At 71.2% G+C, this 51,448-nt stretch carries 43 protein-coding genes; 21 read left to right on the plus strand and 22 right to left on the minus strand.

Translation table 11 applies throughout. The features are described 5' to 3' along the window. From ligA to ACTOQ2_RS38665, 3 genes are all read left to right on the plus strand, one after another. A partial coding sequence (ligA, locus tag ACTOQ2_RS38655) for an NAD-dependent DNA ligase LigA (RefSeq protein ID WP_440106148.1) occupies positions 1-1,637 on the plus strand: 1,637 nt, incomplete at its 5' end. Positions 1,638-1,875: 238 nt separating this feature from the next. Then, positions 1,876-3,174: an MATE family efflux transporter gene (locus ACTOQ2_RS38660; RefSeq protein ID WP_440106150.1), complete on the plus strand. Its 1,299-nt coding sequence runs from the start codon at positions 1,876-1,878 to the stop codon at positions 3,172-3,174. 165 nt (positions 3,175-3,339) lie between these two features. Then, on the plus strand, positions 3,340-4,188 hold the full coding sequence (locus ACTOQ2_RS38665; RefSeq protein ID WP_440106152.1) for an LLM class flavin-dependent oxidoreductase: 849 nt from the start codon (positions 3,340-3,342) through the stop codon (positions 4,186-4,188). A 259-nt stretch (positions 4,189-4,447) separates the two neighbouring features. Here ACTOQ2_RS38665 and ACTOQ2_RS38670 read toward each other — a convergent pair whose 3' ends face one another. Then, complete coding sequence (locus ACTOQ2_RS38670; protein WP_440106154.1) at positions 4,448-4,930, minus strand: metallophosphoesterase family protein; 483 nt, start codon at positions 4,928-4,930, stop codon at positions 4,448-4,450. Positions 4,931-5,098: 168 nt separating this feature from the next. Next, entirely contained in the window at positions 5,099-6,130 is a 1,032-nt protein-coding gene (locus ACTOQ2_RS38675) for a hypothetical protein (protein ID WP_440106156.1), read from the minus strand. 232 nt (positions 6,131-6,362) lie between these two features. On the opposite strand from ACTOQ2_RS38675, the gene ACTOQ2_RS38680 reads away from it, so the two are divergent. The 5 genes from ACTOQ2_RS38680 to ACTOQ2_RS38700 all read left to right on the plus strand — a co-directional run bounded on the left by ACTOQ2_RS38680 (position 6,363) and on the right by ACTOQ2_RS38700 (position 12,371). Beyond that, positions 6,363-7,394, plus strand: coding sequence for a LacI family DNA-binding transcriptional regulator (locus tag ACTOQ2_RS38680; RefSeq protein ID WP_440106158.1), 1,032 nt, complete (start codon positions 6,363-6,365; stop codon positions 7,392-7,394). 62 nt (positions 7,395-7,456) lie between these two features. Next, a complete protein-coding gene (locus ACTOQ2_RS38685; RefSeq protein WP_440106160.1) occupies positions 7,457-9,097 on the plus strand; it encodes an FAD-dependent oxidoreductase in 1,641 nt (546 codons plus the stop codon). A 122-nt stretch (positions 9,098-9,219) separates the two neighbouring features. Continuing rightward, positions 9,220-10,512, plus strand: coding sequence for an ABC transporter substrate-binding protein (locus tag ACTOQ2_RS38690; protein ID WP_440106162.1), 1,293 nt, complete (start codon positions 9,220-9,222; stop codon positions 10,510-10,512). Between the two features lies 1 nt (position 10,513). Then, a complete protein-coding gene (locus ACTOQ2_RS38695) occupies positions 10,514-11,539 on the plus strand; it encodes a carbohydrate ABC transporter permease (protein WP_440106164.1) in 1,026 nt (341 codons plus the stop codon). After that, positions 11,529-12,371 (plus strand): carbohydrate ABC transporter permease, encoded by an 843-nt coding sequence (locus ACTOQ2_RS38700; RefSeq protein WP_440106166.1) that lies wholly within the window; start codon positions 11,529-11,531, stop codon positions 12,369-12,371. The genes ACTOQ2_RS38695 and ACTOQ2_RS38700 overlap by 11 nt, the downstream gene beginning before the upstream one ends. 93 nt (positions 12,372-12,464) lie before the next feature. Here the strand turns inward: ACTOQ2_RS38700 and ACTOQ2_RS38705 are convergent, their stop codons facing one another. After that, positions 12,465-13,478 (minus strand): zinc-dependent alcohol dehydrogenase, encoded by a 1,014-nt coding sequence (locus ACTOQ2_RS38705; RefSeq protein ID WP_440106168.1) that lies wholly within the window; start codon positions 13,476-13,478, stop codon positions 12,465-12,467. Between the two features lie 89 nt (positions 13,479-13,567). On the opposite strand from ACTOQ2_RS38705, the gene ACTOQ2_RS38710 reads away from it, so the two are divergent. Next, the gene (locus ACTOQ2_RS38710) at positions 13,568-15,286 is read left to right on the plus strand and encodes an IlvD/Edd family dehydratase (protein ID WP_440106171.1); all 1,719 of its coding nucleotides are present in this window, start codon (positions 13,568-13,570) and stop codon (positions 15,284-15,286) included. Here ACTOQ2_RS38710 and ACTOQ2_RS38715 read toward each other — a convergent pair. The 3 genes from ACTOQ2_RS38715 to ACTOQ2_RS38725 all read right to left on the minus strand — a co-directional run bounded on the left by ACTOQ2_RS38715 (position 15,173) and on the right by ACTOQ2_RS38725 (position 18,041). Further along, complete coding sequence (locus ACTOQ2_RS38715) at positions 15,173-16,873, minus strand: rhamnulokinase (RefSeq protein WP_440106173.1); 1,701 nt, start codon at positions 16,871-16,873, stop codon at positions 15,173-15,175. The two genes, ACTOQ2_RS38710 and ACTOQ2_RS38715, sit on opposite strands and share 114 nt — an antisense overlap. A 143-nt stretch (positions 16,874-17,016) precedes the next feature. Further along, complete coding sequence (locus tag ACTOQ2_RS38720) at positions 17,017-17,349, minus strand: YnfA family protein (RefSeq protein WP_362694554.1); 333 nt, start codon at positions 17,347-17,349, stop codon at positions 17,017-17,019. A gap of 179 nt (positions 17,350-17,528) precedes the next feature. Beyond that, entirely contained in the window at positions 17,529-18,041 is a 513-nt protein-coding gene (locus tag ACTOQ2_RS38725; RefSeq protein ID WP_440106176.1) for a hypothetical protein, read from the minus strand. A 538-nt stretch (positions 18,042-18,579) separates the two neighbouring features. Between ACTOQ2_RS38725 and ACTOQ2_RS38730 the strand changes: the two genes are divergently transcribed. The 3 genes from ACTOQ2_RS38730 to rhaI are packed head-to-tail and all read left to right on the plus strand — an operon-like array spanning position 18,580 to position 20,364. Then, positions 18,580-18,828 carry a hypothetical protein gene (locus tag ACTOQ2_RS38730; RefSeq protein WP_440106178.1) on the plus strand — a complete coding sequence of 83 codons (249 nt, stop codon included), beginning with the start codon at positions 18,580-18,582 and terminating at the stop codon, positions 18,826-18,828. A gap of 58 nt (positions 18,829-18,886) precedes the next feature. Beyond that, on the plus strand, positions 18,887-19,204 hold the full coding sequence (locus ACTOQ2_RS38735; RefSeq protein ID WP_440070755.1) for an L-rhamnose mutarotase: 318 nt from the start codon (positions 18,887-18,889) through the stop codon (positions 19,202-19,204). Between the two features lie 14 nt (positions 19,205-19,218). Then, the gene (rhaI, locus tag ACTOQ2_RS38740; RefSeq protein WP_440106180.1) at positions 19,219-20,364 is read left to right on the plus strand and encodes an L-rhamnose isomerase; all 1,146 of its coding nucleotides are present in this window, start codon (positions 19,219-19,221) and stop codon (positions 20,362-20,364) included. Between the two features lie 27 nt (positions 20,365-20,391). On the opposite strand, the gene ACTOQ2_RS38745 is transcribed toward rhaI, so the two are convergent. The 9 genes from ACTOQ2_RS38745 to ACTOQ2_RS38785 form a co-directional block, all read right to left on the minus strand. Beyond that, positions 20,392-21,015 carry a TetR/AcrR family transcriptional regulator gene (locus tag ACTOQ2_RS38745; RefSeq protein WP_440106182.1) on the minus strand — a complete coding sequence of 208 codons (624 nt, stop codon included), beginning with the start codon at positions 21,013-21,015 and terminating at the stop codon, positions 20,392-20,394. A 67-nt stretch (positions 21,016-21,082) separates the two neighbouring features. Then, on the minus strand, positions 21,083-21,610 hold the full coding sequence (locus ACTOQ2_RS38750; RefSeq protein ID WP_440106184.1) for a VOC family protein: 528 nt from the start codon (positions 21,608-21,610) through the stop codon (positions 21,083-21,085). 122 nt (positions 21,611-21,732) lie between these two features. Beyond that, entirely contained in the window at positions 21,733-23,253 is a 1,521-nt protein-coding gene (locus tag ACTOQ2_RS38755; protein ID WP_440106186.1) for a condensation domain-containing protein, read from the minus strand. Between the two features lie 449 nt (positions 23,254-23,702). Then, the gene (locus tag ACTOQ2_RS38760; protein ID WP_440106188.1) at positions 23,703-25,052 is read right to left on the minus strand and encodes a pectate lyase family protein; all 1,350 of its coding nucleotides are present in this window, start codon (positions 25,050-25,052) and stop codon (positions 23,703-23,705) included. Positions 25,053-25,822: 770 nt separating this feature from the next. Beyond that, the gene (locus ACTOQ2_RS38765; RefSeq protein WP_440106190.1) at positions 25,823-29,656 is read right to left on the minus strand and encodes a type I polyketide synthase; all 3,834 of its coding nucleotides are present in this window, start codon (positions 29,654-29,656) and stop codon (positions 25,823-25,825) included. Between the two features lie 60 nt (positions 29,657-29,716). Further along, a complete protein-coding gene (locus tag ACTOQ2_RS38770) occupies positions 29,717-30,760 on the minus strand; it encodes a ketoacyl-ACP synthase III family protein (RefSeq protein ID WP_440106192.1) in 1,044 nt (347 codons plus the stop codon). A gap of 19 nt (positions 30,761-30,779) precedes the next feature. Continuing rightward, entirely contained in the window at positions 30,780-31,064 is a 285-nt protein-coding gene (locus ACTOQ2_RS38775; protein ID WP_440106195.1) for a hypothetical protein, read from the minus strand. Next, complete coding sequence (locus ACTOQ2_RS38780) at positions 31,061-32,113, minus strand: ketoacyl-ACP synthase III family protein (RefSeq protein ID WP_440106197.1); 1,053 nt, start codon at positions 32,111-32,113, stop codon at positions 31,061-31,063. Before ACTOQ2_RS38780 ends, ACTOQ2_RS38775 begins: the two co-directional genes overlap by 4 nt. Positions 32,114-32,481: 368 nt before the next feature. Next, positions 32,482-33,783, minus strand: coding sequence for a cellulose binding domain-containing protein (locus tag ACTOQ2_RS38785; RefSeq protein WP_440106199.1), 1,302 nt, complete (start codon positions 33,781-33,783; stop codon positions 32,482-32,484). 574 nt (positions 33,784-34,357) lie between these two features. Between ACTOQ2_RS38785 and ACTOQ2_RS38790 the strand changes: the two genes are divergently transcribed. The 5 genes from ACTOQ2_RS38790 (at position 34,358) to ACTOQ2_RS38810 (ending at position 38,307) form a co-directional block, all read left to right on the plus strand. Then, positions 34,358-34,576, plus strand: coding sequence for a hypothetical protein (locus tag ACTOQ2_RS38790; RefSeq protein ID WP_440106201.1), 219 nt, complete (start codon positions 34,358-34,360; stop codon positions 34,574-34,576). Between the two features lie 352 nt (positions 34,577-34,928). Next, entirely contained in the window at positions 34,929-35,288 is a 360-nt protein-coding gene (locus ACTOQ2_RS38795) for a PRC-barrel domain containing protein (protein WP_440106203.1), read from the plus strand. A gap of 286 nt (positions 35,289-35,574) precedes the next feature. Beyond that, complete coding sequence (locus ACTOQ2_RS38800; protein ID WP_440106205.1) at positions 35,575-36,795, plus strand: Tm-1-like ATP-binding domain-containing protein; 1,221 nt, start codon at positions 35,575-35,577, stop codon at positions 36,793-36,795. Beyond that, entirely contained in the window at positions 36,792-37,613 is an 822-nt protein-coding gene (locus tag ACTOQ2_RS38805) for a phosphoenolpyruvate hydrolase family protein (RefSeq protein WP_440106207.1), read from the plus strand. Before ACTOQ2_RS38800 ends, ACTOQ2_RS38805 begins: the two co-directional genes overlap by 4 nt. Positions 37,614-37,935: 322 nt before the next feature. After that, complete coding sequence (locus ACTOQ2_RS38810) at positions 37,936-38,307, plus strand: YciI family protein (protein ID WP_440106209.1); 372 nt, start codon at positions 37,936-37,938, stop codon at positions 38,305-38,307. Between the two features lie 47 nt (positions 38,308-38,354). Here the strand turns inward: ACTOQ2_RS38810 and ACTOQ2_RS38815 are convergent, their stop codons facing one another. The 3 genes from ACTOQ2_RS38815 to ACTOQ2_RS38825 form a co-directional block, all read right to left on the minus strand. Further along, positions 38,355-39,113, minus strand: a complete 759-nt coding sequence (locus ACTOQ2_RS38815; protein WP_440106211.1) for an SDR family NAD(P)-dependent oxidoreductase — start codon at positions 39,111-39,113, stop codon at positions 38,355-38,357. Positions 39,114-39,207: 94 nt separating this feature from the next. Then, complete coding sequence (locus ACTOQ2_RS38820; protein ID WP_440106213.1) at positions 39,208-40,170, minus strand: alpha/beta hydrolase; 963 nt, start codon at positions 40,168-40,170, stop codon at positions 39,208-39,210. A 55-nt stretch (positions 40,171-40,225) separates the two neighbouring features. Next, positions 40,226-40,531, minus strand: a complete 306-nt coding sequence (locus ACTOQ2_RS38825; protein WP_362694653.1) for a putative quinol monooxygenase — start codon at positions 40,529-40,531, stop codon at positions 40,226-40,228. 157 nt (positions 40,532-40,688) lie between these two features. On the opposite strand from ACTOQ2_RS38825, the gene ACTOQ2_RS38830 reads away from it, so the two are divergent. Next, complete coding sequence (locus ACTOQ2_RS38830; protein ID WP_440106215.1) at positions 40,689-41,591, plus strand: AraC family transcriptional regulator; 903 nt, start codon at positions 40,689-40,691, stop codon at positions 41,589-41,591. A 216-nt stretch (positions 41,592-41,807) separates the two neighbouring features. Here ACTOQ2_RS38830 and ACTOQ2_RS38835 read toward each other — a convergent pair whose 3' ends face one another. Next, positions 41,808-44,207 (minus strand): hypothetical protein, encoded by a 2,400-nt coding sequence (locus ACTOQ2_RS38835; protein WP_440106217.1) that lies wholly within the window; start codon positions 44,205-44,207, stop codon positions 41,808-41,810. A 398-nt stretch (positions 44,208-44,605) separates the two neighbouring features. On the opposite strand from ACTOQ2_RS38835, the gene ACTOQ2_RS38840 reads away from it, so the two are divergent. The 3 genes from ACTOQ2_RS38840 (at position 44,606) to ACTOQ2_RS38850 (ending at position 48,286) form a co-directional block, all read left to right on the plus strand. Further along, complete coding sequence (locus tag ACTOQ2_RS38840; RefSeq protein ID WP_440106219.1) at positions 44,606-45,871, plus strand: pyridoxal phosphate-dependent aminotransferase; 1,266 nt, start codon at positions 44,606-44,608, stop codon at positions 45,869-45,871. A gap of 192 nt (positions 45,872-46,063) precedes the next feature. Then, positions 46,064-47,290 (plus strand): acetyl-CoA acetyltransferase, encoded by a 1,227-nt coding sequence (locus ACTOQ2_RS38845; RefSeq protein ID WP_440106221.1) that lies wholly within the window; start codon positions 46,064-46,066, stop codon positions 47,288-47,290. Between the two features lie 45 nt (positions 47,291-47,335). Next, positions 47,336-48,286, plus strand: coding sequence for a winged helix-turn-helix transcriptional regulator (locus ACTOQ2_RS38850; protein ID WP_440106223.1), 951 nt, complete (start codon positions 47,336-47,338; stop codon positions 48,284-48,286). A 48-nt stretch (positions 48,287-48,334) separates the two neighbouring features. Here the strand turns inward: ACTOQ2_RS38850 and ACTOQ2_RS38855 are convergent, their stop codons facing one another. The 3 genes from ACTOQ2_RS38855 to ACTOQ2_RS38865 all read right to left on the minus strand — a co-directional run bounded on the left by ACTOQ2_RS38855 (position 48,335) and on the right by ACTOQ2_RS38865 (position 51,005). Next, positions 48,335-49,303, minus strand: coding sequence for a hypothetical protein (locus ACTOQ2_RS38855; RefSeq protein WP_440106225.1), 969 nt, complete (start codon positions 49,301-49,303; stop codon positions 48,335-48,337). Further along, positions 49,300-49,860 (minus strand): RNA polymerase sigma factor, encoded by a 561-nt coding sequence (locus ACTOQ2_RS38860; protein WP_440106227.1) that lies wholly within the window; start codon positions 49,858-49,860, stop codon positions 49,300-49,302. Before ACTOQ2_RS38860 ends, ACTOQ2_RS38855 begins: the two co-directional genes overlap by 4 nt. 110 nt (positions 49,861-49,970) lie before the next feature. Next, complete coding sequence (locus ACTOQ2_RS38865) at positions 49,971-51,005, minus strand: carboxymuconolactone decarboxylase family protein (RefSeq protein ID WP_440106229.1); 1,035 nt, start codon at positions 51,003-51,005, stop codon at positions 49,971-49,973. Positions 51,006-51,448: the final 443 nt, after the last annotated feature.

The raw sequence follows: 51,448 nt of genomic DNA on the forward strand, positions 1-51,448 counted from the left end.
ACGCGATTGGCACCATCGTGGGGCTGCCCGCCAGGCTGGCCGAGCCGGTCACGGTGGAGCTGCGCGGTGAGGTGATGATGACCGCCGAGCAGTTCGAGCAGGCGTGCCTCAAGCGCCAGGCGCACGACGGCACCACGTTCGCCAACCCGCGCAGCGCCGCCGCCGGCACGCTGCGCGCCCAGGACCGGCCGTACGTGTGCGAGCTGACGTTCTTCGGCTACGGCGCGCTGTCACGCCCCGATGACACCTCCGAGCAGGCCGTGCGGCTGCGCGAGCTGCCGCACAGCGAGGTCATGGCGTGGGTCGCCGCCCAGGGGGCGCAGACCCCCGCCGTCACCGACGTCGGCGGGATCGTCGCCACCACCCTGGAGCGGATCCAGGAGCGGGTCGAGCAGATCGCCGCCAGGCGGGCCGAGCTGCCCTTCGGCATCGACGGCATCGTGATCAAGTGCGACCTCGCCGCCGACCAGGCGCAGGCCGGGTTCAGCTCGCGCGCGCCCCGGTGGGCGATCGCCTACAAGCTGCCCGCCACCGAGAAGATCACCAAACTGCTCGACGTGGAGTGGAACGTCGGCCGCAGCGGCATCATCGCCCCGCGGGCGGTGCTGGAGCCGGTCGTGCTCGACGGCAGCACCGTCACCTACGCCACCCTGCACAACGTCGCCGACATCACCCGCCGGGGCCTGATGCTCGGCGATTCCGTGGTCGTCTACAAGGCCGGCGACGTGATCCCCCGCGTCGAGGCCCCGGTCGTGCACCTGCGCACCGGCGACGAGCGGCCGATCCCGATCCCGCGGGTCTGCCCGTTGTGCGGCGACGAGATCGACGCCTCCCAGGAGCGGTGGCGGTGCGTGCGCGGCCGCGCCTGCCGGACGATCGCCTCCATCGGCTACGCCGCCGGCCGCGACCAGCTCGACATCGAGGGCCTGGCCGAGAGCCGCATCCAGCAGATGCTCGACGCCGGGCTGATCGCCGACTTCGCCGACCTGTTCTCCCTGACCCGCGAGCAGGTGCTGGGCCTGGAGCGGATGGGCGCCACCAGCACCGACAACCTGCTCGCCGCCATCGAGCGGGCCAAGGCCCAGCCGCTCAGCAGGGTGTTCTGCGCGCTGGGCGTGCGCGGCACCGGCCGCTCCATGAGCCGCCGCATCGCCCGGCACTTCGGCAGCATGGACGCCATCCGCACCGCCGACGCCCAGGCGATCGAGGCGGTCGAGGGCCTCGGCCCGAAGAAGGCCCCGGGGGTGGTGGCCGAGCTGGTCGAGCTCGCCGACCTCATCGACAAGCTGGTGGCGGCCGGGGTCACCATGACCGAGCCCGGCTGGAGGCCACCCGCCGCCCCCGGCCCTGACACCGGCACCGGCGTCAAGGCGGACGGCACGTCCGAACTGCCGCTGGCCGGGATGTCCGTCGTGGTCACCGGCTCCATGAGCGGAGTGCTGGAAGCGCTGACCCGCAACCAGATGAACGAGCTGATCGAACGCGCCGGCGGCAAATCCTCCTCCAGCGTCTCGAAGAAGACGAGCCTGCTGGTGGCCGGGGAGAACGCGGGCTCCAAGCGGGCCAAGGCCGAGAGCCTGGGCGTGCGGATCGTCGGCGCGGAGGAGTTCGCCGGCCTCGTCGGCCCGTTCATCTGATCAGGGGCCGGAGGCGGCTCCTCTGATCGACGAGCTCGAATCAGCCGCGTGGCGATCTCTTCGTAGGAGCCTGCCTCTTCGCAGGGGCCTGCGCGAGGTGGACCGGCCGAGACGATGACGGCGGGGTCGCGACGCTGCTCATGATCGGAGCCGTGACCGGCTCGGCGATCGTCACGCGAACCGGATGGTATACTGATCATGCATCCCGGGCGGGCGAACCCCCCGGGATTTTGTGTTCATGTCCTCTCCTCTTCGCGCGATCCTGAGCGCGGCCGTTCCCCTTTTCCTGTCCATGAGTGCCGGGATCATCGCCCAGCTCGTCAGCACCGCCCTGCTCGGACACCGGGCGACGGCGGCGCTGGCCGCCTTCGCGCTCGCCGGCGCCGTCCTCAACCCGGTCACCGCCGCGGTGGCCGCCGGGCTGCGCGGCATGACGCCGTTCGTGGCGCCCCATCGGGAGAACCCGGTCGAGGCGCTGCCGATCCTGCGTGACGCGCGCTGGCTGACCATCGCGCTCGGTACGGCGGGTGCCGGTGTCGTGCTCTGCGTCCCGCTGATCGCGCGGGCGAGCGGGGTACCCGGCGAGGTGACGGCCGAGTTCGGCATGTTGCCGCCGCTCCTGGCGCTGAACGTGCTGCTGCTGTCCGCGGGCGGCGGTGCCAACGCGGCGCTGATCGCGCTGGGCCGCAGCCGGCAGGTGCTCTGGTCGAGCCTGTCGAGCACGGCCGCCGAGGTGGTCCTGCTCGTCGCCCTCGTGCCCCGGCTGGGCGTCCACGGCACCGGCATCGCGCTGGTGGTCTCCACGGCCGTCGCCGTGACGGTCTCGAACGTCTGCCTGCTGCGCGTCCCCGGACTGGCCGGGCAGCCGCTGTGGCCCGGACGCCCCCGGTCACGCGAGATCCTGAGCATGGCCCGGGTGGGCATCCCGCTGTCCGCCACCGTGCTGATCAAGTTCACGGTCCTGGGCAGCCTGACCTACGTCGTCGCGCGGACGGGCGCGCAGGGGGCGGCCGCACACGCGATCCTCAGATCGCTGGCCGAGTTCCTGGCGCTGACCGCGTTCGCCGTCGGCCAGGCGTCGGCGCCGGAGATCGCCAGGGCCACCTCTCCCGCCGCCGCCCGCCTGGTCAACCGGGTGGCGCTGCTGCTCGCGGCCACCGGAGCGGTCGCGGGCGCACTCGTGCTGACCTTCTTCGGCACCTTCGTGATCGGCCTGTTCACCTCGGACGCGGAGGTACTGACCCTGGCCTTCACGCTGGTGCCGCTGCTGGCCCTCTACGCCACCGCGAACAGCTGCGGGATCGCGATGTCCGCCGGCCTGACCGGGCTCAGGCGCCCGGCCTGGGGCCTGGGGTCGGCCGTGGCGGGGTACGGCCTGCTCGCGCTGGCGGCGGCTCCGGTGACGGCGGCCTGGGGGCTGGCCGGCCTGTGGGCGGCGCTGGCCGCCACGGGCGTGCTCATCCTCGTACTGCAGGGCGGCGGTTTCCTCCGGCACAGCGCGCGGGTGGGCGTACCCGCGGAACCCGTGCGGGTGTGAGCTGGGGTGGGGGAGGGGATGCGGTGGCGGGTAGAATGGTGGCACTCCAAGGATCGCGCTCCCCGGAAAGACGTCGCAGTACGGGAGCGCGCCGCGCACGGTGACCGTGTCCGGTGCTGGAAGGGCGGCAGTTGTCATCGCATGCCCTTCTGGAGGTTGGATTCCATGAACGTAGGTCTTGGCCTGCCCATCAGCGATCCTTTGTCGCTGTTTTCCTGGGCCCGGCGTGCCGACGCCGGCCCCTTCACCACCCTCGGCCTGCTCGACCGTCTCGTCTACTCGAACCCCGAGCCCATGATCACGCTGGCGGCCATCGCGGGGGCGACCTCGCGGATCCGCGTACAGACCGAGGTGCTGCTCGGTCCCCTTCGCGAGTCGGTGCTGCTCGCCAAGCAGGCCGTGACCCTGGACCGCATGTCCGGAGGCCGTTTCACCCTCGGCATCGGGATCGGGACGCGCCAGGACGACTACCACGCCGCGGGAGTCGACGTCCGGGGACGCGGGCACCGGCTCGACCGGCAGCTGGCGACGCTGCGGCGCGTCTGGTCCGGTGAGCCCTACAGCGAGGAGGTCGGCCCGATCGGCCCGGCCCCCGTCCGCGAGGGCGGCCCGGAGATCCTGATCGGTGCCTTCGCCCCCGCCGCCGTGGAGCGCGTCGCCCAATGGGGGGACGGGTACCTGTGCGCCGCACCCGCCGGCATGGCCGACGGGCTCATGCGCGACGTCGAGAGGTCCTGGACCCAGGCGGGACGGCACGGGCGGCCTCGCATGGTCGCGCAGGTCAACGTCGCCCTCGGCCCCGAGGACACCGTCAGGGACGCCACGGAGGCGATCACCTCCTACTACGGCTTCCTGGGCGACACCACCCGGGTCGTCGAGAACATGCTCACCACGCCGGAGCGGATCCGCGACGTGATCGGCGCGTTCACGGACCTCGGCGCCGACGAGGTGATGCTCTACTGCTGGGCCCGTGACGCCGACCAGGTCGACCGCCTCGCCGACCTGGTCGTCTGACGGCCACGGCGGACGGCCGGGGGAGGGGCTTTCCGGATCTTCCGCCGGCGCCGCCTCCGGCCGGGTGGATCACCGGGTTCCGGCCTCCGGTGTTCGGCACGGCGACCGAGCCGAGGACGGTCCCGGTGGCAGATCCCGAGCGGTCCTGGACGTGCCCCCGGATCCGGCGGAGGAGACGCGGGCGCCGAAGGCGGTGGCGGCCGCCGTGCTGATCGACGAGTGGCCGAGGGCCGTTCGCGGTTCCCGCGTCGCCGGGGAGTCAGGTGACGGGGATGATCCTCGCCTCGACGAGGCGGCCCTCCTCGACGCGCAGGGTGCCCAGGGTGCCGTGGGGCTGGCGGCGGCGGTCGGTGGGTGATCCGGGGTTGAAGATGCGGAACCCGTCGTCGCCGTGGTCCAGAGGTATGTGGGAGTGCCCGAACACCACCAGGTCGGCCTCGGGAAACCGGCGCCGCATCCGGGCGATCCGCCCCTGGGCCGCGCCGCTGTCGTGGATCATCGCCACGCGAAGCCCGCCCAGATCCAGCTCGAGCGTCTCGGGGGCCACCACGTCCGGCCCGTCGTTGTTGCCCTTGACCGCGCGTACCGGGGCGTAGGCGGCGAGCTCGTCCAGCACCCCGGCGACGCAGACGTCGCCCGCGTGCAGGATCAGGTCCGCGCCCCGCAGGTGCTCGGCCACGGCCGGCGGGCACGACTTCCACCGCCGGGGCGCGTGGGTGTCGGACAGCACCACCACGTTCATGCCTCCATGCTCCCACCGCCGTCGCGGGAAGGCCCCTTTCCCGGGTTTCCCGGGGACGCCAGGCGGCTCGCCCCTCGGGTCGCATGGCGCTCGGCGGGTTCCGGGCCGGGCCGTGCGAGCCCGGCCCGGACGGTCGCGCCGGGGCGAACCGTCCGGGGGCGCGCGTTCCTAGACGGCGCGGGCGACGGCGATCGTCGACCCGCTCCGCTGGCCCGCCTCGTAGAACATGTACTCCACGCCGCCGTCGGTGCCGAAGGAGGGCGCCGCGCTGCGTCCCCTGTCGGGGGCGCCGGCCAGGGGCCGGTGGAAGACGCCGAGGTGGACCTCCCGGTCGAAGGCGTTGCCAACCTCGGTGAGGAACATGTTCCCGCTGTTGCCGTGGTAGACGACGTACGCGGTGCCGTTGCGCTTGAGCAGGTGCGGCCCGGACAGGTCGCTCTGCCCGTCGAGGGCGGGCGACACCAGCGGGGCAGGGTCGAACCGCCAGTCCCCGCCGTCGGACGACCAGCCCCAGAAGATCTTGCGGGAGCCGCCGGTGACGCCCATGAAGAGCATGACGTACCTGTTGCCCAGCCCCGGGACCGCGTGCTCGAAGACCCGGGCGTAGGAGGTCTCCGTCGAGCCGGGGATCATCGCGGTGGTCAGCACCGTGCCGTGGTAGGTGAAGCGCACGCCGTCGGTCGACCAGGCCATCCGGGTGGTGTTGTTCTCGCCGTGGAAGTACATGCGGAACCGCCGGTCGGCGGCGTTCCAGATGACGTGCGGCGACGAGACGTGGCTCACCGAGTAGTGCGGTGACCAGGTGTTGGAGATGATCGGGTTGTTCGGATACTCGGTGAACGGGCCGCCGAGCGAGTCGCCGTAGGCCAGGCAGATGCCGCCGGGCGCGTCGTGCGGGGCGTAGTAGAGGTAGTAGCGCCCCAGCGGGCCGGCGATCTTGTCGTACATGCCCCGGACGCAGGGGAAGATCAGCTCGTTGGTCGGGTTGTAGCGCAGGCTCGCCTTGTCGAACGGCGTGCCGATGTACTGGTACGTGGGGAATCCGGCGGGTCCCAGCGCGGCCGCCGTACCGGCCGGCGCGGACGTCTCCGCGATCGCTGCCGTGGCCGCCCCGGGGAGGGCGAGCCCGAGGCCGCCGGCCACACCGGCGCCGACCGCCGCGCGCAGGAGTCCGCGGCGGTCCAGGAGGGGTTCAGACATTGACCGTCCCTTCGCGACAACTTTCACCGTGAGTGATGGTGAGGACATCTCTCTGATCGCAAAGGTTCGGCCGGACGCGTCTGCTCGTCAAGGTGCTAATACGAATTATCACCGGCTAAATTTCCGTTTCATGATCCAGGTGCTCGACTCTTGACAGGATCCGGTGGCTGATTGCAGGATGACGTCCCAACCTCGCTAATGCGCATTATCAGCAGATCGGACGCTACGGATCGTGACCTCCCCCGGCCGCCGGCTCACCCAGCAGGACATCGCCCGCATCGCGGGGGTGAGCCAGACGACGGTGTCGCTCGTTCTCAACAACCGGACCGACGCCGAGGTCCGCATCGCCCCGGAGACGCGCGAGCGGGTGCTGAGGGTGATCAGGGAGACCGGATACGTGGCCGACCCGATCGCCCGGCGGCTCGCCGAGCGGCGCAACCGCATCCTGGGCGTCTTCACCTACGAGGCGGTCTTCCCGACCGCGAGCGCCGACTTCTACCATCCCTTCCTGCTCGGCATCGAGGAGTGCGCCGAGGAGATGGGCTGTGACCTGCTGCTGTTCACCAGCGCCAGGGCCGCGGGGGAGCGGCGCCGGATCTTCAACGAGGACAGCCGGGTGCGGCTGGCCGACGGCTGCGTGCTCCTCGGGCGCGCCGTCGACCGCGACGACCTGGCCCGGCTGCTGGCGGAGGGCATCCCCTTCGTCTCCATCGGCCGCCGCGACGACGCGGGCGCTCCGGTGCCGTACGTGGGCGCCGACTACTCGCCCGCGGTGCGGGCCCTGGTCGACCGGGCGGCGGGGCTCGGCCACCGGAGGCTGGCCTACGTCGGCACCGGGGCGGGCGCCGAGTCGCCGGCCGACCGCATGCGCGGCTTCCGCGAGGCGGTGGCCGCCGTCGGGGCCGAGGGGTCGCACGTGCCGGTGATCGGCAGGACCCCCGAGGAGATCCTGGGGGAGCTGTCGGCCACCGGGGTGACCGCGGCCTTCGTCGAGGAGCCCGCCGACGCCGTGGCGATCATGCACGCGGCGGGCGAGCGGGGTCTCACGATCCCCGGCGACCTGTCGATCCTCGCGCTGGGCGCGCCGACCAGGCCCGTCCGCGTCGACGTCGACCTCACCGGGTTCCGCATCCCCCGGCAGGAGATGGGCCGCAGGGCCGTCGAGCTGCTGGCGGAGGTGCTGGAGAGCGGCGGGGGGACGCCGCAGGAGCTACTGGCCTGCGAGCTGGTCGAGGGATCCACGCTCGCGCCGGTCCGGAGCTGACCGGCAGTGAGACCACCGAGAGCGCCGCAAGCGGCGAGAGCGCCGGGAACGGCGAGAAGGCAGTGAGAACGACGATGATGGGAGAGACCCCCGACGTGGTGGAGATATCGGCGGACGCGGTGGTCGTCGGCGGAGGGCTGGGCGGCGTCGCCGCCGCCCTGGCGCTGTTGCGGGCCGGGCGCACCGTGATCCTGACCGAGGAGTACGACTGGCTCGGCGGGCAGCTGACCAGCCAGGCCGTGCCGCCCGACGAGCACTCCTGGGTGGAGCGGTTCGGCGTCACGGCCTCCTACCGGGCGCTGCGCGAGGGCATCCGCGGCTACTACCGCGACCACTACCCGCTGACCGGGCGGTCGCGGGCCTGGCGGGAGCTGAACCCGGGCGCCGGGCACGTGAGCCGCCTGTGCCACGAGCCGCGCGTCGCGGTCGCGGTGATCGAGGCCATGCTCGCGCCGTACCGGGGTTCGGGGCGGCTGCGCGTGCTGCAGCCGTACCGACCGGTCGGCGCGGAGGTCGACGGCGACCGGGTGCGGGCCGTGCGCCTGGAGCACCGGAGCGGGGGAGAGGAGGTCACGGCCGTCGCGCCGTACGTGCTGGACGCCACCGAGACGGGCGAGCTGCTGCCGCTGACCGGCACCGAGTACGTGACGGGGTTCGAGTCGCAGGGCGACACCGGGGAGCCGAGCGCGCCCGCCGAGGCCCAGCCGATGAACATGCAGGCCGTCTCGGTGTGCTTCGCGATCGACCACGTCGACGGCGACCACACCATCGACAGGCCCGCCGCCTACGAGTTCTGGAAGAGCTACCAGCCCGGCTTCTGGGGCGACCGGCTGCTGTCCTGGCGCTGCCCGCATCCCAGGACCCTGGAGATCGTGGAACGTTCCTTCACCCCCAACCCGGACGACGACCCGCTGCTGGTGGAGGCCGACCAGCGGCTCAACCCCGGCGACGCGAACCTGTGGACGTTCCGCAGGATCGCCGCGCGGCGCAACTTCGCCGACGGCGCCTACGACAGCGACATCACCCTGGTCAACTGGCCGATGATCGACTACCTGGAGGGCCCGGTCATCGACGTGCCGGACGCCGCCGCGCACGTGGCCGCCGCCCGGGAGCTGTCCCGCTCGGTGCTGTACTGGATGCAGACCGAGGCGCCGCGCGCCGACGGCGGGACCGGTTTTCCCGGCCTGCGCCTGCGCGGCGACGTCACCGGCGGCGGCGAGGGCGGGCTGGCCCAGGCCCCCTACATCCGCGAGTCGCGCCGCGTGCGCGCCCTGTACACCGTGGCCGAGCAGGACCTGTCGCTCGCGGTGCGCGGCGACAAGGGCGCGGTGAGCTACGCCGACTCCGTCGGGGTGGGGATGTACCGCATCGACCTGCACCCCTCCACCGGGGGCGACAACTACATCGACGTGGCGAGCTCTCCGTTCGAGATCCCCCTCGGCGCGCTCGTCCCGCAGCGGATGACCAACCTGCTGCCCGCGTCCAAGAACATCGGCACCACCCACATCACCAACGGGGCCTACCGGCTGCACCCGGTGGAGTGGAACGTCGGCGAGGCCGCGGGCGCCCTCGCGGCCTTCTGCCTGGACAACGCCACCACCCCGCACGCCGTACGCGAGGACGAGGGCCTGCTCGCCGGCTTCCAGCGGCGGCTCACCCGCGACGGCGTCGAGCTGCGCTGGCCGCAGGTGACCGGTTACTGACCGGCCACCGATCGGCCACGACCGGCCACCGATCGGCTACCGACCGGACGAGCGGCACCGGCCGCCGGGCGACCGGTCACCCACCACGACCGCCGGGGGATTCCCAGCAAGGAGATCGGATCATGAAACCATTCGCAAAGCCCGCGGCCGTCGCGCTGGCGGCGCTGCTCACCCTGACGGCATGCGGCGGGGGAGGCGTGGGAGGCGGGGCCACCCCCGCCGCGCAGGGCCCGCAGCCGCTGCGCATGACGATCTGGACCTCCAACGAGGCCCACCTGAAGCTGTTCGACGAGATCGCCGCCGAGTACAGGAAGACCCACCCCGACGTCGGCGAGATCACGTTCGACCCCATCCCTTTCGAGAGCTACACCACCACCCTGACCACCCAGATCGCCGGCGGCAACGCCCCCGACCTGGCCTGGATCCTGGAGAGCTCCGCGCCCGACTTCGTCTCCTCCGGCGCGCTGGCGCCGCTCGACGACACGCTGGCCAAGGCCCAGGGGTACGAGTTCGACGACCTCACCCCGTCGGCGGTCAAGCTCTGGCAGGCCGAGGGCAAGCTGTACGCCTACCCGTTCTCCACCTCGCCGTTCGGCGTGTTCGTCAACACCGACCTGCTCAAGAAGGCGGGCCAGAAGACCCCCGCCGAGATGATCGAGGACGGCACCTGGACCTGGGAGAAGGTCGCCGCCCAGAACGCCGCGGTCGCCTCGAAGACCGGCAAGGCGGGCATGGTCGTCCGCGACTTCGACTACAAGGGCTGGGACAACCTCGCCACGGTGTGGGGCGGCTGGGGCGCCCGCGCCTGGAGCGAGGACGGGAAGACCTGCGGGTTCGACAGCCCCGAGATGGCCGAGGCCATGACGTTCCTGCACAAGTCGATCTTCACCGACAAGGCGTTCCCCGGCCCCGGCACCACGGCCGACTTCTTCGCGGGCGACTCGGCGATGACCATCACCCAGATCTCCCGCGCCTCCCTCCTGCAGGACGCGAAGTTCGGCTGGGACCTCGTCCCGCTGCCCGCCGGGCCCAAGGGCGAGTACTCGGTGATCGGCCAGGCGGGCCTGGGCGTCTTCAAGAAGTCCGCCAACGCGGCGGCGGCCACCGACTTCCTCGCCTTCTTCACCAACCCCGCCAACTCGGCCAAGCTCGCCGCCTACTTCCCGCCGCCCCGGGCCTCCCAGCTCACCGCGGACACCATGGCCAGGAGCAACCCGCTGCTCAAGCCCGGCCAGCTGCAGAAGGTCGTGATCAGCGGCATCGAGAAGGGCGTCGTCAAGCCCAACCACACCGGCCAGGCGGAGCTGTCGCAGACCGTGCGGGCCGCGCTCGACCCGCTCTGGCAGCCCGGCGCCGACGTCAGGGCCGTGCTGGGCGGCGTGTGCGCCAAGATCCAGCCGATGCTGGGTGCGTGACGTGGCCGCGTCACATTCCGGATCCGCGGTGACCGGCCGGGCCGACGCCCGGCCGGCCCCCGGCGGGCGGGCCGCTGAGAGCACGGTGAGCGCGGGGGGCGGCGGCCGGGCTCGCCGGGCTCCAGGGAGCGGCGGGGGCCGCGCGTTCTGGACCGTGCGCCGCCGCGACAACCTGGTCGGGTACCTGCTCGTCGCCCCGCAACTCCTCGGCAGCCTGCTGTTCGTGCTCCTGCCGCTCGGGCTCGTCCTGTGGTACAGCCTCCACGAGTGGAACGTGCTGGCCGGGACCTTCGAGTTCGTCGGCGGGGAGAACTACGACAGGCTGCTCGCCGACCCCAACCTGCGCGAGGTGCTGGGGGGAACCGCCCTGTTCTCCGTCGGCCTGGTCGTGCTCAACCTCGGCCTCGCCCTCGTCCTGGCGATCCTGCTCAACCAGCGGCTGCGCGGGACCACCTTCTTCCGTACGGCGTTCTTCTCGCCCGTGGTGGTCTCGCTGGTCGCCTGGACGATCGTGTGGCAGTTCCTGCTGCAGGACGACGGCGGCCTCAACGGCCTGCTCGCCACCGCCGGGGCCGACGGCCCCAACTGGCTGCGCGGCGAGGGCACGGCGATGCTCTCGGTGGTCGTCGTCCAGGTCCTCAAGAACGTCGGCCTCAACATGGTGCTGTTCCTGGCCGCCCTCCAGGGGGTGCCGGCCCAGCTCTACGAGGCCGCCGAGCTGGACGGCGCCGGGGCCCGGACCCGCTTCCTGCGGATCACCGTCCCCCTGATCAGCCCGACCATCCTGCTCACCTCGATCATCACCGTGGTGGGGTCGCTGCAGGTGTTCGCGCAGATCGCGGTGCTCACCCAGGGCGGCCCCGGCATGTCGACGACCGTCCTCGTCTACTACCTGTACCAGCAGGCTTTCCAGTTCCATCACTTCGGGTACGGCGCGACGCTGTCGGTCCTGCTGTTCGCGATCGTGGCGCTGCTCACCGTCGTGCAGTGGCGGATGCGCAGAAGGTGGGTCTTCAATGAAACGTGAGATACCGGTACGGCGGAAGACGCTCCTTTACGGCCTGCTGTGCGTGTTGTGCGTGCCTTTCGTCTTCCCGACCTGGTGGATGGTCACCTCCTCGCTCAAACCGGTCAGCGAGATCTTCGCCTTCCCGCCGAGACTGCTGCCCGCCGACTGGGACTTCTCGGCTTACGGCCAGGTCTTCCGGCTGCAGCCCTTCGCGGGCCAGTACCTCAACAGCCTCTACATCGCCCTGGTCGTCACGGCCGGCACGATGGCGGTGGCCGCCATGGCCGGGTACGCCTTCGCGCGCATCCGCTTCCCCGGCCAGAACGCCCTGTTCGTCGTCGTGCTGCTCGGGCTGCTCATCCCGAGCGAGGTCACGATCGTCCCGCTGTTCCAGATGTTCCACGGGCTCGGGCTGACCGACACCCACTGGCCGCTGATCCTGGTGCCGATCCTCGGCGCGCCCGGGGTGCTCGCCACCTTCATCATGAGGCAGTTCTTCATCAGCCTGCCCGGGGAGCTGGAGGAGGCCGCCCGGGTGGACGGGCTCGGCCGGTTCGGCACCTTCTACAGGGTCGCGCTGCCGCTGGCCAGGCCCGCGCTCGGCGCCGTCGCGATCTTCACGTTCCTGCACAGCTGGAACCTCTACCTGGAACCCATCGTGTACCTCTCCTCGCCGGAGAGGTTCACCCTCCCGCAGGCGCTGACCCAGTTCGTCGACGCCTACGGCGGGCCGATGTGGAACGTCCAGCTCGCCGCCGCCTCGATGACCGCCCTGCCGGTGCTGGTGGTGTTCGTGCTCGCGCAACGGCAGTTCATCGAGGGCCTGGCCCACACCGGCCTGAAGGGCTGAGAGCCTCCTCCGGCGGCGCGGCGGCGGTCACCCGCCGATCGTGTCGAGCTCCTTGAGGGCGTCGGCGGGCAGCTCGACACCGGCGGGACCGGATCAAACCCGGGGGTCGACGTGGATCTTGGGGCCGGGGCCGGCTCCCGCGGGGCGGGAACCGGAGAGGATCTCGCCCACCTCCTCGAGCCCGACGACGGCCGCCACCAGCGGCCGGGGGTCCACCGAGCCCGAGGCGTAGTGCTCGATCGCCCCCGCCAGGCCGGGCGAGGCGCTCAGGATGCCGATGGCCGTGACGTCCTTGAGCACCAGCACGCGGGTGTCGACGGCGCTGGGGGTCGGCGCCAGGCCGATGTAGACCACCCGCTTGCCCGGCTCCACCAGGTCGACCGCGAGGGAGGGCAGGCCGGGGGCGTTGGAGGCGTCGATGACGGCGTCGAACGGGAGATCGGGAAGCCGGTCCGAGGTCCACGCCCCGTGCACCCCGAGGGTGCGGGCGAACTCCAGCGACGGCTCCGACAGGCCCACGATGTGGACCTCGGCCCCGTGCGCCAGGGCGAATCGGGCGGCGAGCAGGCCGATTGTCCCCGGCCCCAGCACCAGCAGCCGGTCGCCGGGGGCGAGGGCGGCGGCCTCGACGGCCCGCAGCGCGTTGCCGCCCGGCTCGACCATGGCCCCGGCCACCGCGTCGACCGTGTCCGGCAGGACGTGCAGCGCCGTGACCGGCACGGGAAGCCGCTCGGCGAGGGCGCCCGGCCACCCGCCCCGGATGCCGATCTCGAAGCGGTCCTCGCACACGTGCTGCAGCCCGCCCAGGCAGCGGCGGCACCTGCCGCAGCCGAGCATGGTGTCGCCGGTGACGCGGGTGCCGATCCAGCCGTCGTCGACGCCCTCGCCGACGGCGGAGACCGTCCCGCACCACTCGTGGCCAAGCCGCATGGGATAGCGGGCGTTGTCCTCCTCGATGTAGGCCATCTCGCCGCTGAAGAACTCCATGTCGGTGCCGCACACCCCGGCCCGCTCCACGTCGACCACGACCTGCCCGGGACCGGGAACCGGCGGCTCGACGTCCAGCACGGCGAATCGGCGAGGCCCGGTCACGACGAACGCTCTCACGGGTGGAACCTTCCAGACGCCGCCGGGCGAGGCGGGAGGTACAAGAATCGGGTTCCGTAGACTACCGTTCGGCAAATGGGGCTGAGAACGTGACGGCGGACCGGCGTAGTTCGCAGTGGTACGCGGGAACCGACCGCAACGCATACATCCATCGGGCCTGGATGCGGCGAGGGCTGCCCTCGCACGCCTTCGACGGCCGGCCGCACATAGCGATCGCCAACACGGCCTCCGACCTCACCCCGTGCAACTCCCATCTCGACGAGGTGGCCGAGAGCGTCAAGCGGGGCATCTGGGAGGCCGGTGGCGTCCCGATGAACCTGCCGGTCGTATCGCTGGGGGAGACGCTGGTCAGGCCCACCGCGATGCTGTGGCGCAACATGGCCGCGATGGCGACCGAGGAGATGCTGCGGGCCAACCCGATCGACGGCGTGGTGCTGCTGGGCGGCTGCGACAAGACCATCCCGTCCCTGCTGATGGCCGCGGCCTCGGTCGACCTGCCCGCCGTGGTGCTCCCCGGCGGGCCCATGCTCACCGGCACCTTCCGCGGCGTGCAGCTGGGCTGCGGCACGGACGTGTGGAGGCTCAGCGAGGAGGTCCGCGCGGGCACCCTGACCGAGCAGGCGTTCCTGCGCTCGGAGTCGTCGATGATCCGCAGCAGGGGCCACTGCAACACCATGGGCACCGCCTCCACCATGGCCTGCGTCGCCGAGGCGCTCGGCACCACCGTCCCCGGCCTGGCGGGCACGCCCGCCCCCGACAGCCGCCTGCTGGAGGGCGCCCACGAGACCGGGCGGCTCGCCGTCGAGCTCGTCGAGCGGGATCTGCGCCCCAGCGCCCTGCTGACCAGGGGATCCTTCCTCAACGCCATCGTGGCGCTGGCCGCCGTCGGCGGATCCACCAACGCGGTGGTGCACCTGCTGGCCATCGCGGGCCGGCTCGGCGTCGAGCTCTCCCTCGACGACTTCGACCGCACCGGCGCGGGGGTGCCGCTCCTGGTCGACCTGCAACCGGCGGGCCGCCACCTGATGGAGGACCTCCACCGCGCGGGCGGGCTGCTGGCCGTGCTGCGCGAGGTGCGCGACCTGCTGGACCCGGACGCGCTGACGGTGACCGGCAGGCCGCTGGCCGATCATCTGGACGACGCGCGGATCTGGGACGAGAGGGTCATCCGCCCGCGCGGCCAGCCGCTGCAGGAGGCCGCGGGCATCGCCGTCCTGTACGGCGACCTGGCACCGTCCGGGGCCGTCATCAAGCCCGCCGCCGCCTCGCCCGAGCTGATGCGCCACCGGGGCCGAGCCCTGGTCTTCGACAGCATCGAGGACATGCACGCGCGGATCGACGACCCCGACCTCGACGTGGACGCCTCCTCGGTGCTCGTGCTGCGCGGGTGCGGCCCCAAGGGCTACCCGGGGATGCCGGAGGTGGCCAACATGCCCATGCCGGCCAAGCTCCTGGAACGCGGGGTGCGCGACATGGTGCGGATCTGCGACGGCCGGATGAGCGGTACGGCGTACGGCACGGTGGTCCTGCACGTGGCGCCCGAGGCCGCGGCGGGCGGCCCGCTCGGCCTGGTGCGGACCGGCGACCCGATCATCCTGGACGTCGAGGCCAGGCGCCTGGACCTCGACATCCCGCGGGAGGACCTGGCCAGGCGTCACCCCTCGGAGGCCATGCGGGCGGCCTTCGCCGCGCCGTCACGGGGCTGGGAACGCCTCTACGTCGACCACGTGATGCAGGCCCACCGGGGTGCCGACCTCGACTTCCTCGTCGGCTCCAGCGGTGACGCGGTCGCCCGCGAGTCCCACTGAGGCCGCCGGCCCCGTCGGCTCCGCTGACTCCGCCGGCGGAGCCGACGCCGCGTGACGGGCCGGGCGCGCCCGGTGGACGGCGTCCGGCCCGGCCCCCGCGCCGTTCCAGAACCTGTCGATGCCGGCCAGCCGCCGGTAGCGGGAGTAGGCGATCTCGTACGGCTCCCGCTGCGCGCAGGGCGTGAACGGCCGGGGCCTGAACGAGCGGCGGACCACCTCGCGCAGCTCGGTGAGGGAGCCGAGGCGGCCGTCGGCCATCGCCTGGACCAGCAGGTTTCCCACGGCGGTCGCCTCCACCGGACCGGCGAGCACCGGCCGCCCGGCGAAGTCGGCGACGAGCCCGCAGAGCGTGGCGCTGGCGGCCCCGCCCCCCACGAGGTGCACGGCCTCCACCCGCCGGTCGCTGAGGAACTCGGCCTGCTCCAGGGCCCACCGGTAGGAGCACGCGAGGCTCTCCAGGACGCAGCGCACCGTCTGCGCGCGGCCGTCGGGCGGCGCCTGGCCGGTCGACCGGCAGTAGGCCGCGATCCTGGCCGGCATGTCACCCGGTTCGAGGAACCACGGGTGGCCGGGGTCGATCAGGGGGCCGAACGCGGGCGCCGCGGCTGCCTCGGCGACCAGATCCGCGTACGAGACGCGCACCCCCCAGGCCCTGCGGCACTCCTGGAGCAGCATCAGGCCGTTGAGGGCGCGGGTGAAGCGCACGGTCCCCATGACACCGCCCTCGTTGGTGAAGCCCGCCAGCCTGGCCGCCCGGCTGGTGACCGGCGCGTCGAGCTCCAGCCCCGCCAGCGAGCGGGGGCCGCAGGAGATGTGGCCGACCGAGCCGGAGGAGACGGGAAGCGCCGCGGCCGCGGAGGCGGCGTCGTGGCCGGCCACCGCGACGACCACGGTCGCGCCGGGACCTCTCCCGTTCCGGCTGATCCGGCCGCCCCCGCCGCTCCCGCTCTCGCCGCGCAGCGGCCCGGCGACCGTGCCGGGCTCGGCGAGCCGGGGGGCGAACAGGTGGCCGGGCAGGCCCAGGCGGGTGATGAGGCTGTCCGCCCACCGGCCGGTCCTGGCGTCCAGCAGCTGGCTGGTGCTCGCGACCGTCCGCTCGGCGAGCATCTCGCCGCTCAGCCAGAGCGTGAACAGGTCCGGCATCATCGCCAGGTGGTCGGCCGCCTCGAGGAGCGGGGACCCGGCGTGCGCCAGCAGCTGGCAGGCCGTGGTGCCGGGTCCGGGGCGCACGCCGGTCAGCTCGTAGTGGTCCTGCCAGGAGACGAGACCCGTCAGGCCGGAGGTGTAGGGGTCGAGGTGGTGGCGGGGGTTGGCCAGCAGCCGCCCGGTGCGGTCGAGGAGCGCGAAGTCGCCGCCCCAGGCGGTCACGCCCACGCTGGTGAGGCGGCCGCGGGAGGCGGCCAGCGCGATGCCCCCGCGGGCCTGGGTGAGAAGTCCGAGCACGTCCCAGTACAGGCCGTCGAGAACGCGGACGGGACGGTTGGCGAAGCGGTGCACTTCCCGCACCGCGAGCCGTTCACCATCGAATTCGCCGGTCAATACCCGGCCGCTCTCAGGTCCGAGATCCACGGCCACGTAGACGGGCACGGTCCAAGGGTAACCGGAAAGACTTTCCTGATACGGGGGATATATCAGAAATGGTGGGTGAAACTATCGGTGGATTCGCCTTTCTCTCCGGGATCGGCCACGCGGGCCTTTCCCGCGGCCCTTTCACGATGGCTTCTCCCGCTTCACCCGCGCGGGACGTACATGATCAGAGCGACCCCCGCCAGGCACACGCCCGCGCCGATCAGGTCCCACCGGTCGGGACGGAAACCGTCGGCCAGCATCCCCCACAGCAGGGATCCGGCGATGAACACCCCGCCGTAGGCGGCCAGGACCCGGCCGAAGTTCGCGTCGGGCTGGAACGCGGCGACGAACCCGTACGCCCCCAGCGCGACGACCCCCGCGGCGATCCACAGCAGCCCCCGCTGCTCGCGGACCCCCTGCCAGACCAGCCAGGCGCCGCCGATCTCGGCGACGGCCGCCAGCGCGAACAACAGCAGTGAACGGGCGATCGTCATGTTCGGAAAATAGCGTCCCCCCGCGACCCGGGCGCGCCCGGGTCGCGGGGGGACGTGCCGGGCCGCGTGACGGCACCGGTCCCGCGTGTCACGGTCCCGGGGCGAGTGGCGGCACCGCCCCCGCGGTGCCGTCACCCGCCCCCGGCCTGGCCTGCTCCCGTGCGGCCAGGTGACCTCCTCTACAGCTCGCAGTTCTCCTCGGTCTCTCCGTTGCAGGTGTCGACGTCGGGCCCGCCGTCGGTGGTGTCGTTGCCACCGTTGCCGGTCAGGACGTCGTTGCCGGTGCCGCCGACGAGGATGTCGCGGCCGGAACCGCCGGAAAGGCGGTCGAGACCGGCCGAGCCGAAGATTTCGGTGAACAGGGAGGTGTTGTTGCGCACGGTGTCGTCGCCGGACCTGACGTTGACCATGATGGTCGAGACCCCGGAGCAGGAGACCGTGCTGGGCCCCTGCTGGGTGCATCCGGCGCCCGCGGTCACCGAGTGCAGGCTGGAGGTCACGTTGATCTTGCCGTTGAACAGGTTGATGTCGATGCTGTCGTTCCCGGTCGTGCCCACGACGGACATGTTCCCGAACGATCCCACCGTCACGGTGGCCCCGGCCGCGTGGGCGGGGGACGCGAGGACGGCGGTGGTCGCCAGCCCGGCCAGCGTCAGTGCCAGGGCGGTGATGTTGCGACGCTTACGCGACATGTCGGTGATGCCTCTCTGATCTGTGAACTGCTGACGCCCTTTATGTAAGCGGCCATTCGGGCGGCCGTCTGCGTCATAGTGCTCACACGGTTTCCCGTACGGGGTCGCGGTGCCCGGATGGACTTCCAAAACAGCTACAAAGGCTGGCAATTCACGCAATTCCCCAGGTTGATTGGCAAAAGGCTCGCCGGATTGCGGGCCGAGGTGGCAGGGAGCCCGGGGAATGGCATCCGGTGGAACGGCCGCTCGGATTCCGCGCGGCGTGCCGCGAACGGGGAGTTCCCGGCCATGTCACGCCCCGCCGGGTGCCGGGAAGGTTAAAACGTGGCAACGGATCGCGGCTCGGCTGCCGGGCCGCGGGCCCGGCGGGGCTGCCCGGGGGAGCCGGGCCGCCGGAGGCGGAGGTCGTGTAACGCTAAGGAAACGGCACATTCATGTGCCATTGACACCCGGCGAAGCTTGGTTCTACTGTCCAGCTCAACTGGTTAAATCGTTTTTTCATAGGAGTCCGACCACCCCACTTCCTGAGGAAGCGCTCATGTTCACTGTTTCGCGAAGGTCCGTTCCCGCCGCGATGGTGGCCGGTCTGCCGTCGATCGCGCTCGCGGCCTGCGGCGGCGGCACCACCAAGGACTCGGCGGGTTCCGCCGCCCCGGCGGCCCCCGCGTCCTCCGCCCCGGCGAAGGCCGGCAAGCTCGGCGAGCGGACGATCGGCAAGGACGGGGAGATCGTCCTCGGCCCGCCGTTCACCTTCGACGCCTCCGACATCGACCAGTTCGACTTCTGACGTCCCGGAGCGGCCCGTGCCCCGAGGGACGCGGGCCGCGCCCAAGAAAGGCCAGCCCATGCAGCGTGTCTGCTTCCTGCTGAAGGTACGGCCGGAGCGCCTGGCGGAGTACCGCGAGCGCCACCGCGCCGTGTGGCCGGAGATGCTCGACGCCCTGAGCGCGACCGGCTGGCACAACTACTCGCTCTTCCTGCGCCAGGACGGGCTGCTGGTCGGCTACCTGGAGACCGAGGACTTCGAGGCCGCCCGCGAGGCCATGGCCGCGACCGAGGTCAACGCCCGGTGGCAGGCCGAGATGGCGCCGTTCTTCGAGAGCCTCGACGGCCGCCCCGACGAGGGCATGGTCGCGCTCGAGGAAGTCTTCCACCTCAACTGATCGGGGACCGATTCATGATCAAGGATTCACTGCGGGCGCAGGTCATCGAGACCCCGTCGTGGGCATACGGCAACTCGGGCACGCGGTTCAAGGTGTTCGCGCAGCGGGGGGTGCCGAGGGACCCGTTCGAGAAGCTCGCGGACGCCGCGCAGGTGCACGCGTTCACCGGGGTGGCGCCGCGGGTGGCGCTGCACATCCCGTGGGACCGGGTCGACGACTACGCCGCGCTGGCCGCGCACGCGTCGCGACTGGGGGTGCGGATCGGGGCGATCAACTCCAACGTGTTCCAGGACGACGACTACATGCTGGGCAGCGTGACCCACCCGGACGCGCGGGTGCGGGCCAAGGCCCTCGCGCACCTGCTGGACTGCGTGGACGTCATGGACGCCACCGGTTCCGACACGCTGAAGCTGTGGTTCTCCGACGGGATCAACTACCCCGGCCAGGACGACATCCGCGCCCGCCAGGACCGGCTGGCCGAGGCGCTGGGCCGGGTGTACGAGCGGCTGGGCGAGAACCAGCGCTTCCTGCTGGAGTACAAGCTGTTCGAGCCCGCGTTCTACGCCACCGACGTGCCCGACTGGGGGACGGCGTACGCGCACTGCCTGAAGCTGGGCCCCAAGGCGCAGGTGGTGGTCGACACCGGCCACCACGCGCCGGGCACCAACATCGAGTTCATCGTGGCGTTCCTGCTGCGCGAGGGCAAGCTGGGCGGCTTCGACTTCAACTCCCGCTTCTACGCCGACGACGACCTGATGGCGGGGGCGGCCGACCCGTTCCAGCTGTTCCGCATCATGGTCGAGGTGATCGGCGGGGGCGGGTTCACCGAGGACGTCGCGTTCATGCTGGACCAGTGCCACAACATCGAGCCGAAGATCGCCGGGCAGATCCGGTCGGTGATGAACGTGCAGGAGGCCACGGCCAAGGCGCTGCTGGTGGACCGGGAGGCGCTGGCGAAGGCGCAGTCGGCCGGGGACGTGCTCGGGGCCAACGCGGTCGTCATGGACGCCTACAACACCGACGTGCGGCCCCTGCTGGCCGAGGTGCGCGCCGAGCTGGGCCTGGACCCCGACCCGATGGCGGCGTACGCCAGGTCGGGCTACTTCGAGAAGATCGCCGCCGACCGGGTCGGCGGCGCCCAGGCGGGCTGGGGCGCCTGACGGTCGCCGACCTGATCGGCGCCGACGTCATCGAGGTGGGGCCGTAGAGGGGGCGCGCAGCGGGTCGAGGCGGCGGATCAGCTCGATCGCCGCCTCGATGATCCGCTCCGCCTCCACCTCGCCGTCGCAGGTCGCCACCTCGCGGCCAGCCTCGCCGATGACCGACGTCAGGACGGCGACCGTCAGGCGGTCGAGGGAGGTGCCGCCCGCGCCGAGCAGGACACCGTTCTGCCGTACCCACTCGCGACCGCGCGTGCGGCGCATCAGCTCGAACCCCGGGGGCCCGCCCCCGTCCATGAACAGCCGGGCCAGATCCCGCCGTTCCCACGACCCCTCGAGGAAGGCGCGGGCGCCGGCGACGAACAGTTCCAGGGGATCGTGGGTGCCCGACTGGCGGGCCTTCGACACCGCGGAGGCCGCGTTCTTCTCGTGCTCGGCCTGGTGGTTCTCCCACAGCGCGAGGAACAGCTCGGTCTTGCCGCCGAAGTGGTGGTAGAGGCTACCGATGCTCAGACCGGCGCGCTCGACGACGTCGGCCACCCCGGCGTCGGCGAAACCGTGCTCGGTGAAGACCTCCCTGGCGGCACTGAGCATGCTCGTACGAGTCTGCGCCGTGCGGCTCCACTCCCAGGCGCCTGGCTTGCGTGTCATGTGCCTCTCCGCTGTCCGCCGGACGGAAAGGCTCCGGAACCCGTCCTGTCCGATGATGGTTCCGTGTTCAGGCGGGGCTGGGAATCCCGTTGCCGCGGAATCCGCGTCCGGCCAGCACGTCGTCGAGGGAGGGGACGGGTACGGAGTCGCGCGGACCCGGCTGCGCGAGCTGGATCAGCACGCCGTGGGCCTCCTTGGGGTGCAGGAACACCTCACGCCACCTCGGGTCGCCCAGGTTGAGGCCGTGCAGGCGGTAGCCGCGCTCGGTGAGCAGGGAGACCGCCAGGTCGATGTCGCCCACGTGGAAGTTGAGGTGGTGCACGCCGCCCCGGCCGCGCGTCAGCTCGAAGAAGCTGTCGAAGAAGGTGGAGCCCTCGAGCGGCTCCATCAGCTCGATCTTGCCGCCACCCGGGTAGGTGAGCTGCATGGCCCGGTAACCGCCGAGCTGGTTGTCGCCGCCACGGTGGAAGGTCCCGCCCAGCAGGTCACGGTAGACCGGCAGGAGATCCCTGATCCGCGGTGCCGCGACGGCGGTGTGGTCGAAGACGGCGCCGAGTTCCCGAAGTGCCCCGAGCTCCGGTGAGACGTCGTGCACGTGGGCTCCTCGCGGTCGGGGCCGGGAGACCGGCCAATCCTAGAATCGCATTCTAATGGTCTCGCCCGTGCCGCGCGTCTCGCGGGCGGGGCGCCCGGCCCGCCACCCGGATCGATCCGTTCTCAGCCGGCGGCGCGCACGTAGTCGCTGGGCGTGACCACGCCGTGGCGTCCTTCGCGCAGGACCGCGTCGAGCACAGCCTTGGCGGCCGCGGAGACGTCGGTGTCGCGCCCGACGTGGGCGATGAGCTCGTCGCCGGCGACCTCGATCCGCGCGACGCCGAGGCCGAGGGCGAGGTCCGCCGCGGCCTGGACGCCGGCGAGGTCGACCCAGCACGAGCGGGCACGTACCCAGCCCGGCCCCCGTTCCGCCGGGGGGACGCCGAAGCCGGCCGGATCGACGTCGCCGTCGGCGGCGGCGACGATGAGCCGCTCGACCCCGCCGAGGATGCCGGCGGTCTCGTCGGCGGTGGCCAGGCGGGCGTCGAGGCCGAGTCCGCAGCCGAGCTTGCCGTCCAGCCGGTAGATGTCGAACTCCGCGGGGGCGCCGAACACGCGGTCGCCCGTGCCGGGTTCCACGCCGGCACTCGGCAGGATCACATGCGAGTGGCCGGTCGTGTTGTTGACGACCACGTCCCGGTGGCAGCGCATGCCGCGGGCCCGTTCCGCCTCGCCCTGCGCCTCGGAGAGCCGAACCGGGTCGTACCGGCCGTACTTGTAGGCGGCCAGGGCCGCGGCGTTCGTCTGGGAGGCCGACCGCAGGAACGAGGGCGACGCACTGAATGGAATGATCGTCTCCTGGGCCACCGTGCCGACGTAGTCACGCAGCTCCGGGGAGAAACGGTTGTTGCACAGGCAGTTCAGCTGGCATCCCGGGGCTCCGGTCCAGCTCGTCAGGAGCGACGCGAACGCGGCCATCACGACCGCCGGCGGCCGCGCACCCGTCTTCGCCGCGACGTGGGCCAGTGCCTCGGCGGCGGGCCGGGAGCCCAGCAGGACGTGATGATGGCCGCGGGCGCCGGGAAAACGGAAGGGCATGCCGAGCGCGCACAACGGCTTCTCGGCCATCTGGCGGGCCCAGTATCTGACCGAACCCTCCAGCCGGCGCTGCCCGGCCGGGGTGCGTTCGTAGGCGGCCTGGTCGGCGGGGTGGTACGCGGCGACAGGAAGCGGCCGGCCCGCCAGCAGGGCGGCGAGTTCGGCGCGCAGGATCGTCATCGCCGACAGGTCCGCCGCCACGTGCGACACGTGCAGGACGACCAGGAACGGAGATCCCGACCGGGTCACCACGCTCGCCCTCACCGGAAAGTCGGCGGCGGGATCGAAAGCCCGGCCAGGCGGGAACCAGTCCTGGCCGGTGCCCGTGGCCTCGACCACGTCGGCGACGAGCGTTCCCGACGCGTGCACGAACTGCTCGCCGTCCCGCAACAGGGTCCGCAGCGCCTCCTGGCGGCCGATGAGCGCGCCCAGAGCCGCACCGACCGCGTCCATGGTGCTTCCCCGGGGCACGCGCACCATCGTCGACAGGATGTCGGCCGGCCCCGGCAGGTCCGGACTGATCCACTCCAGCACGTTCTTCTGGCCGACCGTGATGGGCCAGCGCCCCGATCGGGAGCCAGAGAAGCAGACCTTCAGGTCATTCACCTCCGACCACTACCGGTCATCGCGGTCTGCCTCGCACGGGGACCGCACCGGACCCGGCGCGTGCTCCCCGGCGGTCACCGGCGTGCGGTCCGGCCGGGAGTGATGGTCCTGGCGAGTCGCCTCTCCGCGCCGGCGATGCCCGCGGCGGCCGAACGGCTCGTTCAAGCCCACTCCCTCGCGCTCGTCACGTTGCCGTCGAGACACATGCCAATATGGCACTCGACTGAATTGTTGGATCGAGTGCCACATTGGTATTCGTCATCGATCGGCCAGCTCCCGATATCAGTGGGAGAATGGTAAGGAGCGCCATTGGGGGCGTCAAGACGCTAAGTGATATCCGGCTCCTTCTCTTTTCGGCCTCTGGTCGGCACTTCCCCGGTTCTGCCCCATGGGGCGAGGACATCGGCCGGGGCGGGCCGAACGACTTCGGAAATCCGTTTCACGGCCGTTCAGAGATTGATTTTTCCTGCTCCCGCACCGGAGGTGACGATGGACTTGACGCTGGATGCCCCGTCAAGGCTGTAGGAATACGGGATGGAGGCCACCGAGCCGCCTTGCTGCCCGCTGCCGGAACCGGTCAGGTAGTTGTTGCGGGCCACCAGGGTGCCGGGGCCGGACGCGGCCTCGCCCAGGTGGTACGGGTCGGGGACGTTCTCGAAGTAGTTGCCCTCGACCAGCACGCCGGCGCCTTCGGTGGAGGCGACCCCGTATCCCCTGACGTTGGAGTAGTAGTTGTTGTAGACGTGCACCGGGTTGCCGAAGCGCACCCGGGGGTTGCGCTGGTTGGTGCCGTCGAGCCAGTTGTGGTGGTAGGTCACGCGCAGGTGGCCCCTGTCCTCGGCGCCGTTGTCGTCGCTGTGCCCGAGCAGCATGGCCTTGTCGTGGGAATACAGGCGGTTCCACGACACGGTGACGTAGTCGCTGGCGCGCTTGATGTCGATGGCGCCGTCGTAGCCGTTGGACAGCGTGTTGTGGTCGATCCAGACCCGGGTCGAGTACTGGACGTTGATCGCGTCGTCGTCCCAGTTCCTGAAGGTCAGGTTCCGGATGATCACATTGGAGGCGTTGGAGACGTTCAGGCCACAGCCGACGATCGCCGCGCCGGGGTTACCGATGATCGTCTTGTTGGAACCGATCCTCAGCATGCCCGAGCAGGAGATCGTGCCCGACACCCGGATCACCGCCGCGCCCGTCCCCGAGGCCGCGCTGGTCAGGGCCGACGCGCTCGTCACCGTGGTGGCGGACGCACTGCCACCGCCCGTCGTGCCGCCACCCTGGGTCGCCCAGCCGGCCAGGCCGGTGGGGTTGGGCGGCGGCGAGGTGGTCGGAGTGGGCGTCGGGGTAGGCGTCGGGCTGGGGGACGGGCTCGGCGACGGCGAGCCGGTGACCGAACCCGTGCACGCGACCCCGTTGAGGGTGAAGGAGGTGGGTATCGGGTTGGAACCGCTCCAGCTTCCGTTGAAGCCGATCGTGGTGGCGGCACCGGTCGCCAGGTCGCCGTTGTAGGGGGCGTTCGCGGCGGTCACCGCGCTGCCGCTCTGGGAGAAGGTCGCGTTCCAGCCCTGCGTCACGGCCTGTCCGGCCGAAAACGACCATTTCAGCTGCCAGCCGGTGAGCGGGTCGCCCAGATTGGTGATCGCGATGTTCGCGCCGAACCCGTTGTCCCACTGGGAGCTCACCGAGTAGGTGACCTGGCAGCCCGGCGCCGCTGAGGCCGGCGCCGTGACGAGGCCCGCCGCCAGGCAGAGGGCCCCTGCCGCACCCCCGAGGATCGTCAGGTGTCGTTTTCCCGAGCTCATGCTCTTGCCTCCCTCTTGGGCGCCGGACCGGAACCGAGCCCCCTGAAACCGCAGGTCATTCCCGTGGTTTCGGTGAGCCAAGTTCACTTGAACCCTCACGTCAAGGCGCCGGTCCCGGGCCGGATCCGATCGGCCGCCCCGGCGCGGGGAGGCACCGCATCCGGCCGAAGGTCCACGACACCTGTCGACGGCGTCTCCTGGCTGGTGAGAGGAATGAACCGTCCCTCGGCCGGGCCCTTGACGCGGCGGTCGAGGCCCCCCGCGGTTCGCCCTCAGGCCCCGCCGGCACACGCGAGATCGAAGAAACTTTCATCGCCGGTCCGCGGGAGACGCGAATCAGCGCGGAACATGGACAGATCTCATGCCGCGGCCGGTGACGACACGTGCGAAATGCATAAGAAGTGTCGTTGAAGCTCAACCGTTCAAGTGTTTTCGTAAGAGTTCCTGACCGGAGGACGTCATTCGAATGAGAGGAGGCGCCCGACCCGCCGGCGGTCGAAGGGCAGGCAGAAAGATTCAGGCATCGCGGATATGCCGCGCCGGTGTCGTTTTCTCCGAGCCGGGCGGTCCGCTTATCACGATCGGCAGCCGAAAACCCGTGGGCGCCGTGTCCTTTCTGCGTCGACGTCGAGGAGCGGAGGGCGGCCGGGGGACGCGGCGGGTGGTGCGGCCGAGCGGCCGGGACGCGGCGGGTGGTGCGGCCGGCTCCGGCCGAACGCGACGGCCGGGTGGCCCGGGGGATCGCCCCCCGGGCCACCCGGCCGGCGGCCTCAGCCCCCGATCGCGAGCGCGCTCTGGGGAACGGTCTCCGCCGCCGCGTCCGGTCGCGGAGCCGCGAGAAGCCCCGCCAGGTGGTCCGCGATCGCGGAGATGGTGGGCTGCTGCCACAGCAGGGTCGCGGGGAGACGGCGGCCGAAGCGCTTCTCCAGGCGCCGCCGGACCATGACGGTCATCACCGAGTCCAGCCCCTGCTCGACGAGGGGACGCCGGGTCGCCAGGTTCTCGGGGGCCAGCCTCATCACGGCCGCGATCTCCGCGCGGACCTCGGGCAGGACGCGCTCGCGCAGGTCCTCGGGCGCCAGCCCGGCGAACGACTCAGCGGGTCCCCGGAGATCCTCCTCGGCCGGGGCAGGCGCGTCGATCACCGGATAGCGGAGTCCCGTGAGGTGTCCCACCACCCGGCCGTCCACGTCGGCCAGGAGCGCCCGGACGGTGTCGTCGGCGGCCGGGTCCACGGCCGCGTCGATGATCACCGTTGAGGGTGGCGTACCGGTCAGCACCACCTCGTCGATGTGCACGACCATGCGCAGCACCGGATCGCCGGGGAACACGCAGGGCGCCACGGACATCGCCGCGTCCAGCGCCGGCGCCCAGCTCCCCGGTTCCTCGGCGCGGGCGGTACGGGCTGTGTGGACAGTGGCCCGCAGCACGCCGTCCCCGCCCAGCAGCGTCTCGATCGTCCAGTCGAAGCCCGTCGAGGGCACGCCGACGGTGGCCAGCCGCTTGTGCACGAACCCGGGATCGACCGGGGTGAGAGCGCCGGCGTCCGGCAGCACGTCGGGTTTCGCCTGGCCCGGAGCGGCCACGTTCGCGGTGACGTGCACCAGCCAGGCGGGTTCCGGCTCGTCGGGGCCGGCCGGGGTACGGGCCGCGAGCCGTACTGCCGGAGGCTCGTGCACGACCTGGACCTGCCTGCGTTCCGCGGTCATCAGCGGATGCATCATCTCCACGTCGGTGAGCGTGACGTCCTCGTCCTCGACCGCGTTCAGGAACGTGTTGACCAGCACGGCGGCGGGCACGATCTCGACCCCGTTGAGGGCGTGGCTGCCCGGGTAGGGCCGGTTGGCGTCCTCCACGCTGGTCCGCCACACCCGGGTCCGGCTGCCCGCGAGGCTGCTCACGGCTCCGAGCAGGGCGTGGGAGCCCACGTCGTGCCCCCGGTTGCCGTCCTCGACGTACGATTCGCGCCAGTGGCGGCGGTGCTGCCAGGCGTACGGCGGCAGATCGGCCAGGCCGCCGTACGGCTGCAGCCGGCTCCAGTCCACCTCGACGCCGTGACAGTGCGCCGTGCCCAGCGCGACGAGGAAGGTCAGCGGCTCCGGCTGGTTCCGGCGCAGCGACGTGCCGACGAACACGTCCTCGAACCCGTTCTCCGAGAGCGTCTCGGTCACCGAGTGCGCGACCACGGGGTGGGGGGAGATCTCCAGGAACACGCGGTGGCCGTCCTGCGCCGCGGCCGTCGTCGCCGCGACCAGCCGCACGGGGTCGCGGAGGTTCGCCGCCCAGTACGCGCCGTCCAGGACGGGCGCCGACCGGGGGTCCGCCAGCGCGGTCGTGTACATGGGGATGCGCGGCGCCCCGAACGAGAGATCGGCGACGGCGGCGGCCAGCTCGACGGCCAGCGGATCCATGTGCGGGCTGTGGAAGGCGACGTCCGACGCCACCCGCCGCACCACGATGCCCTCGACCGGCCACTCGTTCACCACCTCCTCGACCGCGGCGACGTCGCCGGACAGCACGGTGGAGCCGGGTGCCGACGCGATCGCGGCCACCAGGTCGCCGCGGCCGGCCAGCCTCTCCGCCGCCTCCTCGAAGGACAGGTCGACCATCACCATGGCCCCCTTGCCCTCGGCCTGGCGCAGCAGCCGGGAGCGGCGGCAGATCAGCCGGGCGCCGTCGGCGACGGTCATCGCGCCGGCCGTCACCGCCGCCGCGAGCTCGCCGACGGAGTGGCCGATGACGGCCTTCGGAACGACCCCGTACGCGTTCCAGAGCCTGGCCAGGCCCAGCTGCATCACGAAGATCATGGTCTGCACGCGGTCGATGGTGTCGAGATCGCCGTCGGCCAGGACCTGCCGGGGGGAGAAGCCGATCTCCTCGGCGAAGATCGGCTCCACCTCGTCGACCAGGGACGCGAACTCCGGCACGGCGAGCAGCTCCCGCCCCATCCCGCGCCACTGGCAGCCCTGCCCGGAGAAGACCCAGACCGGCCCGGGGCCGAGCTCGGGCAGCACGTCACCGGTGAGGACGGCCTCGCCCGGCACGTCCTCCGCGAGCCTGCGCAGGCCGGCCGCCAGCTCGCCCGCGTCCGCCCCGACCACGACGGCGCGACGGGCCAGGTGGGTGCGCCGGAGCGCCAGCGTGTGCCCCGCCGACGCCAGGTCGAGCCCGTTGCCGAGGTGGTCGGCGAGCTTGCCCGCGTACTGCCGCAGGGCCTGCTCCGACGCGGCCGACAGCGGGAACAGCCGCTCTCCCGCCGCCTCCTCCCGGGGCACCTCCCGGGCCTCCCGAGCCGGAGGGGCCTGCTCCAGCACGATGTGCGCGACCGTGCCGCCGTACCCGAAGCTGGAGACGCCCGCCCGGCTGGGGTGGTCGCGCTCCGGCCAGGCCGACTGCTCGGTCACCACGCGAAGGCCCGAGGTCTCCCACGAGATGGCCGGGTTGAGGCTGGTCAGCACGCTCGGGGGGATCTCGCCGCGGTCGAGGGCGAGCACCGCCTTGATGACGCCGGTGATGCCGGCGGCGCCTTCGAGGTGACCGATGTTGGACTTGACCGAGCCGATGAGGCACGGGTCTCCGGGGGGTCGCCCCGTGCCGTACACGGAGGAGAGCGCCCCCGCCTCCAGCGGGTCGCCGAGCCGGGTGCCGGTGCCGTGCGCCTCGATGTAGTCGACGGTGGACGGCTCGACGCCCGCCTGCCGGCAGGCCCGGGCCATCACGTGTTCCTGGGCCTGCCCGCACGGCGCCATGATGCCGTTGGTGTGCCCGTCCTGGTTCACGGCGCTGCCGACGACGAGCGCGAGGACCCGGTCGCCGTCGCGCCGCGCGTCGGACAGCCGCTTGAGCACGACCACGCCGCAGCCCTCGCCGCGCCCGTAGCCGTCGGCCGACGCGTCGAACGACTTGGACCGCCCGTCGGGGGCGAGGGCCCCTGCCGTGCCGAGCGTGAGGGTCTGGCCCGGGGTGACCAGCAGGTTGACGCCGCCGGCGAGGGCGACGTCGTTCTCGCCGAGCCGCAGGCTCTGCGCGGCCAGGTGCAGCGCGACCAGCGACGCCGAGCAGGCGGTGTCGATCGCCATGCTGGGTCCGCGCAGGTCGAGGGAGTAGGAGATGCGGTTGGCGACGGCGCAGGTCGCGGCGCCGATCCCGGTCCACGCCTCGATCTGGGGCAGGTCCTCCAGGAGGCGGCCCCCGTAGTCGGCGGTGCAGACTCCCATGAACACCCCGGCGTCGGTGCCGGCCAGCTCGTGCGGCGGCAGGCCGGCGTGCTCCAGGGCCTCCCACGCGGTCTCCATCAGGATCCGCTGCTGCGGGTCCATCAGCTCGGCCTCGCGGGGCGACAGGCCGAAGAACTCCGCGTCGAAGCCCTCGATGTCGCTCAGGAAGCTGCCGTGACGCACGGCGTCACGCAGCGCGGCGGCGTACTCGGGGCTCCGGTTCTCGTACCGGCGCCAGCGTTCGGCGGGCAGCGGCCGGGTCGTGTTCCGGCCGGCGCGCAGCAGGTCCCAGAACTCGTCCGGTGAGCGGACGTCGCCGGGAAGGCGGCATCCGATCCCGATCACCGCCACTGGTTCCACCCGGACTTCGCGCGGACTGTCGGCCATCTGTGTTCGTTTCCCTTCGGTTCAAGCCCACTCTTCGGTTCGGGCCCGCTGAGGATCGGTTCAGGCCCACTGAGGACTGTCGATGATCTTGATCACGGCGCTGGAGACGGTCACTCCCGGCCCGGTGCCGAGCATCAGCATGTGGTCGCCGGGGCCCAGCTGCCCGGTCGTGAGCAGGTGGTCGAGGGAAAGGATCTGGTCGCTGGCACCGCAGTGGCCGATGGTGCGGCCGTAGTCCCAGGTCGAGCGGGACATGGGCAGGTCGAGCATGGCCATGCACCGCTGTTCGACGATCTCCTCCGAGTAGTTCATGAACGCCACCCGGGTGAGATCGCCGGCCTCGATCCCGCTCTCGTCCAGCGCGCGCTCGACGACCTCCATCAACGCCCGCTGGATCTTGAACAGCGCCGCGGTGGCCTCGCCCTTGGACATGACCTGCTGCCGGAACTGCTCGTTCCTGGCCGCGAAGCTCATCTTGCGTCCGACCGTGACGCCCGGGGGGAACAGGGGTTCGCTGCCCCGGTGCAGTTCCTCGGCCTCGGTCACCGTCGTCGTGCAGACCGACGTCAGGCGCGCGAAACCCGTCCCCTTGGCGAGCACGAGCGCGCTCGCGGCGTCCCCGCCGACGTAGCCGGGGCCCATCCGCCACCGGTCCATCAGCGGGGTGCCGTAGTTGTCGGCGGCGACCAGCAGGGCGGCCTGCCGGCCGGGGGCGGCGTCCAGGTGGCCGGCCGCGAGTTCCAGGCCGATGAACATCCCGTTGCAGCCCTGCCGGATCTCGGTGGCCAGGACGTCCCCGCCGACGAGATGACGCTGCAGGTAGGAGTGCGGGGGCCAGCCGTCCGGTCCCTGGTGCCAGGTCGAGGCGTACAGGAGGAGATCCAGGTCGGCCGGCGCCCGCCCGCTGCGCTTGATCGCGCTCCGCGCCGCGTGCAGGGCCATCTCCGGAGCCGGTACGTCACCGGCCACCACCGCCCCGGCCAGGTTGTGCAGCTCGGCCTCCTCGGCCGGGTACCAGCCCTTGGCGACGGCTTTCTCGACGCTGACGACAGTCCGGGGGAGGAAGGCCCCCACTCCGCTGATGTACGTGTCCGCCAACTGCATGACTCTGCCCTCGCCCCGGCTAGACGGTTTCGAGTTCTCTGACCATCGCCACGATGGTCACGACGTCCCGGAAGTTCTCGGGGTCGAGCTTCGCGGCGGGGACCGGGACGCCGACGTCCCTGCGGAGGAAGTTCAGCAGCCGCGCCGTCCGCAGGGAGTCCAGGAGACCCGACACCAGGAGCGGGGTCGTCTCGTCGACCTTGATGTCGTCGCCGTCCTGGACGAGGTTGTCCTGGATGAAGTCGACCAGCCTTCGCGTGAGCTCGGCCGTGCGCGTGTCCGTTCCGTGACGGAGCTCGGTCATGCGCGTGCCCCTTCCGTGACGGGAGAGGTGGAGAGGATCCTGAACGCCGCCGCGGCGACGGACGTTCCCGAGCCGAACCCGACCATGAGCAGGTGATCGCCGGCCACGAGCCCGCCGGTCGCGACCAGATGCTCGAAGGCGATGAACTGGTCCACCGCGCCGCAGTGGCCCACGCGCCTGCCGTAGTCCCAGGTCGTCTGATCCTCGTCGATGCCCAGCCAGGACATCTGCCCCTCCAGGTCCTCGCGGCGGCCGTGCGGCAACGCCACCCGGGTGATGTCGGCGAGTCCGATCCCTGCCTCGTCCAGGGTCTGCTCGACCTGCTGCATCATCGTTTTCTGGATCGTCAGGTGGATCCCGGTTCCCTGCGCCTTGAGCAGCCGCTGGCGGAACTCCTCGTGCCGGTCCCCGAAGCTCAGCCCTCTGCCGACGGTGGCGTCCGGGGGGAACAGGGGGTAGGCGCCGTCGTTGACCGCGTCGGCCTCCGGGATCACCGTCGCGTTCACCGACAGGAGCTCGGCCATGCCGTACCCCTTGCCGAGGACGAGCGCGGCCGCGGCGTCGCCGATCAGCGCCCCGGGGGTCATCCGCCAGCGGTCCACCAGCGGGGTGCCGTGGTTGTCGGAGGAGACGACCATGGCCGTCTCCCGGTCCGCGTCGGCCTGCAGATAGCTCGCCGCCAGGTCGAGCGAGCTGATCATCCCCACGCAGCCGCTCCGGATCTCGAACGCCGGCACGTTCCCGCCGAGGAGGTGCATCTGCAGGTAGTGCTGGGGCTGCCAGCCGTTCGGGCCCTGGTGCCAGACCGAGGGGTAGAGCAGGAGGTCGAGATCGCGCGGGGAGGACTCACCCCAGCGTTCGTACGCGTCCAGGACCGCGAGCCGCGCCATCTCGGGCGCGGACATGTCGCCGGCCACCGCCGCGCCGATCTGCTGGAACCTCTCGACCTCCTCGGCCGGGTACCAGCCCTCACGAACCGCCTGCTCGACGCTCACGCTGTCAGGCACATAGGCGCCGAGACTCCTGACGAACATGTTGGATGTACGCACACGTTTCCTAACTCATCAACTCATCGACGATCCCGGACAACGGCCTTCGGGCAGCGGAAGGCGGCTTATCCGATTTATTTCGGGCCCCGGGATATCAAGCGGTACCGGCCGGTCGATGAAAACAACGGAAAATAGGTCGGCGAACCGTCAGGGGCAAGAGTAGGGGCGGTTCATCGGGTAAGGCAATATGAACGCGAGTAATCCGGCCGACGACATTCCGTGATCAGGATTCGACAGAACGTGTTCGCCTTCGGAAATGCGCCTTTCCGCTCCACCTCGCGGTTTCCCCGAATGTAACTTTCAGAATCCGGGCGACGTGAGAACGGCGCCGGGCCGTCACCGTTTCGGCTCGGGCCCGGCGCGTCGTCTCAGGCGGGCACTCTCGTGCAGACGGTGTTGTTGAGCTTGAACTGGGCCGGAATGGCGTTCGTCCCGGTGACGGTCGCCGTGAATCCGAGGCTCTGACTGGAGCCGGGGCCGATGAAGGAGTTACTGCCGACGTCGCGGGCGGTCACCTGGGTGCCGACCTGGGTCACCGCGGCGTTCCAGGCGGTCGTGATCTGCTGGTTTCCCGACCAGGCCCACGTCAGGGTCCAGTCGTCGACGGGGGTCGTGCCGGTGTTCCTGACGGCCACGTTGCCGTTGAAGGCGCCGTTCCAGGCCCCGGTGGCCGCGTAGGTGACCTCGCAGGAGGTGCCCATCTTGAGCCCGCCGCGCAGGAAGTTCGCGAAGTTGGCCCAGGTGGGGTTCAGCGTGCCGGTGCCGACGGTCTCGCCGCAGTCGGTGGTGGTGCGGACGGTCTGCAGGCCGTACTGGGCGGGGTCCATGATCTGGACCATCATGTGGTCCGCGGCGGGTACCGAGACGAACGTGGCGTCGCCGCACTGGGCCTTGATCCTGTTGTAGAGCAGGACGCTCTGCCCGTGCGGCACCAGGAAGTCGGCCTGGCCGTGCAGGAACAGCAGCGGCGGGTCGTTGGCGTCGACGTAGGTCATCGGATTGGCCTGGGCCACCGTGGCAGGGCAGGTCTGGATCGGGCAGCCGACCAGGAGGGACTCCGGGGAGGCGGGAGAGTTGTGGTCGAGCCCGCCGGTCGGCAGGTTCTGCGCGTTCATCTGCAGGAAGTCGGTCGGGCTGTAGAAGGCGAGCCCCACCTGTACGGCGCTGGAGACGCCGGTCGTGCCGACGGTGCCCTCCATCGCCGCCACGCCGCCGGACAGGGTGGCCATCTCCGTCAGCCAGCCCCCCGAGGAGTCGCCCATGATCGCGAAGCGGTTGGGGTCGAGCTGGTAGGTGGCGGCGTTCGCCCGCAGCCAGCGGATGGCCGCCTTGATGTCGTGCACCTGGGCCGGGAAGATCGCCTGAGCGCTGGAGCGGACGCTGACGCCGGCCACGGCGAAGCCCAGAGGGTTGAAGATGGCCGCGATCGCGTCCGCGCCGGCCTTGCCGTCGTCGCTCGTCCACGCCGAGCCGGTGTGCCAGATGATCAGCGGCCGGGGCGTGATGCCGGTGGACGGCAGGTGCAGGTCCAGCAGATGCCCCCTGCTGCCGGCGGGTTGTGCGGGCGCGTAGGCGATGTCAGTGATCACCTGCATGGCGTGAGCCGGCGGCGCGAAGGGCACTGACACGCCGACGGCGGCCAGCATGGTCATCGCAATGCCGACAATCATGGCCCTGCGGATTGGAACTTGCATGGTGCGACTCCGGTCGGGTCGGATGATCGCCGCTTCCCCGGTGACCGTCCGTGTCTCCTCCCGCGCCGGGGCAGCCGCGGTCAGCGCGCTGACCGCGGCGCCTGTGAGAACAACGTCCTGTTCGAGTGCCGCGACTTACATCGATATGGGCGGGGCGACGATATGACACGTAAGTGACGATGGTCAAAGTTTTCCGCATGTCGTTTCCATCGAACAGGAAAAGCGGCATAAATCGTACTTTAGAGATCATGTGGTACGAAGACACTACAGATCATCCATGGCAAGCACAGGCGGTCGGATACGCGCCTGCGATGCCTTTCACGGCCGCCATGTCTGGAATTGGACGACGGCCGGAGCCCCCGAGAACAGGCGACCCGGGAAGCGGCACCGCCTTTGCCGGCGGTGAATACCCGCGAAACACGAGCACCCGGCGACAACGCCGCCGGAAGTTTCGGCTCCTTTCCTCGATCGATTCGGACGCGACAATATTCCTGGCGCGTGGTGAGTGATAATGTCCACCGTCATGATCTCCACAGTCACAGGAGGACGAATGCGAAAGGTACGCGCTGTTCTCGTCTCGGCCGTCATGGTTCTCGGGGTGTCGCTGACGATCGGTGCCGCCCCGGCGCACGCCGAGAGGTTGGCCGGCGTTTTCAGGGACTACTCGGAGTGTGAGCGGGTCGGCACCCTGGGCATCACCCAGAACTGGTGGGATGACTACTCATGCGAGTGGGAGAGCCGTTACCGCTATTACTTCCTCTACGCGTGACCCCGTGAGACGCACGCGCCCTCCGGATCAGGAAGACCGTCCACCGGCATTTCGCGTGCCGGGAAGACCGGGGAGTGACCGGCGAACTGCGGACGTGCCGCGTCGGAGGGTTCGCGGGAGGGCAGGCGACGCCGGCTGACCTGACAGCCCGGCTCGTCGGCAAGGGAACGCTCTCAAGGCGAGGGGATTTCGAGCCCCTCGCCCTTTCGGCGCGAACGAAGATCCTCCGGGCCCGTTTTCGCCCGCGGTACGGCCCGCCTCCTGGCGGAAGACCGCCATCCGATGCACCGTTTACCTCGGCCGCCACGGGTAGGCGGGGGGCCACACACATTGTGACGAGGAGAGCCCGCACATGACGAGCGAAGGACTGTGGAGCTATCGCGAGGGCGTTTACGGTCCCGACGAGACGATGAGCGTCATCGGCTTCGACGTGGAGGCCGTCGACGGCAAGGTCGGGCTGGTGGAGGAGGAGAGCAACGTGACCGATGACAGCTACGTCGTGGTCGACGTCGGCTCCTGGCTCTCCGGCAGGAAGGTCGTGCTCCCGGCCAGCACGGTGATCCGGATCGACCGCCAGGAGCGCAAGATGTACATCTCGCGGACCAAGCAGGAGATCCAGGACGCGCCGGAGTACGACGCGGCGACGTACCGGCAGAGCGTCTACCGCCAGGAGCTGGGCGGTTACTACGGCACCTTCTCCGCCGCCCTCTGACACCGGTACGGCGACGAGACGGCACCACACCACCACACAGCACACGGCGGCGAGACGGCACGAAGCCGGGAGAGCCCGCCCGCCACCGGGGCCCTCCCGTCCGGCGGTCGCGTCGCCGTCCGGCGGCGGGGACGCGATCCGCGAACCACAGGGCCTCCCCGGACGGGAACCGGAACGGGTCTCCCGCCCGCAGGGATCGTCCATCGGGCCCGGCACGCGTCTCCCGGGGCGGTCAACACGATCGACGTGGCGAAGAAGGTCCGCGAGCAGAGAGGCGGGACGCGAGATGCCGACGATAGGCCTGGTGGGAACGCTGGACACCAAGGGATGGGAGTACGCCTGGCTCCATGACCGGCTGCTCGCCCTCGACTGTGACGTCGTCCTGGTCGACGCGGGCGTCGGCGAGGCGCGGGTGCCCGCCGACGTCGGCAACGACCGGGTCGCGCTGGCGGCCGGGGCCGACGTCGCGACGCTGCGCGCGACCGGTGACCGGGGAGCGGCCGTCATGGCGATGGGCGAGGGCGCCGCCGCCGTCCTCGCCGAGCTGTACGCCCAGGGCCGCCTCGACGGCGTGCTCGCGGTGGGCGGCAGCGGAGGGTCCTCGATCGCGGCGCGGGCCGTCAGGGACCTGCCGATCGGGCTGCCCAAGCTCATCGTCTCGACCATGGCCTCCGGTGACGTGTCCCCCTACGTGGGGACCAAGGACGTCACGCTGATGTACAGCGTCGTCGACCTCGCCGGCATCAACCGCGTCTCCGCGCGCATCCTCGGCAACGCCGCGGCGGCCATGGCCGGCATGGTGAGCATCCCGTCCCCGGTCGTCGAGGACGGCCGCCCGCTCGTGGCCGCGTCGATGTTCGGCGCGACCACGCCGGCGGTCGACGCCGCCAGGCAACGGCTGGACGAGCTCGGCTACGAGGTGCTGGTCTTCCACGCCACCGGATCCGGCGGGCGGGCCCTGGAGTCGCTGGTCAGGAGCGGCCTGATCTCGGGCGTGCTCGACCTCACCACCACCGAACTCGCCGACGACCTGGTCGGCGGGGTCCTGTCGGCCGGCCCCGACCGGCTGACCGCGGCCGGAGCGCGCGGCGTGCCCCAGGTGGTCGCCCCAGGCGCGCTGGACATGGTCAACTTCGGTCCTCGCGACACCGTTCCCGAGCCCTTCGGCGACCGCCTGCTGTACGTCCACAACCCGGCCGTGACCCTGATGCGGACCACGGCCGAGGAGATGGGCGAGCTCGGCCGCCGAATGGCCGCCAAGCTGAGCTCGGCCACCGGCCCGACCGTGCTGTTCGTCCCGCGCCGCGGCGTCTCCGCCCTCGACGCAGAGGGGGCGCCCTTCCACGATCCCAAGGCCGACGAGTCCTGCTTCGACGCCCTGGACGAAGGGCTGCGCGGCTCGGCCGTCGAGGTCGAGGAGCTGGACCTGCACGTCAACGACCCCGCCTTCGGCCGCGCCATGGCCGACCGGCTGCACCTGATGATCACCGCGAGGGACGCGGCGTGAACCGGGGGGACGTCCTCGCCAGGCTGCGCCGTACCGTCGCCGAGGACCGGCCGATCATCGGCGCGGGCGCCGGCACCGGGCTGTCCGCCAAGTGCGCCGAGGAGGGCGGCGTCGACCTGATCATCATCTACAACTCCGGCCGCTACCGGATGGCGGGCCGGGGCTCGCTCGCCGGGCTGCTGCCGTACGGCGACGCCAACCAGATCGTCGTGGAGATGGCCGCCGAGGTGCTTCCCGTCGTCAGGGACACCCCGGTGCTCGCCGGGGTGTGCGGCACCGACCCGTTCCGGCTGATGCCCAGGTTCCTCGACCAGCTCGCGGCCATGGGCTTCGCCGGGGTGCAGAACTTCCCGACCGTCGGCCTGTACGACGGGGTCTTCCGGCGGAACCTGGAGGAGACCGGGATGGGCTACGACCTGGAGGTCGAGATGATCAGGCTGGCGCGCGAGCGCGACCTGGTCACCGCCCCCTACGTCTTCGACCCCGCCCAGGCGCGGGCCATGGCCGAGGCGGGCGCCGACGTCCTCGTCCCGCACGTCGGGCTCACCACCAAGGGCAGCATCGGCGCCGGCACCGCGCTGTCCCTGGACGAGGCGGTCGAACGGGTCCAGGCGATGCGCGACGCCGCGGTGGCCGTCCGCCCCGACATCCTCGTGCTCTGCCACGGCGGGCCCATCGCCGAGCCGCGGGACGCGGCCCACGTGCTGGCCCGTACCGAGGGCGTGGCGGGCTTCTTCGGCGCGTCGTCGGTGGAGCGCCTGCCGACGGAGCGCGCCATCACCGAGCAGGTACGCGCCTTCAAGTCGCTGACGTTGTAGCCACGGAAACCATCCGCCAGGTCGCCTCGACGTATCCGTGGGACTCGCCGGGTCCCCAGGTCTGCGGCGTGAGCTTCGTCTCCGGGGAGGTGGGGGCGTCGGCGCCGAGCTGTCCGGCGGACCGTTCTCGCGAGCGCGAGAAGCTCGTGGCCGGTGGCGGCGGCGATGAGCTCCGCGAACAGGGGCGACACGACACTCGCAGGCGCCGAGTGGCGGAGGTCCCATGAAAAATCTTTTGGCATGGTGTCGAATCCGGGGCGAGCCGTTCGTAGAACAGGTGAGGGGCGGCCGGAGGGGGCCGCCGGTACAAGGGAGTGATGGGATGACGCGGTACTTGATCTCGTTCAATGACGGCGCGATGGACCATATCCCCGACGAGGACTGGCCCGACGTGGGCAAGGCCTCGCACGCGGTGATCCAGGAGGCCGTGAACGCCGGCGTGTGGGTGTTCGGCGGCGGACTGGAAAGGCAGAGGGCGAGCGTCGTGGCCACGGACGGGATGGTCACCGACGGCCCTTACCCGGAGACCAAGGAGGTCATCGGCGGGTTCTCGGTCGTCGACGTGGCCTCACGCGAAGAGGCGCTGGCGTGGGCTGCCAAGATCGCCGTCGCTTGCCGCTGCGCGCAAGAGGTCCGGGAGCTCATGCCCGACCCCGAGACGGACGCGATGCTCCGCCAGGCCGACCGGCGATGATGACATCTTGGTCTGACTTCCCCGTTCGGTGACCGGTGTGCCCCAGGTCAGAGGTTGTAGCCACCGGAGACTTCGATGTCCTGCGCGGTCATCCAGCGGCATTCCTCGGTCAGCAGTGTCGCGATCACCATGCCGATGTCGTCGGGTTCGCCGAGCCGTCCGAGGGCGGTCCTGGCCGCGAGCGCGGGGATCACCTCGGGGTGGCGTTCGAACGCGTCGCCGCCGATGCGGGTGCGGGTGGAACCGGGGGAGACGGAGTTGACGCGGATACCGCGCTCGCTGAACTCCTTGGCCAGATAGCGGGTCAGCACGACCAGGCCGCCCTTCATGGTGCCGTAGGCGGAGTAGCCGGGCTCCAGGCCGGAGAACAGGGCCGCGTTGCTCGTGGTGTTGACGATCGCGCCGCCGTCGGCCAGCAACGGCAGCAGGGTCTGGGTCAGGAAGTACGGGCCCTTGAGCAGCACCCGCATGAGCGTGTCGAACATCTCCTCGGTCGTGTCCTCGAACATCGCCATCTGGCCGAAGCCGGCGTTGTTGACCAGGAAGTCGAACGTGTCGCGCCGCCAGGTGTCGCGCAGCACCCCGGCGACGGACTCGCGGAAGGCCGGAAACGTCTCCGAGTGGCCGACGGCCAGCGGCAGCGCGACGGCTGTGCCGCCGGCCTTCTCGATCGTCGTCACCGTGTCCAGGGCTCCGGGCTCGTTGCCGTGATAGGTCAGGATCACTCCCGTTCCGCGCCTGGCGATCTGGATGGCGGCGCTCTGCCCGATACCGGAGCTGGCACCGGTGACGATGGCTACCTGCATGATTGGACTCTCCTGTTCGTTCGTGGAGGGGCACCGGCTCGGCGGTGCCGGCTTTCGTGTGTTCAAGCCGCCGGGTCCGGGATCTGTGGTGTGTTCAAGCCGCCGGGTTCAGGACCCGGGCGAGCCAGTCGCTGCGCGTCCGGCGCGCCGTGGCCGAGACGCGCGCCTGCGGGTACAGCGCGTCGAATCCGTGGAAACCCCCCGCCCAGACGTGGAGCTCCGCCTGACCGCCCGCCGCCCAGATCCTGGTGGCGTAGTCGACGTCCTCGTCGCGGAAGACCTCTGCCGTGCCGGCGTCGATGTAGGTGGTCGGCAGGCCCGAGAGGTCGTCGGCCACCGCGGGGGAGACATAGCCGGGCACGTCCTGGCCGGCGAGGTCACCGAGAACCGATCGCCATCCGAACTCGTTCATCTCGCGGGTCCAGATGCCTTCCCCGCCGGAGAACTGCCTGCTGGAGGTGGTGACGTTGCGGTGGTCGAGCATGGGGCAGACCAGCACCTGGGCGGCGATCGCCGGGGTGCCGCGGTCGCGCGCCATCAGGGTGACTCCGGCGGCGAGGCCACCCCCGGCGCTGGCGCCCGCGACGACGATGCGGGTGGGATCGACGCCCAGCTCGTCGGCGTGCTCGGCGACCCAGAGCAGGCCGTGGTAGCAGTCCTCGACCAGCGTCGTGCCGCCGGCCTCCGGCGCCAGCCGGTAGTCCACGGAGATCACGACGGCGCCGAACCGGTCGAGCCAGTCGAGGGGGATGTCGATCTGCGAGAAGCGGTCTCCCATGACCATCCCGCCACCGTGGATCCAGTAGACGCACGGTGCCGGCGCGGCGCGATCCGTACCGGCGGGGCCGAGGACCGACAGCGGGAGCCGCGTGCCGTCCGGGGTGGGGATGGTGAGCTCCCTGCGGTCGACGGCACGACCGTCGAGGAGGGAGTCGATCGGCGTCGACGGGAACCGGCGCAGCTGGGCGAGCACCTCGGGGTTGAGTTCGGACATGAGCGGCATCTCCGCGAGGAGAGCACGCAGCTCGGGGTCGAGGTCGGGGCGTGCCGGTGTCATGGCGGGGTTCCTTTTACTGAGGTTCGCTGGGGGTGGTGGGGGTCGGCCGGGGTTCTCAGAAGGCGGCCTTGCCGCCGACCGGCACCTCGTCGGTGTACCGGGACTCGCCGGCGAGCAGCGGCTGGAGCTTGGCGACCAGCGCCTGCGCCTCCTCGGTCGCGAAGAACCTGCCGTGGGCCTCCTCGCTGGTCCAGCCCTCGGTGACGGAGACGATGTCCGGGTCGCCGGCCGATCGGCTGACCAGGAAGACGACGCAGTCCTCGTTCGACAGGGACGGCGCGTCGAGCAGGAACGCGACCAGCTCGTCACCCTTGCCGGGCTGCGCGGTCATGGTGGCGTGGAAACCGTGGTCGACGGCCATGGGGGTATCTCCTCATTCGTGGAGCATTCTTGCGCTCCTGGGATTTCGATAAGCCCATGTAAGCATCGCTGCCAGCGGAAATGTTAGAACGATGCTCCCGATCTCTTGCCTGATCCTATCGTTGTGGGAATTATCAGGCTTGTGCTTCAATCGGGTCATGGACCTTGACGAGCTGCGTGCCCTGATCGCGCGCCATGCCCGGCCCGACATGACCACCGACATCGACGGCGTCCTGGTCTCGAAGGTGGAGCAGCCGGATCCGCCGTCGCCGTCGATGTCGGGCACGGTGCTGGCACTCATCGCGCAGGGCGCGAAACGGATCGCGCTGGGCGACCGCGTGTACGAGTACCGTGCCGGGCAGTATCTCGTCGCCTCGGTCGACATGCCGATCACCGGCCACTTCACCGAGGCCGGCCCCGAGCGGCCGGCGATGGGCTTCGGCCTGGTCCTGCACCCGGCCACCGTCGCCGAGCTGTTGTTGCAGGCGGCCCCCGGCGACCTCCCGCCCGGTGGCGGCACACCGTCCGGCATGGCCGTCAGTGACGCGCCCGACGCGCTCGTCGACGCGGTGATCCGGCTGCTGCGCCTGCTCGACCGGCCACGCGACGTGGCGGTGCTCGCACCGCTGATCAAGCGGGAGATCCTCTGGCGGCTCGTCACCGGCGAGCAGGGCGCCGTCGTACGCCAGCTCGGCCTCGCCGACAGCAACCTCACCCACGTCGCCCGGGCGGTCCGGTGGATCCGTGACCACTACACGCAGTCCTTCCGGGTGGAGGACGTGGCGCAGCTGTCCGGCATGAGCGTCTCCGCGTTCTACCGCAACTTCCAGGCGGTCACCGCGATGAGCCCCATCCAGTTCCAGAAGCAGATCCGGCTGCAGGAGGCCCGGCTGCTGCTCGCCACACATCCCCACGACGTCACCGGGGTCGGCTACCGCGTCGGCTACGACAGCCCGTCCCAGTTCAGCCGCGAGTATCGTCGCCAGTTCGGCGCGCCACCGAGTGAGGACGCCGCCCGCCTGCGCGGGGCGACACCCGGCACCGAACCGGCCCTGGTGTAGGAGCCGTTCGGAGAGCCGGGCCGGGTCGTTGTGCGCGGCCGGGGGTATCACAGGCGTGAACATCCGCCGGGAGGCCCGGTCGGCCGGCCCCACCGATCACGGCGCCCGCGGACCGCCCTCGTTCCATGTCCGCCGCCACCGTCGCACCGACCGGACGACCGGCCGTCAGCTCGCCGACCGGTCAACGGGGTATCGGAACGGGCTCGCTGGAGGGCATCAGTCGAACTCGCGCACCTCGAGGTTCCAGGAAAGCCGGAACCTCGTCACGGCCCTCCAGGCGATGCGCGCGTCCATGACGAACGCATGTCGCGCCGAGGCCAGCGCATCGAAACTGCCCGGCCAGTCCGCGTTGTTCGTGCACCGGGTTATGCGGGAGCCGTCCAGGGACTCGTCGAACACCTCGCGCAGGGTGGCGCAGAAATACGCGTAGGCGGTGAAGTCCAGGCGCAGCCGGCCCACGTCCGGTGACTCGTCCGTGCCGCCTTCCGCCAGGATGTCCAGGATTTCCATCGGCGACTTCGCCGCGCTGTCTCCGTAACCGACGTCGTAGAGGATTTGGTGGAAACCCTCTACTCTGCCCAGACTCGCACCGCCCAGGGCATGGGCGATGGCACGGGCCTTACGGGCGAGCTCCTCCTGGACGAGCGCGGTGCACAGGCTCGCCAGTGCCGACGGGGCCCGGGTGATCTCCGGCATGCCGTCGCCCTCGGCAAGCAGCAGGTAACGGTCGGCCTCGATCCCCTCCTGGATCTGCTCTTCGTCGGTGTCCCGCGCCATGACCAGGGACTGGTCGATGCGCACCAGCTGGCGTGCCGACCGGATCAGGTCGCGGGCGAGCCCGCCTGACATCGCATGGCACAGTGCCACGTACGGCTCGCTCAGTCCGATGACCCGCCGGTACAGGAGCCTGCGGCTTTCCACATAACTGAGCAGGCCGACGCGTACGATCTCGTCGAAGGAGCTGTCGAACGCGTCCCTCAGCGGGATCCCCCTGCGCTCGAAGGCCATGAGGGCGTCGTCGGAGACCGAGATCATGAAGTAGACGTGCGGGACGCCGAAAATACCCTTGATCTCGTTGAGGAAGCGCTCGGCCTGGTCGGCGGAGCCGATCTTGTCGAGTTCGTCCACGCCGATGAACACGTTGTCACCGCGGGCGTGGACGAACTCGGCGACGCGCCGGGTGAAAGAGCGAAAATGCTCCACCAGCTCCGGATAGCTGAGCGGCTGCTCATCGTGGGTGACGCTCGCGGACACCTGGCCGTCGACCCCTATGGGCAGCTTGAGCCCGCCTGACCAGCCCAGGTTTCGTGACTGCAGGAACCGCACCTTGAGCAGGTGGCGCTTGGCCGCCGCCACGATGCTCGGCGCCGGGCCGTTCGCCACCGCCTTCCGCCAGCGGCGGATGCTGCCGGTCAGCCAGTTCGAGAACCGCAGCAGCCCGAACGCGCCGGCAAGAACGGCGACAGCGGTGATCCCCTCCCGCGGTACGCCCAGGAACGCCGAGACCGAGCCCGCCCACGCGAGCAACCCGAAGATCACGATGCCGTACAGGGCGACGCGCCTGGACAGCTCGACCAGTATCCGCCAGACCCTGCGCGCCCAGAAGATCCGACGGAAGAAAACGTACTCCGCGCCATGTCGGGAGGACAGTCGGGCGATCACGCTTCGGCAGAACGTGGCGAAGAGGTGGAGCACGAAGTCTCGCGCGGCGTAGTCAACGGGCGCGGAGACCATGCAGCGGAGATCTCCCGCGGAGTCGTCGGGCGGGCGGATCTCCCGGAACCGGCTCCGGCCGAAGCCTTCGCCCCCGGAGCCCGGTCGGGGAGGCCGCGGGGCCGGGCCGCAGTACTGCCGGACGATGGTCGACTTACCCGACCCCCGGGGGCCGGCGATGCCGAGGCTCATGCCCGAGACACCGTCGAGAAGTGCTTTCACCTCGTGCACGGTGCGCGTGGGCACGTTGTACGTGCTGTCGTATACCTCGCTCAGGCCAGGGCTGCTGGTCACCAGGAAGGCATGGTCGAACCGGTCGGTGCGCATCGTGTTGATGAGCGTGCGGACCTGGGCGAGCAACTCGACCCCGCTGACGGCGACGATCAGACGGTCGCGGGCGCGTACGAGGTCGGCGCTCATCTCAGAAAAGAGATTCTCTTGGAAGAACCTCCCCTCGGAACGGCGGCTGAGCAGGCTGATCAGCCACATCGTCGCGGCCACCAGCAGTGCTGACCCACCCGCCCAGAACAGGATCCATGACCAGTCCCACAGCCACCGGGTCACGAGGCCACAGACAATCATCGCGGCGCCCGCTGCCGCGATGCCCCGGCCCAGCCAGGTCAGCTCGCCGAATTCGTCGACGCGATGCCGGAGGTCCGTTCCGTCACAGCCGATGTCCTGCCGGTGGACCAGTTCGGCCTGGTACGCGGCGAACTCCCGCGGCGCCAGGCTCAAGATCCGCCGCGCGTCGGCCAGCAGCATCACCCGCAGCGTGCTTCCCCGCAGACCGAAATCCTCCATGGCGTCTTTTATCTCCGCCCGGGAGAGCACGTGATCCAGCGCCGTCATGTACATGTTGAACAACACGAAGTCTTCGTGCAGGGGATTGCGGTCAACGGCCATGAGTCCTCGCCGAAAGCGCCGGTGAAAGGTCCCGCCGGTCGCGCGTGGCGGGAATGCCGTTACCGGTTGGGAAGCGCGATGCCGGCCAATCGTAATGGCCTCGGACGATCGTGGACAGTGACCGTCTCGGTGACATGGCCGCCCCTGGCCGGGGCGGAAGCAGATGCGCCGCGACCTCAGCCACCGCGAGCCGTTCGCGGACCACGGGCACGACCCGTGCGGCGTGTTCACGACGAAGATGCCCTGGAAATCTCGATCCACAGGACCTGACGATCGCCTGTTCCGACGCGGGCCCCGCTGAACCAGCTCGTATCCAGGTGCGTAGCTGGGGGTGTCAGAGGCGTTGAACGTCCGTCAGGAGGAGGCCCCAGTTGGCCGGTCCCACCGATCGCAGCCGAGTGCACACCGTAGCGCACAGCCCGTCGTACTTCTCGCTCATGCGGGCCGCGCCGGAGCAGCCGGAGCAGGGGGAGGAACTGGTCGACTTCTGCATCCCCTGCAACCCCTACTTCCCGACACCCGAGGTCTTCGGCATCCTGGAACGCAACCTCGGCACGATCCTGAAGTTCTACCCCAGCGACGCCGACACGATCACCGCCGAGCTCTGCGGGGTGCTGGGCCTGAACCCGCAGACCGTCGTGATGGGCAACGGGTCGACGGAACTCATCACCTGGATCGACCACCTGCTGGTCAGGGAGAGCCTGGCCGTGCCGATCCCCACGTTCGGCCGCTGGACCGACCAGCCGATGGAGACCGGCAAGCGGGTGGACATGTACCCGCTGCCGGAGAACCAGGGGTTCGCGCTGGACGTGGACGCCTTCGTCAACTTCGTCCGGCATCGCGGCTCCCGGGTGGCGGTCATCTGCAACCCGAACAACCCCGACGGGGGCTACCTGCGCCGCCACGAGGTCATCGCCCTGCTCGACAGGCTCGTCGACCTCGACCTGGTCGTGGTGGACGAGTCGTTCATCGACTTCGTCGACGCCGAGCCGTACCCGAGCGTGGCGAACGAGGCCGCCATCCGGCCCAACGTGGTCGTGCTGAAGAGCCTCGGCAAGAACTTCGGGCTGCACGGCATCCGCTTCGGCTACATGGTGGCCAACCCCGCGCTGGCGGGCAGGGTGCGGCGCGCCCTGCCCAAGTGGAACCTGAACTCCTTCGCCGAGACCGTGGTCTTCATGATCCGCCAGCACATGTCCGAGTATCTGGACAGCCTCCGGCTGCTCGCCCTGGACCGTGAGTCGATGCGCTACCAGCTGACCCGGGTCCCCGGCCTCACCGTCTTCCCCTCCCAGGGCAACTTCCTGCTGGTACGGCTCCCCGGCGGCAGGGACGGCGCCGCGCTGCGCGACCAGCTGCTCGACGAGCACAACCTCTTCGTCCGCGAGTGCGGCGACAAACTCGGCATGACCAGCCAGTTCATGCGCCTGGTGGTCCGGCCGGAGCGGGACGTGCGGCGCCTGATCAGCGGGCTGTACGCCGTCCTCTACGAGAGCGGGAACAGGTCGCTGAGCTCGGTACCGCCACCCCTGCCGGCACCGACCCCGACGCCTCTGTACGACCCGCTGCCCGCGTCCCTCTCGACGCCCCTGCAGACGCAGACGCCCCTGTACGAGGGCGACCGCCGCTTCGACATGCTGTCGGCCGTGCCGCCCTCCATCTGAGACGCCCGCACCCGGACGTCCGCACCCGGCCACCTGACGCCGGGGCCCTCGCCGAGGATCCGGGAGTCCGTGAAGCCGGCCGAGGGACTTTCCCGTACGGACCTGGAAGAACGGTCCGAGGCGCGTTGACCGCACACTCTTCTTGTTGTAGTAAGAGGCGGACAGCAGACGGATCTCAGCGAGGAGGCGCCCGTGCCGGACGCGGTATGGATCCTGGGCGGCTACCAGAGTGACTTCGCCCGCAACTGGTCGCGGGCCGGTCAGGGGTTCGACGAGCTCACCGGTGAGGTCGTGCGCGGCACCCTCGAGGACGCCGGTCTCGCCGCCTCCGACGTGGACGTCATCCACGTCGGCAACGCCTTCGGCCAGCTCTTCACCGGGCAGGGGCAGCTGGGCGGCATGCCCGCCACCGTCGAGCCCGGGCTGTGGGAGGTCCCCTCAGCCAGGCACGAGGCGGCCTGCGCCTCCGGCGGCGTCGCCGCGCTGGCCGCGATGGCCGACATCGAGTCCGGGCGCTACGACTGCGCCCTGGTCCTCGGCCTGGAGCTGGAGCGCACCGTGCCCGGCGACCTCGCCGCCGGGCACCTCGGCGCCGCCGCGTGGGTGGGCCACGAGGGGCAGGACGCGAAGTTCGTGTGGCCCCACATGTTCAGCGCCCTCGCCGACGAGTACGACCGGCGCTACGGCCTCGACGACGCCCACCTGCGCGCCGTCGCCGAGCTCAACCTCCGCAACGCCAGGGCCAATCCCAACGCGCAGACGCGCGGGTGGACGTTCACCGAGGCCGCCTTCGCCGCCGACGACGAGGCCAACCCGGTGGTGGAGGGCAGGCTGCGGCGTACGGACTGCAGTCAGATCACCGACGGCGGCGCCGGAGTGGTGCTGGTCGGGGAGCGTTTCCTGTCCCGCCACCCCGGGCTCGCGCGCGAGGACCGCCTCGCCCGGGTGCTCGGCTGGGGGCACCGGACCGTCGGGCTCCCGCTGGCGGCGAAGCTGGAGCGCAGCCGCGACGAGCCGTACGTGCTGCCGCACGTGCGCAACACGGTGCTCGACGCGTTCTCCCGCGCGGGTGTCGGCGGCGTCGACGACCTCGACGGCATCGAGACGCACGACTGCTTTACGATGTCGCAGTACGCCGCGATCGACCACTTCGGCATCACCGGACCCGGTGAGAGCTGGAAGGCCATCGAGAACGGCGACCTGGAGATCGGCGGGCGCATTCCCGTCAACCCGAGCGGCGGTCTCATCGGCGGCGGCCACCCGGTCGGCGCCACCGGGGTCCGGATGCTCCTCGACGCCGCCCGCCAGGTCACCGGCCGGGCCGGTGCCTACCAGGTCGAGGGGGCGCGCCGGTTCGGCACGCTCAACATCGGCGGCAGCACCACCACGACCGTCGGTTTCGTCGTCGGGGCCGGGTAGGCCGAGACGGAGGGCACCCGGGACGGTGGGCCGCGGGGGACGCGCGTGCTCGTGCACCCCGCGGACCGTCCCACGCGGCTTCCCCCGGGGCACACCAACGCCGTCGGCCTCACCCTGGGGCTGATCGGCGACGAGTGGAACCTGCTGATCCTGCGCCACGCGCTGCTCGGGGTGCGCCGCTACGGGGAGTGGCGGCAGGAGCTGCCCATCTCGCACGCCGTGCTGACCCGGAGGCTGGCGTTCCTCACCGAGATGGGCGTCTTCGAGCGGGTCGAGTACCAGAGCGGGGCCAGGCGGTTCGAGTACCGGCTGACCAGGCGGGGACGGGACCTGTGGCCGATGCTGCTGTCGGTGTGGGCGTGGGAGTCGCGCTGGGTGCCCGAGCACCAGGAGTCGCTGCCCAGGATGGTCCACCGGCCCTGCGGACGGGAGTTCCTGCCCGTCCTCACCTGCGCCGCCTGCTCGCGCTCCGTACGGCCTCGCGACGTCGTCGGCGGTTTCGGGCCGAGCGGCACCTGGGAACGCTCGGTGCCCGCCGCCACGACCCGCCGCCGCTCCGGCTCCACCGCAGACGGCGGCGCGGGCATGTTCCCCGAGACGATGGCGCTGGTGGGCAACCGCTGGTCGGCGGCGATCCTGGGCGCCGCCTTCCAGGGACTGCACCGCTTCCGCGACTTCGAGCAGCGCCTGGGCGCCCCGCCCACCATCGTCGCCGACCGGCTCCGGGTCTTCTGCGGGCTCGGCGTCTTCGAGCAGGTGCCCGGCGCCGGACGGCCGGACTGGCCCGGCTACCACCTCACGGAGAAGGGACGCGCCTTCTTCCCCGTGACGATGACCGGCATCGACTGGGGGCAGCGGTGGTTCCGGGCGGCCGAGGGGCCCGCCCTGGTCCACACCCACCGGGCGTGCGGGAGTGACTTCCGCACGCGGCTGACGTGCGACGCCTGCACGGCACCGCTGCGCGGGCACGAGATCGCGGTGCGAGGCCCGGTGTGAGGCCCGGTGTGAGGCCCGGTGTGAGGTGACGGCCGGCCGCCGGCGCGGTCAGGAGGCGGGCGGTGGCGCGCTTCCGTTGTAGAACGGGTTCTCGGCCGATCGCCCGGGCGTGACGAGCAGCCGGATCACCCCGGCCTTCACCTGCCAGGCGTTCCAGACGGTCCAGTCACGTCCGACCCGGCCGGCGGGGAGCGGCTCGAAGGACAGCCCGCCCGTCTTCGCGTCGACCCGGATGAGGCTGAACACCGCGGCCAGGCCGCGTTTCCGCGCCTCGGCCAGGATCTCCTCCGCCGGGCGGCCGTCCCTCAGCCGGACCCCGGCGAACATCTCGCCGGGGGCCATGGCCAGGTCGAAGTTCGCGTACTCCTCTCCCGGCCTCGCCTGGCGCCCGAGCCTGACGTCCACCCTGCCGGTGAAGCCGGCGGGAATCCGCATCACCATCACGCACCCGGCGTCCCTGCCCGGCTCGCATCTCCCGGGAGCCGTCTCCATCGAGAGAGGGACACCGCCGAACCGGGGACCGGAGGGATCCGGCGGCGTCCCCGTGTCGGGTCCGTCGTCACCCGAGATCATCATTCCCATGATCTCTCCGACGCTGCCCGGCGAGACGGGTACCGGGCGCAGCGTGACGTCCAGGCCGACCGCGCGGAACGCCTCGGTGTACTCGGCGTGGTCGGCGAACGGGTCCTTGATGCGGGCGACGTACTGCTCGCCGTCCAGCGCGATGTCGACGGCGGAGTTCGCGTAGCTCGTGGCGCTCCCGTCGCGCAGCAGGCCGGGGCCGGCGACGAGTGCGGCGACGAGCACCCCGGCGGTGAGCGCCCCGGTCACCAGGCGCGGTCTCCACGACCGGCGGTGCGACGGCGAGGCCGCGGCGACCTCGGACCCGGATTCGGACCCGGATTCGGACACGATCGACGCCAACAGTGCCCTCGCCCCCGCCGCGGACACCTGACCGGCCAGTTCGTCGTCGCGGACGCGGGGCGGCGGGCTCACCCGCTCATCGGTGTTCTTCACGAGGACCTCCACGTCGGGACCCGTTCGGCCCGGCTCATCGGGGTGAATTCGATCCCGGCCTCCGCCAGCCCGTGCGAGAAGCGCCGGCGGGCCCGGTGGAGCCGGATGCGTACGGCGTTGCGGGAACGGCCCAGGACGGACGCGATCTCTCCGGCGTCCAGGCCCTCCCAGGCCACGAGCGACAGCACCTCGCGATCGCCGTCGGACAGTTCACGGAAGACCCGTCCGATCGCCCTGAGCTCCATCCCCTCCGCGGGCGGGGCGGCGTGGGCGTACAGATCGGCGACGTCCTCGCGCAGCGCCGTCTGGTGGGCGTGACGGCGGATCCGGCCCCGCCGGTGGTTGGCGAGGACGTTGCGCGCCACGCCGTACAGCCACAGCCTCGCCTGCTCGCCGGGTGGCAGGTCGTCCACCCGGCGCCACGCGATCTCGAACGTCTCGGCCACCACGTCGGCCGCGTCCTCCGGAGAGTCGCAGCGGCGCATCGCGTAGCCGAGGATCCGTTCGTACGTGTCGAGATAGACCTGCTCGAACCGGGCTCTTCGGTCGTCAAGCACGGGCGGTTCCCATGGCAGGACGCCTCCTCTGGTGGGGATCGTGGACACCCATCCATGTCGAAGGCGCCGGCATCATTTCTCCCAGACCCAGAAATTTCTGGAAATGCCGCTCAGCCGGTGGCCGGTGCCCGGCCGATGCCCGCCTCGACGCGCTCGACGGCGATCATCGCGCCGAAGGCGAGCAGGTGCAGCAGGCAGTGGTCGCTGTACCGGTCGCCACGCCAGCGGGCGACGTCGTCCTCGGTGACCTGGTCCGGCGCCAGCGCCGCGAGGATCGCCAGGGTCGCCCCGGCGCGGTCGCCGGGAGACAGCGCGTCGAGCGAGGTGGCGGGCCACCCGTCGTCGGCGGGGAGATATCCGCCGAGGTGACGGCCGACGGTGTCGCGTACCGCCGCGCGGGCGTCCTCGGACAGCAGGAACCCGCCCTTCGCCGCCGAGTCCCGCAGCGCCGCGTACGCGGGTCCGACGGTACTTTTCCCCGCCCAGGCGGGTGCGGGCCCGGCCTCGCCGTCCTTCAGCAGGAGAAGGCCGTCGCCGGAGCGGCGCCGCTCGACGGCGCGGGCGATCGGCGCGCCCTCGAAGGGGCGTGCGGTGTCCGACTCCCGCATGCCGCCGGGAAGCAGGTGCTCCGCGAGCAGTATCAGGACCATGCGGTTGACGAAGTGCAGCGCCAGCGCGGTCCCGACGTACTCTGGGGCGAGCGCCTCGGGGACGGGCGGTGCCCCCGGTGCCCCCGGTGCCCCCGGGGCCGGCGAGCCCGGGGCGCCGGTGGACCTCGCCCACCGGACGACGGCCGCGGCGTCCTCGTCCGCCGGGTCGTCACCGCGGCGGAGCGCCCGCGCGACGTCGCCTCCCCCGGACAGCTCCAGGAAGACCATATGTCCGGCTATGTCGTACTCACACCGGTTGACCTGGGAGACGGAGACCGCCACGGCCTCCTTGTGCCGGCGGGGGACGGACCCGGCCAGCAGCGACTCGCGCAGCAGAGCCCAGCCGGGGGCGAGCAGTTCGGGGGCGGGGGACATCATCATGACCGCCGGGCCGATGCTGCTGAACTCGGCGTTGACCTGGTCGTAGACGGCGGCCACCTGCCCGGTGGCGGTCTCGGGCGGCACCGGGGTGATGTGGCGGAAGAGTGAGGTCATTGAGCGTCCTTTCGCTGACGGCCGCGCTGCCGGAGGGGTGTGCCCGGAGCACACCGGGTCGGGGCGGGCCGGAGGGTTCCCCCGAACGAGCGTGGGCTGCGATCGTCGCCCCTGCGACGGCCCGCGGTCGTGGTGCCCGGGGAGGTTCTTTCGGCTACGCCGCGAGGAGCAGGGGAGGCGGCGGAACTACCGCGCCGGGATCAGCGGCGCCACCGCACGGGATCGACGCTCGCGTCCGGCCTTCCGGCGACGCCGGGGACGGGGCCGCCTGAGAACCGGAGACGTCTTCGAGGCCGCCGGGGAGCGCGGCGGGTTCCCGCGGGGGCGGTGCCGCGCGAGGGGTTGGAAGCAGTTGGTGGTGGAGCGTGTATCAGGATGTGTGAGTGATCGTGAAAGAGTGGGTTAAGGCGCGGGGTGTCCATCCGATCACCGCTTACCGGTGG

Source organism: Streptosporangium sp. H16 (assembly GCF_051918855.1).
Taxonomy (GTDB): Bacteria; Actinomycetota; Actinomycetes; order Streptosporangiales; family Streptosporangiaceae; genus Streptosporangium.

Excerpts from the sequence above, each read along its gene's own strand:
- ACTOQ2_RS38700 (WP_440106166.1), top strand. The coding sequence starts at position 11,529 with ATGAAACGTGAGATACCGGTACGGCGGAAGACGCTCCTTTACGGCCTG.
- ACTOQ2_RS38770 (WP_440106192.1), bottom strand. The coding sequence starts at position 30,760 with ATGCAGTTGGCGGACACGTACATCAGCGGAGTGGGGGCCTTCCTCCCC.
- ACTOQ2_RS38725 (WP_440106176.1), bottom strand. The coding sequence starts at position 18,041 with ATGTCGCGTAAGCGTCGCAACATCACCGCCCTGGCACTGACGCTGGCC.
- ACTOQ2_RS38865 (WP_440106229.1), bottom strand. The coding sequence starts at position 51,005 with ATGACCTCACTCTTCCGCCACATCACCCCGGTGCCGCCCGAGACCGCC.
- ACTOQ2_RS38690 (WP_440106162.1), top strand. The coding sequence starts at position 9,220 with ATGAAACCATTCGCAAAGCCCGCGGCCGTCGCGCTGGCGGCGCTGCTC.
- ACTOQ2_RS38800 (WP_440106205.1), top strand. The coding sequence starts at position 35,575 with ATGCCGACGATAGGCCTGGTGGGAACGCTGGACACCAAGGGATGGGAG.
- ACTOQ2_RS38835 (WP_440106217.1), bottom strand. The coding sequence starts at position 44,207 with ATGGCCGTTGACCGCAATCCCCTGCACGAAGACTTCGTGTTGTTCAAC.
- ACTOQ2_RS38660 (WP_440106150.1), top strand. The coding sequence starts at position 1,876 with ATGTCCTCTCCTCTTCGCGCGATCCTGAGCGCGGCCGTTCCCCTTTTC.
- ACTOQ2_RS38790 (WP_440106201.1), top strand. The coding sequence starts at position 34,358 with ATGCGAAAGGTACGCGCTGTTCTCGTCTCGGCCGTCATGGTTCTCGGG.
- ACTOQ2_RS38760 (WP_440106188.1), bottom strand. The coding sequence starts at position 25,052 with ATGAGCTCGGGAAAACGACACCTGACGATCCTCGGGGGTGCGGCAGGG.
- ACTOQ2_RS38775 (WP_440106195.1), bottom strand. The coding sequence starts at position 31,064 with ATGACCGAGCTCCGTCACGGAACGGACACGCGCACGGCCGAGCTCACG.
- ACTOQ2_RS38825 (WP_362694653.1), bottom strand. The coding sequence starts at position 40,531 with ATGGCCGTCGACCACGGTTTCCACGCCACCATGACCGCGCAGCCCGGC.
- ACTOQ2_RS38735 (WP_440070755.1), top strand. The coding sequence starts at position 18,887 with ATGCAGCGTGTCTGCTTCCTGCTGAAGGTACGGCCGGAGCGCCTGGCG.
- ACTOQ2_RS38820 (WP_440106213.1), bottom strand. The coding sequence starts at position 40,170 with ATGACACCGGCACGCCCCGACCTCGACCCCGAGCTGCGTGCTCTCCTC.
- ACTOQ2_RS38665 (WP_440106152.1), top strand. The coding sequence starts at position 3,340 with ATGAACGTAGGTCTTGGCCTGCCCATCAGCGATCCTTTGTCGCTGTTT.
- ACTOQ2_RS38675 (WP_440106156.1), bottom strand. The coding sequence starts at position 6,130 with ATGTCTGAACCCCTCCTGGACCGCCGCGGACTCCTGCGCGCGGCGGTC.
- ACTOQ2_RS38745 (WP_440106182.1), bottom strand. The coding sequence starts at position 21,015 with ATGACACGCAAGCCAGGCGCCTGGGAGTGGAGCCGCACGGCGCAGACT.
- ACTOQ2_RS38810 (WP_440106209.1), top strand. The coding sequence starts at position 37,936 with ATGACGCGGTACTTGATCTCGTTCAATGACGGCGCGATGGACCATATC.
- ACTOQ2_RS38830 (WP_440106215.1), top strand. The coding sequence starts at position 40,689 with ATGGACCTTGACGAGCTGCGTGCCCTGATCGCGCGCCATGCCCGGCCC.
- ACTOQ2_RS38720 (WP_362694554.1), bottom strand. The coding sequence starts at position 17,349 with ATGACGATCGCCCGTTCACTGCTGTTGTTCGCGCTGGCGGCCGTCGCC.
- ACTOQ2_RS38670 (WP_440106154.1), bottom strand. The coding sequence starts at position 4,930 with ATGAACGTGGTGGTGCTGTCCGACACCCACGCGCCCCGGCGGTGGAAG.
- ACTOQ2_RS38795 (WP_440106203.1), top strand. The coding sequence starts at position 34,929 with ATGACGAGCGAAGGACTGTGGAGCTATCGCGAGGGCGTTTACGGTCCC.
- ACTOQ2_RS38730 (WP_440106178.1), top strand. The coding sequence starts at position 18,580 with ATGTTCACTGTTTCGCGAAGGTCCGTTCCCGCCGCGATGGTGGCCGGT.
- rhaI (WP_440106180.1), top strand. The coding sequence starts at position 19,219 with ATGATCAAGGATTCACTGCGGGCGCAGGTCATCGAGACCCCGTCGTGG.
- ACTOQ2_RS38815 (WP_440106211.1), bottom strand. The coding sequence starts at position 39,113 with ATGCAGGTAGCCATCGTCACCGGTGCCAGCTCCGGTATCGGGCAGAGC.
- ACTOQ2_RS38785 (WP_440106199.1), bottom strand. The coding sequence starts at position 33,783 with ATGATTGTCGGCATTGCGATGACCATGCTGGCCGCCGTCGGCGTGTCA.
- ACTOQ2_RS38765 (WP_440106190.1), bottom strand. The coding sequence starts at position 29,656 with ATGGCCGACAGTCCGCGCGAAGTCCGGGTGGAACCAGTGGCGGTGATC.